The sequence below is a fragment of the Niallia laureatilytica genome (assembly GCF_046613985.1).
In the GTDB taxonomy this organism is placed as follows: Bacteria; Bacillota; Bacilli; order Bacillales; family Cytobacillaceae; genus Niallia.
The window spans coordinates 1-57,671 of record NZ_JBKKHP010000005.1; the positions used below are offsets into that span (position 1 = coordinate 1).

A 57,671-nucleotide genomic window follows, 5' to 3' on the forward strand; every position below is an offset into this window, starting at 1 on the left:
AAATGTCATCTCGCCTAATTCTCGTTCTTTCAGCCATTCCAAGTATAAACTGGTACTCAATTACGGTGCAACCATCATGAGTTATGAATAAACCTTAGAGAAGGTTAATATATCTAAGGTTTTCAATCTATTCCTTTGTTAGGGGTGTAATATAACAAATATCTATTGAAACTCTTTTAAAAAAATCCAATGCTTCTTGAGTTACAACTAACTCACCTTTTGGAGATAAACAGAAATGATGTCCTGACCAATTTTTGAAGTTCTCTCCTTCTATTTCAATTTTACCAAGTGGAATAAATCTGCTAAATGCAGGAATTTCTTTATTTGGATACATTTCTTTATATTCATTAGACGTTGTAATCAAACACTCTTCAAGTTTGTAATCTATAAAATCACTATTCTCTAATTCAGTCTCAAGAAAACTTGACACAATGAAGGCTGGTGTTGACTCTAATAGGTCATCTCCTAGCCATCCTTCAAATTCATAATGCAAATATTTTACCTTTCCTGATATACCCTCTGTTGCAATATCATCTTCTGTTCCATAAATGGTATATTCACCATGACCACCTGATACTTCTGGTTCTAAAAAATATAATATCATTAGTTACTCCTCCCACATACCTACCTTTTCACTGGCGGATTAAAATTCTCACCATATTTCTTATCTAACTCTATCATATATTTTATTACTTCTTCTTTGTAGGATTTCGACCCAAAACATTTGAAGTAACTCCTTTTGTTTGTGATTAACAATTGAATTCTTATTAATGTTTTCTTTGGTTAATTTATTATTGATACTTGTAATACCTTTTTCAGTGTTACAATCGGTTATATGGATTATTGTTAATTGCCACATTGTTTATCCATGCTTTGTAACATCTTTACCTAGTTGTCAAAGTTATACCTTTATTAACAGCCACTTGGCTTAGTCTATCTACTTCCTTCATCATTACTGGCAGAGGGGCTAAGAAAGGCAAGCAGTAAATATCCCTTGGGATAAATTAGCATTGCGCTGATCATAAGTTAATTCGTTACCTAACATACCTTGTCCAGATAGATATTCAGATAAACCCTTTTTAGATGTCATCCATGTTTTTCCGAGATAGAAAAGAACAAACATTCTTATAAGTACTCAATGCATGTTCAGCAGTACTAATACCTTTTTTAGCGGAATAAATACCTTTACCATCTTCTACAACTCTTCCTGGCCAACCTACTAAAGGAATGAATTCGGCTAAAGCCATGACACCTGCAGTAACTCCTTGAAAAGTAAAAAGCTTTTCTCACGTTACTGGATCTCTCCTTCAGTTTCACTTTTATAATCATAATAGCCACTGAATTCTCCTTCCAATGTTTTTGTACTTCCCAGAGATCTTCATACCCTAAGCTATTACCGACTTGTCTTGCTTCTTTTTCATCCTTTTTTAAATGTCTAATAATTTGAAGTAACTTCTTCCACTTCTGACTTCACTTTGTACATTCACACAAGCAATAGACGCAACTTTATGACATTTGTTATAAGGTTGTGTTTTTAATTTATCATTATACTGATTGAAAGCGCCGTATATCAATATCCGCAAAAGCGTTCAGCTGTTTAGAGTTATCGAACCGGTGAATATCACCGATTTCTGCGATAAGGCGAACTGCTGTATTAGGACCAATCCCTGGAAAGCTGAAAATGATTTTATATTCCTTACGACTTTCAGCCAGCGGAATCATATTTTTTATACACTGTTCCTTCTCACGAAGAAGTTCCTGATACCTTCTTGCATAAGATCTAAGTTGTTCGCATAAAACGTCGGTCGAAGAAACCGCAGGATAAGAAGTGCTTGGCAGCTTCAAATAGATCAAGCGCCTTTCTTTCCGCTACTGCTAATGAAATATTTTTATTGGTGTTCTTACGAACCTTATTTTTGATTACCGTTTTTGAAAGTCCTTGGAGAAGCTCCGGATGGGGAAACAACTGAACCATATTTAAAAACAATTCTGATTTACTAGTAAAATTTTCTCCAGTTTTGGGAACGTTAACTGAATCACTTTATGTATACGGCTGCGAACAATGGATAACTCATCGTCCAGTTCACTATAATATCTCGAGAGCGATTTCAATTGTTGAAGAAGATCGTTGGAACCTTCTTTTTTTCTTCTGTCTATCGTAAAGTGAGTAAGCGCTAGTCGATTGTAGCCGTCAAGTAGTTTTGAACAGTTCTTGCTCATTAAGTTTGAACACTTTTTGCTTCAAAAATTGTTCCTCTATTTTTAATTCTATAACTCTCTCCATTTAAGTGAATGACTTCAACTTTATGAAGCAACCGGTCCAAAATGGCCGTTGTTATTCCTTTATCTCCCATCAATTCTCCCCATTGTTCAGGTCCTTTATTAGATGTAAGGATGATTGAACTTCGTTCATATAGGTCATTAATTAGGTGAAAGAATAAGTTGGCCTCCCGGTGATCCATCGCCATATACATTAGGTCATCAATGATGAATAGGTCTGCTTCTTTTATAGCTTTAAGTTGGATGTACTAAAGAATCGGTTAAAAAATCATATAGGGTTTACAGGGTTTAAGTCTATTATCTGAATAAAATTGTTTTATTCGGTACTCCGTATCGTAAAAAAAACCATGGGTTAGTGTCCCATGGTAAAAAAAATTATAGTTTGTGAATTTTTAAATCACATTTATCTTCTTCTGCTACATCAATTGCTGTACGTAGTACTTCAAAAAATGTTTTCCCATCAGTTGTTGCAAAATAATTCGCTAGACTAGTTACTTTTGGACTTATTTTATCCCCCCCCGGTGGTTTTTGTGATAAGTCATCAATATCCCATATAACTTGTTCCGGCGAGTGTTTTGATAATTCCTGTTCAATTTCAATTAAATTAGCTTTTACAACAGAAACATCATTCCAGTTTAGTTTGTCATTATACAACTTATTCATCATTAAAGGATATTTTGTACCCCATCCTTCTTTTTCTAAATGATAGGAGATTGTTGAAAAAAATGAATGTACAAAATCGCTATGACCTAATTCGTAATAAAAACAATCTACTAATATTCCTACCGCCATCTAATTTTCACCTCTAATCCATTTTAAAAATTATTTCTGCTACATCATTTGTTCTTTCATTTATTTTTTGTTTAATGTCTCTTAAAACATCCCTTGAGACATTTTGACCCCTAACATCAATAATAACAGATTGCTTTGTTTGTTCAGGTAAATCACTTATCCGCTTATTTATTTGCTTTGACACATTTCTTATTAAGTTACTTCTACCAGAAGATGTAGTCACTTTATAATTCTTAACTTCTATGCTATGACCATTGATATAGAAATCTGGTCTTGAACTATTTTTAGTGCCATGACTTACTTCATTACCTTCCTTATATGATACTTGGTCACGATATCCAGGATATTCTTTTCCTACATCAATTTCAGACTGTCTCCAAGATGGTCTAGTTTTATCTATACCCTATGTTGTAATCTTAAAATCCACTAATAAAAAACAATCTATCTTCAACCTTATTAAACTACTACTTTTTCCTCTTTTATTATCGGTAATTCATAGGCTGTTTTGTGCTTCATCATTCCGTATATAATGTTTACAAGCCGTCTCATGATACAAACCAATGCTTGTCCTTTTGTTTTACCTTCTTTTAGTTTCCGTTGATAGTATGCATGGAATACTGGATTCCTTGGCAGCTTACTTCCTTTTGCCACTTGTACTTGCTGTACGGCGAGGTTATAAAATAACGCATGCAACGCACGATTTCCCTGTTTGCTTTTATGTTCCTTACCTTTCCCACCAGAACCAAAGTAAACTGGCGCAATGGCCGCAAATCGTGCTAATTTGTTGGCATTTGGAAAACGGCGTACGTCACCTATTTCTGCGATTAAAGCCGAAGCCGTAACGAGATCTATGCCTGGCATCGTGTCTAATTAAAAGTCTAGTAAACTCATTAACCCTTTTAATTCTCGTTCCACATAGCGCATTTCCTGCTTCTTAAATGAAATGTCTCGGACCATGCTTTTTACTAGAAAGTCTCGTGTTTCTTGGTGTTCTCTTATTGTGTTTCCATCCTCTTTCACCAACTTTAAAATTTCACTCGCTTTTTTCACCGAACATGTATTGCTACTGGCTTCTAATAAAAATATGGTCAATTGCTTTACACTTACCGCTTCTAAACACGGTGGAGACGGGTATCGTTCCCAAAATGCCAATGCTGTTTTTCCATCTACTTCTGAAAAAAACTTTTTATAGCTTGGATAGTGGTGACTTAATTGAATATGCAGTTGGTTCTTTAAAGCACCTTGTGCCTTTACTAATGCATTTCTTCTAATGACCAGCTGTTGTATCGACCAATATAAATCATGTGGTTTAGCGTCTGGTAACTGCTCTAGTTTGTTCACCAAAATTCTGGCTACACATTCTGCATCCCAGCTATCACTTTTTTGTGTGGTCATGTGACTTTTGCGTTCGGCATATGAAAGAGCTGGGTTCACTTCTTTTACAATTTGTTCATGGTCTGCTAAATATTTAGCTAACGCTCTCCCATAACCCCCAACATCTTCTAAACCAAAAATGGGTGTCAAACCATCCTCCATATGTTTATAAATATCCAATAAAAAAGTTGAAAAAGCAGAAGGTTTATTTTCAAACTTTATTTCGTCTAGTTTTTCTTGCCAACAATTAATAATAACCGCCACATGGTGTTGCTTATGTAAATCTACTCCCACATAAAAATGCTTCTGTCTTTCGTGCATTAACTTATCCTCCTATTCAATGGAATGAAAATGCCGGCAACCTTAGTTCGAGCGTTCACCAACTGGTGCGCATTGGTACGAAAGCCTATCCATTTTCACCGTTATATGAAGATATATAAGTAAATGAGCACCTTTTTTAAGTAGCCCTTCAAATTATTGCAGGGTGTTGCCCATTTGCTTGTATTTGTCCATATGTATAAATCCCCCGATAAAAGCTCTCACGGTCTAAAATGCGCTTCACTTGTACTTTTGTAAATCGTTTTCCTTTCTCTGTTTGATAGCCTTCCATGTTAAGCTGTTCTGCCAATTTAGATAGTGACCAATGTTTAAAAAAATGTCTTAATTCAAATAGCCTCCGTACAACGATCGCTTTCTCTGTATCCACTTCTAATACTTTTCGTCCTTTCTGTACTGTATAACCAAACATGACACCACCACCTGCATAGCCACCTTGTTCAGCTTTTTTCTTTCTGCCCCTACTTAGTTTCAATGCAATCTCTAATCGTTGATATTGGTCTAATAGCTCCAACATCCCATTCACTAAAAAATCATTTGGTTCATGTGTGTATATGCTGTAATTTGGCTGCTCTATCGCTTTCACATCTGCGTTATATTTTTTCAACTCTCGTTGTATCAATACTTTTGCCATATCAGAGCGCCACAAACGAGAGGTATTCAGTACAATTACTTGGCTAACTTGATGGTATTCTATATCTGCTAATAACTCTTGCAATCCTTCTCGCTCAATTGTTAATCCATCTTCATCAACTGTCGCTCCGCTGAGTCCTCTATCTTCATATATGTGGAGCAATTGTAGCTTACTTTCGTCACAATACCTCTCAATTTCTTCTACTTGATACGCTAAGCTATAATCTTCACGTACTTGCCCTTCTGTTGAAACTCGTACATAACCAACTGCTTTTTCTTTCATAATGTCCCTCCCGTTACAGCAATTAAAGTCCCTGTAACGCTTACCCGTTTTTTGCGGATAACTTGTGTGTAACGTCTATCCGTTACAACATACTGTACGACCTTACCCAAATTTTGCACAACCCTTTATTTTACAGTCGTTTTTTCTCTAGTAGGGTCGTACACTATACATAACCGTTACAATCTAACAAAGAGGTGTTTTTATTATGTCTTCTACTATTCGTTTACGTCTCAATGAAATTTTAATTGAAAAACAAATGAGCCGTCGGCAACTTGCCAGACAAGCCGCTTTACGTCCGAATACGGTAAATGACCTATGTACTCGCCCTGTACAATGTGTGCATACACGTATTCTCTCTATCTTATGCGATACATTAGAAGTTTCTATTCAAGACCTCCTTGTATTAGAGCCAATTGACTAAGCAACCCCAAGTACCATCGAACATGGCTCATCTATCAGTTGTTTCCATACTGCTCCTGCTAACTCGTCGAAATCCACTCGATACTGTTTCGCAAGGGGCTCTTTTATTGCTCTACGTATATACTGCGTGTACATGTCTTTTCCATCTCGTAAATTAATGACTCGTTCTACTTCTTTCTTCTCCAACGCTTGCCAATCCATTATCACCGCCGCAAAGTATTGTTTATTCTGTTTTGGCGAATGTCTCTCTATATCTTGAAGCTCTATTTTTTCATCTGGTTTATAGACGACTTCAATCCTACTCAAATCGTTTTCCAAATAAATACCTTTATTTCTAAATAGCTCTAGTCTCTTATCATAAATTCGACAATATCCATTCTGTTTTCTTTGATAACCTTCACCAAAATAACGTGTCGTTTCACAATGACTCATTTTCCTCCGCACATCTATTGGTATAACGACCACATTTTCTAGTTTCGTTGGTATATCGTACGCTACATCACAGCTCACAAATTCTACTTGGCTTGCCCGCTTCCCTATCATCTCTAGTATTTCTCTGAAATGTGAGTAATGCTCTGGCCTTGTTTCAATCCTTAGGGTATGTAAGTGACCTTCTGTTTCTCTAAAGTTTTTAAAATATAGATGAATGTATACATCGTCACTTTTCCGCATGTGCAGTTCATAGCTATATGTTCCACTATAAATCTTCATTTTCACTTTATATTTCTGCACTCCCACCATATAAACACGTAAAAATGCTGAATGTGGTACATCCTTATAATCTATAACAAATTTATCTATTGAAACTTCTATTTCCATCGCATTTTCTTCCCCTTGTATAAAATTTTAATACTTAGTACACTAATTAAATAATCGTAATCCGTATTTAAACATGCAAAAAAAGCACTTGTCGCCTGTTATAGACAATCAAGTGCTTTAAGTTTTAGATTTTCTAAGTTTATTAATATTTGCAAGTTTTATAAGTTATTTTAGTATTGACAGTTTGACATCTTTTTTACTACATGGCAAGTGTAACGTTTAAACCCTTTAGCTTGTTTAATCTCGTGTGTTTGTTGCTTACGACATCCATAAAGTGGTCCTTGTAAGTAAAATGTCATCTCGCCTATTCTCGCTCTTATTGCTTAATTGTTAAAATAGCACTCCTTGATGGTCTAGCCTTCATGAGTTATTAATTCAAATTCAACGATATCTTTAACTGTACACAATTAAAAAACTATTTATATCCTTGTTTATCGCCACGAGCTTTGTTATTATCGTTTATTTAGTCACTATTTCATACAACACTATCTCCTGCATGTAAAATGTCATCTCACCTAATTCTCACACTTTTCTTCCTAGACCACTGTTTACAGAACACTCCTTGATGGTCCAGCCTTCATGAGCTCTCAATTCTCAAACAATTATTGTTCATTAGGTCCATTCCTATCGCTTGTGATTTTTTGCCATGTTTTATTTTCTCCTTTGATTTCTTTATATGAAAAAAAAGTTTATTCCTAACTCATAGCCAAGTTGGAATAAACCTTTTGAAAGTTTATGAAGCGTAGTTGTGAATAGAATTTGCTTATCGCTTAGTGTATTCTTAAATTCTACTCAATGTTCAAACTTTTATTTTGTAACCATTTCCTAGCTTCTTCACCCATTAAAATTATTGGTTTTTCTGCAGTTCCTATATTGATACTTTTTATAAAAGCCTCTTCTATTCCACGAATGCCAGTTAATATAGCTCCGTTTAGCAATACATTTTCAAACGTTGCTAACCGTATATCGGCATTTAATAAAACTGCATTACGAAAATCCGCCTCATCAAAAAGACCAGCTACTAAATTAGCGTCTGATAAATCTGCTTTAGCAAACACGGTTTCAATACATTCACTATCAGCAAGTCTAGCAGCTTTAATATTGGCATTTGTGAAGTCTACATACGAGACATTAGATTTTCCAAAATCTGCTCCTTCTAAATTTGCAGATATAAAAGTTGATGAACATAGTAAAGATGACGAGATATCCTTGTTATTTAAATCCATGCCATCAAAGATACAATCTGTTATATACGCTTGGTCTAGTGGATACGGGGACAAATCCACATTTCGCAAATCAATCTCATCTATACCTAGTTTTTCTCCTTGTTCACCAATAGTTTCAATCCAAAGACGGTGCGACTCTAATTGAACGATAATTTCTCTGATATCAGTATTCATACTAACCTCCCTTATGGATACCAAATAATCCTATTTGATACTCTAGCTTTCTCTATTGCCTCTTTTAATTGTTCAACATGTTCAGGAATCATGTCCCTTACATCCACAATTACATTATAATTTTTTTCAAGTTCTTTATTAATACCTTTCATCCCGTTACTTACTGTAAATGCCCCTTTCTTAGGTGATGTATGACCATTCGGATAAGAGACGAAGCTTTTAACGTCCCATTTAGTATTATTTGTTGTATCAATAAATTCTGCCCCACCATTGCCTTGTGGATCACGTATAATCTTCCCTAACTTACCTTGTTGCTCCAAATCGAGCCCTATCTCTCTTTCTTTCAAACCCTGATCCCTAATTTTACCACCATGCGATGGATCTCCTGCCAAATCATCTAATTCTTTCTGTTTTCTTCCTCCAGTATATTTACCCGTACCCTATGTTGTAATCTTAAAAGCTAAAAGTAAAAAATCAGCCTTTTATAACCTTTATTAAACTACTTCTTTCTCTTTTATTATCGGCAATTCATAGGCAGTTCTGTGCTTCATCATGCCATAGATAATGTTTACAAGCCTTCTCATAATGCAGACCAATGCTTGTCCTTTTGTTTTGCCTTCTTTCAGTTTTCGTTGGTAGTAAGCATAGAACACTGCGTTCCTTGGCAGTTTAATTCCTTTTGCTACTTGCACTTGCTGTACAGCTAGGTTGTAAAATAACGCATGCAGCGCCCGATTTCCCTGTTTGCTTTTTTGTTCCTTGCCTTTCCCACCAGAACCAAAATAAACAGGCGCTATCCCTGCAAATCGTGCGAATTTATTGGCATTAGGGAAACGTCTTACATCCCCAATCTCAGCAATTAAAGCGGAATCTGTCACAAGGTCAATTCCTGGCATAGAGTCTAGTTGAAAGTCTAATAAACTCATTAACTCTTTTAATTCTCTTTCCACCTTGCCTATTTCCTGCTTTCCAAACAAAATGTGGCACACAATGCTTTCTACCAAAAAGTTTCGAGTTTCCTGATGTTCTTTTGTTGTGTTCCCATCTTCTATTACTAGCTTCAATATTTCATTTGCTTTTTTCACCGAACAAATATTATGGCTCACTTCTAATAAAAAGGTGGTCAATTGTTTTATACTCACACCTTCTAAACAAGACGGTGAAAGATAGCGTTCCCAAAAAGCCAATGCTGTTTTTCCATCCACTTCTGAGAAAAACTTCTTATAGCTTGGATAATGGTGGTTCAATTGAATATGTAGTTGGTTCTTTAAAGCACCAACTTCTCCTGCCAACAATAAATAATCACTGCCACATGTTGTTGTTTATGCAAGTCTACTCCAACATACAAGTGTTTCTGTTTTTCATGCATGGTTCATCCTCTTATTCAGTATTCAGTTATCAATTATTGAATGAAAATGCCAGGAACCTTAGTTCGAGCATTCACCTATCGTGCGCATTGGTACGAAAGCCTATCCATTTTCAACTTTACATAGGATATATAAGAAAATGAGTCCCTTTTTTAAGTAACCTTTTAAATTATTGCTTCATGTTTTCCATTTGCTTGTATTTGTCCGTATGGATAGATCCCTTGATAAAAACTTTCTCGGTCTAATATTCGCTTCACTTGTACTTTCGTAAATGCTTTCCCTTGGGTTGTTTGATAGCCTTCTTCATTCAATGCTTCTGCCAAACTAGAAAGTGACCATTTCTTATATTTTTGTTTAAGTTGAAATAATCTTTTTACTACTTCTGCATGCCCGTTATGTATTTTTTGTTCTTTTTCACCCTTTTGTTTGGTATAGCCAAATGTCGCTCTTCCTCCTTCATATCTGCCTTCCTTTGCTTTCTTGTTTCTGCCTTTCGTTAGTTTTAGGGCTATTTCAAGTCGTTGGTATTGGTCTAATAACTCCATTAAGCCATTGACCAAAAAGTCGTTTGGGTCTTTTTTGTGAATGCTGTAAAATGGCTGTTCAATCCTTTTAATATCACAGCCATATTTCTTCAACTCTCGTTGTATCAACACCTTTACAATGTCTGACCGCCATAATCGGCTTGTGTTCAGCACCACCACATATTCAATTTGGACAGACGAAAGGTGAGCCAACATTTTCTGTAAGCCCACCCTATCAATTTCTAATGCTTCTTCATTCAGTTTTGCGCCACTAATTCCTTCATCTCTAAAAATATGAATCAAGTTTAAGCCTTGTTCCTTACAATATGCTTTAATTTCATCTTCTTGATATTTCAAGCTATATCCATCTTTCGCTTGCCCTTGTGTTGAAACTCGCATATACCCGATAACGTTCAATTTCTCACCCTCCCGTTACATAAATTTTTAATCAATAGTTGTTCTTATAAATTCTATACTTATTCTGTCAACTTTTATTTCAATATATTTATCCATCAATTCAGGATAATCAGAGAAATACTCGTCTTCGTCAGTAAAAATTAATCCTGCTTCAATTGTATCCTCATGTAACAAACCCCTTATATAATACTCATAACCCAAACCAATACGTTCTATTTCTTTCTTCTCTCCCTGGATTTCACGAATCATTAATTCATTTAAGATAGTAAACCCTATTGATACAGGATAACTTTTTCCTACTTCAATTTTATAAGGACAAATAAAAGCAAATCCTGTAAATTCAATACCCTCAATCTCAATTGTCACTTCTTCCTCAATTTGTGGGTCTAGCCTTTTAACAAGAGCCGTATATACCATATATAAATCCTCACTTCCTACTCTGCTGGATTAATCACTGGAATATTTTCACCATTAATGGTCTTCCAAATCTTTTTGCCACTCTGAGTATGGTAGGTCGTAATATCTCCATTATTATTAGTACCTACAAATTCAAACTTGGCTTTACCATTTTTGTTATTCCCCATAAACTTGCATATCCTGTCCTTATTTCATCTTTATATTCATACTTCACCTTTATGCCATTATTAATAACCTCTTTTGCACCTTCAAGATACTCGTCGGCATTTTTATATAATCCGTCAAATTCCTTCCCATGCTTATCAAAATGTCCTTCTAGTTTAGCACGATCTGCAAAATCTGAAGGGTTTTTACTGGTACCCTATGTTGTAATCTTAAAAGCTAAAAATAAAAAAATTAGCCATTTTACCACCCTATTAAACTACTTCTTTCTCGTGCACTATCGGCAATTTATAGGCTGTTTTATGCTTCATCATGCCAAAAACAATGTTCACAAGCCTTCTCATGATACAAACCAATGCTTGCCCCTTTGTTTTGCCTTCCTTAAGCTTTCGTAGGTAGTAAGCATGAAACACAGGATTCCTCGGCAGTTTACTTCCTTTTGCTACTTGCACTTGTTGTACTGCTAGGTTGTAAAATAAAGCATGTAACGCCCGATTTCCCTGTTTGCTTTTTTGTTCCTTACCTTTCCCACCAGACCCAAAGTAAACTGGCGCAATACCCGCAAATCGTGCTAATTTGTTGGCATTTGGAAAGCGTCTTACGTCACCTATCTCTGCAATTAATGCCGAAGCTGTCACAAGGTCAATTCCTGGCATGGAGTTTAGTTGAAAGTCTAGTAAACTCATTAACTGTTTTAATTCGCCTTCCACATAGTTCATTTCCTTCTTTTTAAACGTAATGTCTCGAACGATGCTTCTTACTAGAAAGTCGCGTGTTTCTTGATGTTCTTTTGCAGTGCGTCCATCTTCTTTTACTAGCTTTAATATGTCATTAGCCTTTTTCACGGAACATGTATTGTTACTGGCTTCTAATAAAAAAGTGGTCAATTCTTGTAAGGTTATACTCTCTAAACAAGATGGTGACGGATATCGTTTCCAAAATGCCAATGCCGTTTTTCCATCTACTTCTGAGAAAAACTTCTTATAGCTTGGATAATGGTGGCTCAATTGAATGTGCAGTTGGTTCTTTAAAGCACCTTGAGCTTTCACCAACGCATTTCTTCTAGTGACCAATTGTTGTATCGACCAAAATAAATCATGTGGTTTAGCGTCAGGCAATTGGCTAAGTTGTCTTACCAATATTCTAGCCACACATTCCGCATCCCAGCTATCACTTTTTTGTACGGTCACATGGCTTTTTCGTTCAGCGTACGAAAGTGCTGGGTTAACCTCTTTTACAACTTGTCCATGGTCCGTTAGATATTGTGCCAGTGCTCGACCGTAACCGCCCACATCTTCTAATCCAAATACAGGTGTCAACCCTTCTTCTGTCAGTTTATCAATATCTAGTAAAAATGTTGAGAAAGCGGACGGTTTATTTTCAAACTTTATTTCATCTAGTTTTTCCTGCCAACAATTAATAATCACTGCCACATGGTGCTGTTTATGCAAGTCTACACCCACATAAATATGTTTCTGCTTTTCATGCATCGTTCATCCTCCTATTCAGTTGTTTATTGAATGAAAATGCCGGCAACCTTAGTTCGAGCGTTCACCTATCGGTGCGCATTGGTACGAAAGCCTATCCATTTTCAACCTTACAGAAGAACTTATAAGAAAATGAGTCCCTTTTTTAAGTAATCTTTTAAATTATTGCTTCATGTTTGCCATTTGCTTGTATTTGTCCATATGTACAAATCCCTTGATAAAAACTTTCTCGGTCTAATATTCGCTTCACTTGTACTTTCGTAAATGCTTTCCCATGCGTTGTTTGATACCCTTCTTCATTCAATGCTTCTGCCAACCTAGACAGTGACCATTTCCTATGTAGCTGTTTAAGCTCAAACAACCGTATTACTACTTCTGCATGACCTTTATGTATCTTGAGTTCTTTTTCACCCTTTTGTTTCATATAACCAAATGTTGCTCTTCCTCCTGCATATCCGCCTTCCATTGCTTTCTTGTTTCTCCCTTTTGTTAGTTTTAGCGCTATTTCAAGACGTTGATATTGGTCTAATTACTCCATTAAGCCATTGACCAAAAAGTCATTGGGGTCTTTCTTATGAATGCTGTAAAATGGTTGTTCAATGCTTTTAATATCACAGCCATATTTCTTCAACTCTCGTTGTATCAGCACCTTCACAATATCTGACCGCCATAATCGACTTGTGTTTAGCACCACCACAAACTGTATTTGGACAGACGAAAGGTGAGCCAACATCTCCTGTAAGCCCACCCTATCTATTTCGAATGCTTCTTCATTTAGTTTTGCGCCACTAATTCCTTCATCTCTAAAAATATGTATCAAGTTTAAGCCTTGTTCCTTACAATATGCTTTAATTTCCTCTTCTTGATATTTCAAGCTATATCCATCTCTTGCCTGCCCTTGAGTTGAGACTCGTATATACCCAACAACGTTCAACTTTTCACCCTCCCGTTACATAAATTGTAATTTTCGTAACGCTTTTTAACGAATAGCGAGTATTATACGACCTTCTCTTGTAAAAATACAACCCAAAACTTTAAGCCAAGGTAGCACAAGCAAACACTTTCACGTTATCCATTGTTTATCGCCACGAGCTTTGTCAATCTCGTTAGTTTTTTACCCACTCCATATAATAAACTACCCCTGCCTTGTAAAATGTCATCTCGCCTATTTATCGTACTTGTCACTTTATCCGAGTATTAAAACCAAACTCCATGATGGTACTACCATCATGAGCTCTCGATTCTCAAGCAAAACATTTTCTTATTGTCTCACTCAATTATCAACTGTTTTAATATAAATTAAAGTAAAAAACCTTGAGAGGCATTTAGCCAATCAAGGTCCTTATATTGTGCTATATCTCTTAAATACCTATATCTAATAAAAAATTTATAAAATCATAAGCAGGCAATTAAGATTCAATAGTTGTTCGATCAACAAAATTTTGATTTTCTTTAATAATCATTCTTGAAAGTCGTCTTCCTGCTCTCTTAAAGAAGAATTCATCAGCGAACTCTTGTGAATCAATTTGCGATAGTTGGTTGATAACTCCATTTATTTTATCATATTCAATTCGTCCCATTAAATCTTCATTCGGTCCATATTGATAAACCACCCTCTCTTCATCCTCAAATTCCTTCAACATTAAAACAAAAACTGCCATGAATCTTCACTCCTCATAGTTTTTCTCCCAATTCCATGGTCTTCCAGATTCTATAGTTTTGTCATGAGCTGTTCTATAATTAGTCTGGAATATACCCTCAAATTTTGACTCAAAAATTTCGTGATGTAATAATTGTATATCAGAATCTACTTGTTTCCCATCCATCAATCTTTGCCATGCTTGAGCTAGTTCGTAGTCCGGATCAAATCTCCCAACTCCATAATCCTTTATATGAGAGTTATTAAAAACATGATCTTTAATCCTTTGTATTCTAGCAACAGAAAAGCCTGTATTTTTAGCAATTGCATTCACATCTTCTGTTCCTAGATTTCTAAATTTTTCATACATTTCTTCTGCAATAGCTTCTTCCTTAAAGAACTGCTCTGGGGATATATTTCTTCCACCAGTTTCAGCATATTGTATAGAATTACCCGTACCCTATGTTGTAATCTTAAATGCTAGGCAACCATTTATACCCCTATGAAACGCTTTCTTGATTGTTTATTACGGGCAGTTCATAAGCAGTTTTATGTTTCATTATGCCTTTTCATAATACATACCAATGCTTGCCCCATTGTTTTGCCTTCTTTGAGTTTACGTTGGTAGTAAGCATGGAAAACGGGGTTCCGTGGCAGTTATTTTTGTTATCCAAGACAATGACTCCTTACAAAAAAGCACTTGTTGCCTAAAAAGACAATCAAGTGCTCCTTATAGTTATCTAATGTTGAGAATCTAATATAACTTACTCGGCAGATGGGTTATAATCTATCTCAACTTTACTAAGACCCACTAATACTTTTTCTATCCTATTAGTTAAATCTGCTATTTCCTCTTTTGTCAGTTCATTTGAAGCATCTATATCTTTAAACTTGCTTAATCTCCTTGTTATACCTTCAATAAGCCCAATAAAAACTTTATCATGTCCAATTGCAATCTCACCAATAGCAGTATCAACAATAACATCTTCTATCTTACCTAAGTTATCAAACTCATCTGATAGTTTTGCTATAGCATACTTATATCCCCTATCTTCATCTAACAACTCTTCATATGTCTCCTGAATTGCTTCAAATAATTCATTATACTCCCAATCTTTCATAATTACTTTCCTCCAAAGAATTTAGTTTAAGGAATAATTCTATTACCATTGTTGTGTACGACTTCTAATTCAATATTTTTATATTTAGCTGCAAACTCTGCTATAACTTTATTACAACTGTCGCAAGTATCCAATTCTGTAAATAACTTAATTCTACCACTAGCTTGTGTATTATCCCCAAGCCTAGAAGCTATATCATTTAGTATTTTATACTCAGTATCTGTATTCCTTAAATAATTAAATCCATTTTTACCAACTGCTTCTGTAGCCTTAAACATTGGATTTTCAGGTTGTAAAGAAATATCAGGCACCTTATGCTCAAGACTTCCCTTAAGTTCATTTATGCTACTTTGAGCATAAAATTCCGATTTGCTTATCCCACTGACATCCACTTCGGCAACAGCAAAATTACCAGATTTCTTATATTTACTCGATAAATTTCCTCTTAGTTCCTTCACTCTATCAATTATATGCGCTTCTGTTACTGAATCTATTTGTCTAGTTGGATATACTTTACCCGTACCCTTAGTAACTTCAGTATTAGCCTTATTTCCCTTTACCTTCTCTTTTATTTTCCTCAAATCACCCTTAGAAACCTTAATCGACCTACTAGAAATCCTTCCACCTCTAAAACCATAAACACTCCCAATTAAACTGCTAAAGATAATCGAATTAGATTCTAGCTTCGATAACTCTTCTCCAGTCCAGAGATTGTATCCGTCTTTTGCTGCTTGGATTTGTTCGAGGTAAATATCTGAGTCAGGCTCGTTGTCTAACTTGATTTCTCCCTTTTTTATAGCCTCATTATATGCTAGGCTTGCTTTGGCTGCATCTTGATCTGTGCGACCGTTTTTACTAAGGACCCATGTATTGCCTACGAGCTTTTTCTCATATTGGCTGAAGTCATACTTCATTTCTGTTTTACCAGCGTTTTTTATAGGTGTGCTTTCTTTGCTGGTACTTTTAACAAAATGATTGGAAACTTTCTTTAAGTTATTGTCTACATCGTCTGTTTTAAACATAGCCAAACTTGGACCAAGTGGAGAAAGTTGGCTGTTAGATTGATAAATATTTGTCAGGAAACCTTTATATGTTAATTGGCTTTTGCTTAATCCAGTTTGCACTAGCTGGTATGTTTTATGGACTGGTAGTTCACTAATTCGAACGGCTTCTTTTATCACGCCAGGGGCATATGGGACAAATGGTATTGCTCCAATCATGCTTTGGGTAATACTTGCTTGGCGCTGTTCATCTGTGAGTTTGTTGCCGAACATGTCTTTTCCTGTTATATATTCCGATAGTCCATTTGCTGAAATAAGGCCAAATATGCCCATTTCTGTTTGTTCTAGTTTAGTAAAGGTGCGGACATTTTTATAAGCGTCAAGCGCATGATCGGCTGTATGAATCGCTTTTGTTGCTGAATAAATGCCTTTGCCGCCTTTAAGGGCTCTTCCTGCCCAGCCTACAATTGGAATGAAGCCTGCGGCTGCCATTGCGCCAGCGGCTACTCGTTGTCCTGCCGTCAACTTTGCACCTGTAACGGGATCAACTCCGTCTTTAGCTCGTATGTAGTCATAATAACCGGTTAACTCGCCGGCGAAGGTTTTCGTGCCCTCCCATAGGTCTTCATACCATGGGCGGTTTGCTATTTCCCTTGCTTCTTTCTCTTCCTTTTTATAGGAGAGGTAGCTGTTAGTTTGTGTCTTTGCTTCTACCATGGACTGATAGGCATCACTCGATTGATAGGCTTCTGCATCAAAATGGATGGGTGAAATACTGCTGCCTTGTCTTGTTGCTTCCATTAAAGATTGGAAAAGAGCTTGAACATAGTGCTCTTCTCCTTCTGAAGAAAGGTATTCATCTTTTAACTCTTGATCGACTTCCCCAACTGCATCGATCGTTTTGGTCCGTTTTTCGTTTGCATCCATCATCAGATCGTCAAACCGGGAACGGGAAAAAGGCGTTAAAGACACTAGATCATCAATGTCCCTAAAAATTTGCTCTAACGCTTTTCGTTGCTCACTAATCATTTCGTCTGCTTGACGTTCTTTATATGCAAGCTCCTCTTCTAAAAAAGATGTTTCCACACGAGAATGGCCGCCTAAGTCTTTATCTTCTAGCCTTGCGCTAACGCCTTCAAAGAAGGCAATCTGTCTGTCAATCAGCCGTTGCCATGCTTCTACCACTTCCAGCTGGCCCTGATAAAATCCTTTAATTGCTTCGGCACCTTTTCCTTCAAAATCATCTAAATGAACAATCTCCTGGAAGGCTTTGTGCAGCTGTGTAAACTGTGTGCGCAGTTCTTTATAGTGCTTAGCCCTTCCTTTCATTGTATCACGTAAACTAGATGCATCTAAAACTTTCATTTTTTCGCCTCTCTTTTACACGGATAATAGGTCCTTTAGTTAATAAACGGCCAGGATATTCCATATCCTTTTATTGTAAAAAAGATGCAGGCGAGTTTAAATAGGAAATTGGTTGGAAATTATAAACTAACTTACGCTAAAGTATTTATAGTTCTACCTCAGCTAGACAACCTTTGTGCATGCTTAAAATAATTATTAGCAGTCTTACCATTTGCAAAAGTACTAATATGATGAGAAGCCATTCCGTTTGGCTAAGGTCTATGTTTTTAAGCTCGATTAGTAATGCCATCTTGCTTATAATGTTCATCATTACCTGTTTGTACAGTAAAGACAAAACTGCTAGGTGTGTTTTCTGGAACTGATACCCTATAATTTTCATTAAATGTATAGTTTACTAGAGGATAGACGGAATATGCCATTGAAGCTTCATAATCATTAGAGGCTATGAATTTAGTAGAGGCATCGTCTAGTGATTCTGCCTTTATAACCGAATGGAAAAAGTCTGAAAACGTGTCATGTTTAATCACTAAGAAGTTCTTCATCAAGTTTTTCTCCATAATAATTTAGTTTTATCTATTATTCTCCCTATATAATCATCGTCAAAAACATTCTAATTTACAGTTATTCTACATGTAACAACGATTCACCTGCCAAAATTTAGGGAACAAGCACCGTTTTTATACTTTTACGGTGCTCAACCAATTATAATTAAGCGTCTAAGATATACCGGACCAAATCGAGTACCTTTTGCGTGTTACCATCCGTTTCGCACGTCACGATGGAATCTGGCTTCCTACTTGTTTTATAATGTCATAAATAACAGCTGCTTTTGTCTATGCGCTAGAATGGACAATATGATAGTTTGGGTTCTGGAATAAAGATTGAATAAAAAGCAGGAACGATTCTTTAAAGATATTCTTATACTGACCGCCAAACTGGGCATATTCTGCTTGTCGTATTCGTTCCTGCTCTTGAGCAAATCTTGCTCTTTCCTCTAATTCTCGTTTTTGCTGAGCAGCCTGTTCTTGCGCTTTTTGGTCACGGGCCAATTTTGCTTGTTGTTCTTGTTCTTGTTCTTGTATGCGTGCCAGCTCTCTTTGAAGCTCCTGCTTCGCAATTTCTGCCTGACGTTCTTGCTCCAAACGACGAGCTTCACCTTCTTGTCGTGTTTTTTCTCGAGGAATCTCTATTAGTACATTCTGAAAGTTAGATGTCTCGGTAACAGCTGGCGTGATGTTTATTTCTGCTATGGCCGTCTTTAATTGTCTGTGTTTAGGTCACTGGTATTAATTGGATTTTGGGCGCTAATTTCAACACATGTTGTGTTGTTCATTTCGTAAAACCCCCTATTTATTTTGGGTTCTCTTATCAGGCAAAATAAAAAAACGCTGATAAATCAACGTTTTTCATACCAATCTTGTTTTTCAGCTACGGGATAGCTAATGGCAGATCGACTTGTTAGATCAATTTCTACATGCCTCCTCATTTTTGAACAAACATACCGGATATTACCCCTTAATTACTATCGAGGTAATAAAAGCTACAAGAAAAGTTAAAATTAACACTAAATTAAAGTCCAAATTAAAAAAAGTAGTGATAACTAGAAAGAATATTACTATTATTGCTAAACAGATTAGACTTAGCAAAAGACCTTTTTTTATGGGATTTATAAACAGATAGTTAGAGAAATAAACCATACCAAACATAAGAATAAGCAGTAATGGTATAGTTATCGGAGTAAACACATCAGGTATAAAAAGAATTATTAATATTGGTAAATATGTTAAAACTTTTTCTAATATTATATTGCCTCTGATTATATTTATAATTTTCATTTAATTTTCTCCTATTATGAATGGTTTTAGAGACTTAAATTTTTCCTGTCCCATTCAACCCATTTCTTTATTCTACTAATAATATTTTTATCGGTGAAATATATTATTTCTCGCCTATTTTTCCTGTTTTGTTTCTATGTTTATTAAATTGTTCCTATTTGGTTCTCAATGTTCCTTTTTGCGGAACTTTTTTCATCTTCAATACTAATTTTATTTTTTAATAAAAAAATGAATGAGTAAATTTAGAAATAATATTTCAGTTTTGTTCCTGGTTATTGTGAATTGTTCCTGCTTTGTACCTTCTTTTTTACATATTTAGGCCGATTGTGGATATATTATGGTTTTATAAGAATTGTCACTTTGATCTTTTTATTTATATCTAAAGATCATTTTACTTATATATATTACGCATATAAAGATTTGCATAATAATGCAGGAACAAAGAGACATATCTCAAATGAACGTATTTTTTATGTGACTAAGTGTGTCATTTCCATTGGATAGTTTTACTAATGAGAGCCTCACGTTTATGTCTTCCTCACATATGGATAGATTTTTAGATATTTCATTATGTTTATTAATATTTAGAACCTCTATAGGGCTAATGAGGACAAGTAATATTTAGAAAAAGTATAAATACAAGATTTTTATTAAGGATATAATAAATTTAAATATCTTAAAACGTTATTCTTTTAGGTATGACTGTGAACCGTATGCATGAAATGAATAAGGAGAGGATTAATCATTAATTACAATGACAACAAGCATATGATCTGTGATGAATGCAAGCAAGAGTTTCGCTATAAAAGTAGCTATTATGATAAAGATAAGCGCTCAGAAGTGAAGCAGTATAAATGTGGTTGCCCTACTATCCAGCTTGAAACGGTAAAATATTTCAGCAGAGATGAGTTAGCACCATGGGAACGGGTCAACTGAAATTTATTAGGAGTATCAAGTTTTGAGTTTTGTCTATAGATAAACAACGAGAAAGATTGATTAAAGAACATAAAAAACTTCATATATTCCCTGTATCTGATTATACGGAATTAACGATGAAAAAATTGCTCGCTCCATCAAGATGATAAAGTAGCAGAGAAGACAAGATGTACTTTATCGGAAAAATGCTTTTAAAGTAGGAGAAAACAGTTCCATTCTTATGCTGGGATTGTGAAAGGAAATTTGAGGGGACTCTTCAGGATACGAAAATCGTTGAGACGGCTCCGAGAACGCTTGAAGGTAGGTTTGCTGTTATTTGTGAAGACTACCAAAAAAAAGAAGTTTGATGAATATTGATTTAAATGAAGTGAAACGACAATAATAATATGAATACCCTTTAAAAGTCGGTTTTACATATTTTTTTAAAATAAGGAAATTATAAAGTTATCTTCTAAAGAAAGTAACAAATAAACTCCAGTGTGGAGCGAGTTCTGTGATCTGAATTTCATTCGTTTAACAAAAGGATTGGTATTATGTTAGAAAAACAGCAATTAACATTATTAACTATCTCTGAATTGGATAAAAACTATCTTAGGAATAACTTGTTAAAAGAGAAGCCTTTTAAAGTACCTACTAAAAATGGCCTCACCGTGGTAAAAAGCGAAGAATTGTATGAACTTATTTTAGAAACCCAGTCAAAGGAAGAAATACGAGAGCTTGTGTTAATGATTAAGATAGCTAAAAAAAGACAGATGACAATTCGGCACATATTTCAAACAATTGCATTCGGTTTGATTTAAAAGAAAAAACATTATAACATTTGGTCTGTATGAAATAAAAAGATGGCTCCTTTATGTAGAGGGAGCATCTATTATTTGCAATAGGATTTTATAAACCATTAGATGCTTTTCTTTACTTATCCACTATAATATTAAATTTTTCTCTTATTTCCCCTACTAACTCTTCTACACGACTACGGTCATTAGGATACTTCTCCAAATACAGCTCGCAATCTTCTACTAGATACTTATAAAATGTTTCGTAATCTAAAACAAATTGTACATCTTCGTCCACTGCAGGTTCGTCGAAATAATAGCAGACTCCTTCTTCTCCGAAATAATCTTCTTCCCATTCTTCCCAGTTACTTGCAAATACAAAGCGGGCATATTCATCTCCATAACCCATTTCCTTTGGGATGTTCTCTAATATATACATAAATGCTTCATCTCCCATTAAATAGTAGAAGATGTGAATTAATTCTTTTTGTCTTTCTAAATCTCCCATATCAACAACACCCTTTACCCAAAATCTCGACAAGTGTTTACGCTTCGACTCATAGCAATATTTAATTAGTTTCTAAAAAAACTTGAAAGGGTTCTCCTCCAAGTTACTTTTCTACTTTAATATTAAATATTCCTCTTATTTTCTCTAATAACTTTTCTACACGTATCCTTAAGTAGTTATTGCAATTTCAGTAGCTCATTATGGTATTAATTACGCAATCAAGAAGTATGGAAGAAGTGCAGTAACTAAGGCTACTAATAAGTACGGTCAAAAGGCTACAGCTAAAACATTAAAAAATCTAAAGTTTGCTTCTGAAAGACTTTAATCAGAACACTGGGATAAACATAAAAAAGAATTTCGAGGCTATACAAAGTCAAAGTATTTAACACGTGCTCAATCACTAGGAGGTACAACAGCAAAACATATCTTGACAAAAAAGAGATCTAATGGTGATATGTTAAAATATAATAAGATACAAATGAATTACTTATTCTTACTAAAGATGATGTTATAAAAACCCTATTCAAACCTAAATATCGAAATAAAAATAGAGGATATGAGTACTTTAAAAACCAATAACTAGAGGTGATTTAAAATGAAATTTTGTCCTGTTTGCGGTTATGACGATCATGTATATCCGCCTTATGATGAGGATATCAATCCATCCTATGATATATGCTCCTGTTGCGGTTTTCAATTCGGAGTTGATGATGATGTCGAAATGGAAGATGGTGTATTTATGGAAAAGAAAGATACACATACTCAATTCCGTAATAATTGGATTGATAATGGAGCAATTGTGTTCTCCGAAAGCTACCCAAAGAAATTTCAAAAAGAAGGCAAAGTTGCCGGAGAATATCTATTTAAACAATTAGAAAACATAAATGTAAAACAATAGTTTTTATTGGAAAAGAAGTCATATAATTTGGCTTCTTTTCCTTATTATTGCTCTATGTTCATCTAATATCTGTTTCATACACCTACTTAAAGAGGTGTATATGTACAGTAGAAATACAATATATGATGAGGAGGTCCTATTTATGTCTCTGTCTAATAGTACAAAAAATCACCATAATTCTAAGTATCATTAGCGTCATCAACTGGGAATTAATAGGCTTCTTCCAATATGATCTTATCGCTGCAATATTTGATGGTGAGCATGCAGGAATGTCCAGAATTATCTTTATTCTTGTAGGAATTTCAGGTCTTATTAGTATTAATATTTTAAATAATAGTAGAACTAGTTTAGAAGCTGGTCGTAGTTACACAACAAATCACTAATTATACTCATGAGCTGGTCCATTTGAAAACAAACTAAAAAGACATCCAATTGGATGCCTGATATTTTCTCGATTATATATGTATTAGCGAACTTCAAACGACTCTTCATTTAAATATCCTCTGCGAAGAAAGGGTTACTATAAAAATGGATTCTACAGTTCCAAAGAGTGTTGGGCAGAAATACAGAGAATATCTACAAGTGTTTGCCGATAATTAATCGTAATCAACTTGCAAAAGGAGAAAACTGCAAAAAAGAGCAGGTAACAACATCTGCTCTTTTGTAAATCCACTATTCAAATGAATATTCTACGTCCTGTTGCGGAGTTATATCTTCATACGTGTCTCCATCCATGGATGGAGCAAAGACAAACTTAATTTTTGAGATGTCTTCTGCATCTTCTAGTTTTAAAATAAAACCATCGTCAAACTCTTTTGTTACTTTACCTGCGAACGGAGCCAAGCTATCAGATTCTGTGTAGATTATGTCATTTTGTAATCTATCAACTTGTTGTCCTTTATCTGTAACCACATGCTTCAAGCCGTCCCAAGCAATGTTCTTATCTTCTTTATTTTCTACATCATAGCGAACTTGCACATAGACATATTCATCTTCAATCTCATCTGCAGCTCGCGAATCAACCTTTAGTATATCTATGTGGTGTTGCGTAACATTCGTCATTTTAAATAGTCTCATATCTTTGATTGTTACTGCTAATGGTGAAACATCAATAGTTTTATTTATTTCCTTCATTTTTAACAACTCAAGCATGCCATCTTTCGTTTCTGCCTTTTGACCAACTTTTGTAATCTCTGATCGTGCAGCTTCTGTAGATGTCATATTTTGCTCATCAGCCTTTTTTTCAACTTCTGCAGAAGATATTTCTGCGTCGTTTCCACAAGCAGCAAGAATTAAGCCAGTTGCCAATGCTAGTGATGCTACTAATTTCTTTTTCACTTAAAGTTCCCCCAATGTATGTAATTCGTGTATATTATATCAAAGAAAGAATAGTAATTGGGGCTTATTTCCTCTTTTGGTACTTTAATACTAAAGTCATGATGTGTAAATAATCCTACAACATCATCTTAGAACGAAACTATTAGATTGTTCATCATTACTTTCAAGGAATGTTTAGCTGCTAATGAGAATAGAGACTTTTACAGCAGCATGTACGTATCGACTACTAAAAAACGAAGGTAAAGTATTGACGATAGGAATAATGGATTCTAGTTTTCGGGGTTTTTCTCAGAGTAAAATCCTTTAGAGTTAAAAGACAAAACCATTAATTCTATTGGTCTAACAGTTAATTTTTGCTTTATCATTATCCTTAATACCAATTCTTTTTTTCCTCTTTCCTTTTATTCCATTTTATAGGATCTAAATTCTCAAAATTCATTTGATTTTATAACGATTCCATAAATTTATGCCTATTTTTCCTAAGTGTTATTTAAAATAAAAGAGACTACCATTAAGTAATCTCTGGTCTACAATCATTTATTCTTTATAAATATCACAATTCTGCTGAAGGATTATAACCCACTTTTGCATTTTTCAACCCTTCTATTACTCTATTTATTCGTCTTGATAAGTCCGTTATTTCTTCTAAGGTTAGTTCTGCCTCTGCTCCTTTTGGGTTAAACATACTTAATCTCTTTGTTATACCTTCAACGTAACCAACGAAAACACTATCATAAGTGATTAAAATTTCTCCTATAGCAACATCTACAATAATATCCTCTATTTTTCCTAAGTTATTAAAATCATCTACTATTCTTGCTATTGCATGTCTATGTCCTCTATTTTGAGATAAAAATTCTTTGTATACTTCTTGAATTGTTTCAAACAACTCGTTATATGTCCAGTCTTCCATTAAAAATTTCTCCATTACTTACATATTAGTTTGGTTTTAGTCTTTTTCCGTTATTATGGATTACCTCTAATTCAATGTTTCTATATTTTTTGGCAAACTCAGCTATTACCTGGCTACAACAATCACACGTATCTAGTTCTGTAAATAACTTAATTTTCCCTGTCGCCTTAGTATTATTTCCAAGCTGAGAAGCGATATCATTTAATATTTTATACTCTGTATCAGAATCCCTTAAATACATACTTCCTTCTTTATCTGGTGCTTCTGTTGCATTAAAAATAGGATTTTGGGGTTGCAAAGAAATATTAGGTACCCTTTCCTTTATACTACCTGTAAACTCATCTATACTACTTTGAGCAAAAAACTCTGATTTATCAATCCTTTAACATTCACTTCTGCTTTATAATACTCCCTTAACATACTTTTTTAATTAGCCTGCTTTATTCCTTAATAATGTAATCCGGAAAACCACGTTTTAAAGAGTTATCTTTAGCCCCCTCAGCACTCTGTTTATCAATGAAGTTATCATTGAGCGAAAAGCTGTAGGTACCTTTAGGTATTGAGACCATTTCTTCTAACTCTTTTGTGACTTGATTAAATAATTCTTCGCTTGTTTTTGCCTGCTTGTCAGTTATAAATAATTGAATATTAATTTTGAAGTTTTCCGCATTAAACAAATCCTCATCATAGGCTTTTCGCAAATTTTCTGCACTTTCATCAGGATTGCTTATATAGAGGTCATAAACTGGTTTTATAGCTTCTTCTTTACTTGTTAGCGCTATAAAGTAATATGGAGTCATATATCCATGTCCGCCCACATTTTGGAGAGCTTCTTTTGTTTTGCCAGTAATTTGACCTTTTGCTGCAAGCGACTTCAGGTAGCTATCGAGCTTATTGAACTCTTCTCTAAAGATCATGTGATATAATCCGCCCTTAATGGCATTTTCCACCTGGAATTCGTCTGCCCAAATTTTATCTGTCAACACTTGCTTTCCTTGTTCATCAATTGGTACGACAGCATATGTATAGAAATGTACATTTCCTTTGGATTCTACAAAAATCGTTGCCCCATCACGGCTACCGACTACATTATGAACATAAACATCCGTTTTGTAGTTTTCCTTAAAAAACTTTATAGCTGCTTCTTCGATCTGAGTCCGGTTTTTTTCGGCAAGTTTATTGGTTTCTTTTCCATATGGAAGAGCATAACCTTCACCTGAGTAATCCTGAACGCTCAGCAAGCTGTCACTAGAAAGTGCAGCTTGTGTTTCCTTAGCTTCTTCATTTTCATTATTAATATTTGTACTATTCATACTTGAACATCCTCCAAGTATTATTGATAACCCAATACTGCCGAGCAATGTTTTCTGGACCATAGTTAGTATATCCTCCCTAAAGGACTGTGCCACATCTATTATTGTAGAGGATAAAGTTATATATTTACAATTGATAGGTGAAAAATTACCCTTTTCACGCAGAAATAGGAGGAAAGTTTGAAAGATTTATATATTAGCTCTACTTACGAATAAATCATTCTAGCTTTTAAGATAAATTCATTAAAATTTCTAGCAGTACTAAGTTCAGTCGCTTGTTTCTCTCGAATAATATCGACAAGAAAATCATAAATACCCATTGCTTCTTCGTAATCTTCTTTACTAATGGCCAAGAGAAAGATCAACTGGGATTTCTGTCCGTTTCCCCAATCAATAGGTTCTTCTGTTAAAGCTATACCAATCTGTGTACGCTTAGAAAGAAGATTTAAAGGATGTGGTACTGCCACTCCTTCGCCAATTACTGTTGATCCCATTTCCTCCCTTTTTAAAATAGCAGCTAAAAATTCCTGTTCATTATCAATTACTTTTTCTAATGCCATAGCAGAAGTCAGTGCTTTGATTGCCTCGTCTTTATGTTTAAAAGACTTCTTTATAAATAACTTAGGTGAAAAATAGTTGAGTAAAAGATCTGTTGTATGACTTAGCTCTTTAGTAATTTTTTTATCCAAATCAATAATCTGCCTCCTTGAGGGCAAGCTTTCTATTTTGAAAATCGGTTTATTTTTTTCCTCGATATCAATGGTCGTTATTACAACATCTTCTTCCACATAAGGTAATGTACTGTACCTCTGTGCAGAAATTGTTTTTGTTATAAATAAATCTGGAATCGTTTGTTTAATGGTTGTTTCAATAACCCTCGCAGTTCCTATACCAGACCCACAAACGATTAAGCAGGAATTATGCCGTTCATATTTAACTTGATAATTCCTCTCCAAGGAAGCACCTATATGCAAAGATAAATAGGCAATCTCTCCATGGTTCACTTCATAACTCAACTCATTTTTGATTGATTTCACTGCATATAACGTTATTTCATATGCAAGCGGAAAATATTTTTTGATATGTTCTTCCATTGGATTTCTTACTCTAATGTTATTTTTCACTCGAAATAACATCGAGTTAATATGGCTCTGTAAATCACTTCTTAACTGCGCATCATCGTTGAGGTCATAGAAATAATTTTCATTAATTTTATCTAAAAATAATTGGATGTAGTCATTAACTAGATTATTTATATTCTGATTTTGATCCACAGCTGTAATCATTTTACTTCTCACTTGAATAAAAAGGTAATCTTGCTCTGATTGAGGAATATCTATTAAAAAAACCTCAGATAATAATTTAATCAAATTATCCATTAATTCAGTGTATTGTCCCCACTTATCCCGCCCATACTCAAGCTCTAGTACAAATTGATTCTGTATTCGATCCGCCATTATAACTAAGTGAAAGATAAAGTTTTTTAAGTTTTCATCACTAAAATACAGATGAAAAGAACTAAATAATGGTGGCAACTGTTTTTGTAGCGCTTCCAAAAAATGTTGTTGATTCTTCCATCCAAAATAACTCTCTATTTGAGAGAACTCAAAGGATTCATCAATAAGTGATAATAATGCACAACGTTTATTACGCTCTGAACCCTCAATCAATATTCCTTTCCCAACCTTAGAGTGTAATGAGAGATTGAAGCTATTAAGAAGGTTTCTTATTTCTTTAATCTCTAGGCTTAAAGTAGTTCTTCCAACATACATTTTTTCAGCTAATTCTTCCAAAGTCATAAATTGATGCGCGTTTAGGAGAATGATAATACATTGTTTTATTCTCCCTTCTTTTGTATTGATATCGAAATAAATGGGGGAAGTTAAATTACTGTTTTTAAATTGGCGGAAATTCTGCTGGTCCAATACATCAATGTAAAATCCTTTCCCGCGCATATTTTTGATAATAAACCCATGATTCTTACCAACTTCATTCATCCCCTTAATTTCCTTACGAACAGTTCGGTCAGAAATGGATAATACTTCACCAATTTTTTCGCCATTCAACTTACAAAGATTTTCTTCTAAAAGGGTAAAGATTTTATTTTTCCGGTTATCAGCAAACATGTTAAGCTTCTCCTTTCCTAGAAGGATTGGTTGACGCAGCAAAGAAACAAAGCTTAGCACCACTTTTTATCAATCAAATTGTAATGTATCTAAGTGTACTAAAAAGTCTATATATAAAACTTCCACCCACTATAAGAAGCAGGTGGAATTCTTCTATAATTCGATAGAGATGGTACAGAATTTATAAGGCTGTAATTCTTCTGTTATCTCTGCTTTCATTAATTCATCTAACATCACAAAGTTTCCTTTATCAACTAGTTCTTTTTCGATTGTTGATACTTTATCTATATAAGGATTAAAGAGACGGACAATTAGATTATTACTTTCTTCTGCTTTCTTAATCGTGCTAATAACAGAAGTCATCTTTTCAAACGTAAACAGGCTGTAAGATAAATGATTGGTTTTTTCTTCATCACGATAAGCATAAATCATTCTTCCATTTAGAAAGTCAGAGAATTGGTAGTACGGAATAGGCGATAAATATTCCTTTGCCATTCTTGCGATATCGGCTTCATCGAAGGATTGGTTATTGTTCATATAATAAGCAAAGGTTGCCTTTAATTTTCCAAGTAACTGGGCATCGGGGGTCTCAACAATAGTTTCTCCAGATGCTCGCCCTGGTCGGTAGAGAAGATCCGTTTTCCCCATATGACTAAAGGTTCTAAATAAAGTTAATTGAATAGTGTCATATGAGTTTCCAACAATCTCATATTCTCGCACGCCTTCTGTGAAAATAGCAGCGATATGATTCTGGTCATGTAAGGAAACAAAACTTTGCATTGGCTCGATTGAAATTGGAGCCTCTTCCCACTTCTCCTCTTCCCAAACCTCCATTTCTGGTAAATAAACCGGCCTAGTAACCGTTCCAAACAACTGATCGGAAGTAGAGAATTTACTTATTATTTCTGTATTAAATTGAACACAAACTCGATGACTTAGTACTTGATTGACCATATCAATTTCAAAACGAATCAATTCTTCATTTTTCCGAAGGCTAACCTTTGCGGTGATGATAAAGTCCTGGTTGGCAATCCCTTTTGCCCTATCCTCGAGATTGTAAGGCACTTGCATGTTTAGCGTTATTTCAAGATGTTCTTCTACCTCAGAGGTAAAATAGTTTACACTGATTAATTCAGAATCTGTTGAATAGCTGACCAAATCCTCTCTAGGAGGAGAGTAATTATAGGAGTCCCCATCATCTCCATTTTCAACGAAAATCATTTGGTTTTTATATTCTTTTCCAGATGCTTTGTCTAATATAGTTAGTGTATTATTTGCAGCAGCGGATATCGCATAAAATTCATTCTCAATCACAGCTTTAGTAGATTCTTTAAAGTTATTTGATTCGCCGTCATTCAGCTCCAAATAGTAGCTATCATAGCCAAGACCATTTAGATTCGTCACATGTATTAAAATTTCAGCTAAAAAGACCTTTTCTGGAATATAGATCTCTTTGCTTGGATTCAATCGAATCGTTTGCTTTAAAACATAATCAGTTAATTCCACTTTATTTAGAATAGCAAATGGCATGGTATTTCCATGATAATCTTTAATAACAAAGTTCTCTTCTGGAATATACAGCTCCACCTTTACGACTCCGGACCGTTGATAAGGAAGCGGATTAAATAGAGTAAAGTTTAACTGATGTTGATACGGTATTCTTTCCGTCACTAACCGCATATGTATATCCAAAAGGTTTTCCGCTTTTTCTTTCGCTAGCTTATAACGAAACTTCACATCCTGATTAGTTGTATCACTATTACAGCCGCCAATACTATCATGCGCTGCATTTTCAAACATCAGCTTCCAGATTTCTTCAAGTTCTCTATGCGGATACAAATTCCCTAAAGAAAAACTAATGGAAAGTACTGGTTCTAGGACATTAACTAAGAAGTTTTCAATCTCATTGTTTGCTTGTTTTAAATCTGCTCTTGTCGAGAATATCGACTTGTGCAGCCTACTATGTTTTCCCTCCGTTAGTTCCCCTTTAATCACAGGAAGGTTTTTTACCTCTTGTTCCAGTGCATCAAAGAATTTCTCCGGTGATTGGAGAATATATTCTCGGCTAGGATCCAATTCATTAAATTTTTCAATAAGTTCAGGAAGATTCGTCCTAATAGGTGCCTGATCAAATCCATTAGGAAAATACACATTACTTGTTGAGGCTTTTTCTTCTAGTTTACCTACAAAATCCTCTATATACGGGATTATATCCGCCTCTTCTTCCGGGATATTGCCACCATGGTAATATCCAAAAGGTATTTGCTCAGCCAGCATTTGGCTTCCGTCATCACCTTCCCAAATAAACTCGGTTTGTTTTAAGCGGTTGTCAGCCACACCACGCCAAAATAAAAAACGATTAATACCAAAGTTTTTGTATATTTGTGGCATGTTTCCACCTTGACCGAATGCGTCAGGTACATAACCAATTTCAAAAGAGTGTCCCAATTGTTTTGCATATTTAGTACCATAGAGAAGATTTCTTGCGACAGATTCCTGTGAAATGACTAATTGGTCGGTTTGAGTATACCAAGGGCCCGTTAAAAGCCGCTTTTCAGCAACTAATTTTTCAAGTCTTTCTCTATCTTCTGGTTGATATTTTAAATAGTCTTCAATAAGGGATGTCTGAGCATCCATCAAGTAATATTTGAAATCCTTATTGGTTTCCAATGTATCAAGAACCTCTCGAAGATGCTTTACTAAATAGACAGTTGATCTAGACGATGTAAAGTACCATTCTCTATCCCAGTGAGTATGTGGAACTACATGGACTTTTGTTTTTTTCATTAGTACAAAACTCCTTATCTATAATTAGTGGACACTTCATATTTTTATCTAATAGATTCCTGCCTTGATAGATTTTAGACAGGAATCCACCTAAGAAATAGTAATATTTATTCCTGGATTAATTGCTGCTATGATATTTTAGTCAAAACTAATATCAAGCTCATCCAATTCTTCTTTTTGCTTATCAGCTTGTTTGTTTTCCAGTTCCTTGTCATCTCGGAAATTAACTAACAGATTAGATCCAATCCCAATAATAAATGCACCAACTAAAATACCAGCTAAATATGCCCAGCTGCTACCTACAGTGAAGAAGCCATATACTCCACCAACTGGCGGCATAATTTCATGAGCACCAAGAAGCACAGCAGTGGCTGCTCCCGCAGCACCTGCCACAACGTTCAAAGGTATCAGTTTTAATGGACTTTTTAATGTAAAGGGAATTGCTCCCTCTGTAATACCAATTATCCCCATCACTAATGATCCTTTACCTGACTCTAAAAGCTCTGGAGAGAAGTTTTTCCTTTTAAGTAATGTAGCAATTCCATAACCTAATGGCGGTATACAAATTGCAATATTTACTATAATCGCAGGCAGGTATATGCCACTCATCAGCAGTGCATTACCTGCCATCCATGCTGCCTTGTTTACTGGTCCTCCCATGTCAAAAGCAATCATGGCACCAAGCACCAATGCTAAAACAACATTATTAACATTACTTTGCGTCATTTCCGTAATCCAGTTTAATAAAGATGTATTAATCCAGCCTAACGGTCCACCTAAGACCAATGCCATTAAAATTCCGATCGCTCCCACAGTAATTAGTGGGAGGATAATTAATGGTACTGCACTTGCGAGTGAACCACTAATAACAACCCGCTTTTTCACCCAATTTGTAAGCCACCCGGCAAAGAAACCAGCCACAACAGCACCAATAAAACCAGCATTTGTTGAGCTTGCTAAGGCGCCACCGACAAGACCTGCTGCCAGCGCCGGCCTACCTGCAATGGAAAAAGCTATATAAGCTCCTAACACCAAGTTCAATAACCCGATTGCTGTCCAGCCGACTTGTTCAAATAAGTATATATAATGCAGGAAACCACTTGTTTCAGCAAATTTACTTAAATCTGTATAACCCGCTGCAAAGCTTATTATTTTCGCAAGTGCTACAACTAACGAACCAGCGATAATAACCGGAAGAACATAAGAAATACCTGTCATTAAATGGGTTTTAAATGCATTGGCTTGTGATTTCATCTTCTTTCCTCCATAGCATTAGGATTGCTTTCTTTTTTCTATAGCCTGAACAATTTTTTCAATTACAGCTTCACCATGGGAAACGGCCTGACCCAATTTCACCCGTACAACCGGCTTCCCCTTAAATCGTTCCTCCCCTTCAATCGCCTTATCTGCTGCTATAATCACTGCATCCGCCTCGCGTATATCTGCCTCTGTTAAATCGTTTATAAAGCCCATAGCTCCTTGCTGTTCCATTTTTACCGAATGCCCTAACTTAGCTCCTGCCTTTTCTAATGCTTTAGCCGCCATAGGTGTGTGAGCTAACCCCGCAATACAAGCTGTTACTCCTACAAACTTCATCTTTACGCAACCTCCATTTCTACACTCTTAAATAAATTCAAAATATCCTCTTTAGTCTCCACTTTAAAAAGACGTTCCTGAAATTGCTCCTCCATTAGATTCCCAGCAAGTGCTGACAGAATTTTTATATGCTTTGTACCTGCCTCCATTGCCGGAACCAAAATAGCAAAAATAAATTTCACCTTAAAATAATCAGGAGAGTTCCAATCCATTTTTTCTTTCGTTTTAATAAAAAATAGAGCCGCTTTCTTAACAGTCACACTTTTAGCATGCGGAATAGCAATTCCCTCCTGAAAAGCAGTAGGATACTGATCTTCCCTGCTAATAAAATCCTTCAACAGAATTTCTTGATCTTCAATTATCCCTAATCGCTGTGCCTGGAGAGAAATAAACTCTAATACTGCATCTCGATTACTTAATTCTAAATCTAAAAATATTTGATTATCATTTAAAAGCAACCCTAACCCTCCTTTTGTTATCGCTTACAAATTGATTATAAGGTAATTGTGTGGAATTATTAATGCGGAATTTGGCCAGTGGAGTTGGAATAAATTGTACTAAGTGTTTTTTGGTTTGACTTTTTTTTGTGAGGTGATTTGATAGGTTGGATTTTTCAGGATTTCTCTATAATCTATTTGATAACTTGCCAAGTACAAAAAAAGAGCCTTTACTTTGTTAAAGGAAAGGCTCTTCATCATATAGCTATGAAATTAAGATTTTACATTTTTAAATTATGATAGGGAAGCCGCATAAAACACCTTCCATGGCAGTGAGCCTTTTAAAGTCCGAATACCAGTTAACACAGTTTATCTAATAAGGGAATTAAGTGTTAAAATATAATTTTTATTCGCATATAATTCACATTATACGTGATTAGATTAGATGGTGTAACCGCTAAAATAAAGTGAACAGTTTTTGCTCACTTCCAATGAACACTTTTCACCTAATAAATTCATTCCTGTAAAACTCGCTGCTCTTTTATCAGAGGATTCTAAACAGGTGTTTTATTATCGGAGGATACTTTGGCAGTACTTAAAGGATAATCATGGATTAGAATGCGGTGCTTCGACCTTTCGTGCTTATATTGCACGCATACCCGAATTTAATGCTTACTTTAGAGAATAAACGTATTGCTTCTCCCAATGGGACTGTTCGTGATGAAACTCCCCTAGGTAAGCAAGCTCAACACTTTTCAACATTTCTACTTCTTACTCCTTTCCTTAACCTATATATAGCTGCAATAACCCATGCCCTAGAGTTGCCTAATTAAATAAAACTAAGTCTAACTTTAAGGGGTAACTTCAAAAAAAGTGTACATTTATAACCAACATCATTCTAGTAAAAGTCATTTCCACTTAGTGCAGAAACCACTTTACAGAACTTCGTCCATTTTTTAGGAAAGTGATTATCTCCAATTTTTATCTCACAGTGAGAATCATACTCTATACGGACACTCCAATGGGTACCATCCATTACTAGTCCATTTACTTTATATTCTTCCGCCCAATTGACAAAATCACATTTATGAAGTTCAGTCAAGAACAATTCTATGTCTTCATTATTTATTATACTAAAATCATTTACTGGCAAACCTTGTGAATAAGGATATTCAGTATTGTGTTCAACTGTTTTTTTCACCAAATCAACTTTCACCTGACTATATGGACCAGGAAATCCACCTACATCTGAGTAAATTACTCTAATTCTCTCATAGGGTTTTTTGCCTCTATACTTTTTCCATTTGTAATTACAGTCTATACAATGATACTTTGCATTTCCAATTGAAAAAGTATCATATAAGAACTCATCAGCGTGTATCTGACACTCCGGTTTGCTGGGAATTTCTGGTATAACATCATAGGTATTATGTCCTTTGCATTTTGGGCACACTGGTGTGATTCTTCTTATATTGTTCACTCTATTTCCCCTTTTAGAATTTATAATCTGCATACTAAGCCATTCTTCGATAATTTTATAAACATCTAAATGTTTTTCTATTATGATAATTTTAAATGCTTTCACTTAATGCCATGTTCTTTTTCACATCTTCTAACTTCCCTGTATCAAACGCATTAATATGATTTTTGATGCAATATATTTATGGGATATAAGAAGCTTAGTTATGGTCTCTTAGTTTATCAGCTTTATTAAACGTCACTCTTAAAAAATGCAAATATATCTTCATCCGTTTTTAAAATTTCATCATCATGAACATTTAAAGCAGTTGATAATTTTCGTGAATTGTTAAACCGATCAATTAAGTTTAGATTAAGATTATAGGCACTATTTGTAAGTATATTTAATCTTTCATATTCAGCATAAATTTTTCCTAGAACCTCTTCATATGCCGAATCTATTTCCGCCACAGCATCGTTATATTTTTCCTTTAATTGGTCAGTAGATACAATTGTAAGATAGGCTATTTCACTCATTTTCGCACTAATTCTTTTAATAATTAAACCAAAATGATCCATTGCATATATAACAGTTACAGATAAAATACCAGTTAAAAGACCACCAAGAATCCCTCCGATAAGAGAAGCAAATGGAGCTAGCGGAATTACCGTCTGTAAATAATTAATTAATGCCTCTGTAACAATAACACCCACAGAGTTAATAACAGCCGCAACAACTATTTTTGAACCCTCATAAATAGCCTGCTTTCGTGACATATTTTCTGATGGAAATAAAATCATACGTAATGCTTGAACTAAACTATTAGATCCCTCAGTAATTATTCGAACTATATTTTTGGAAGTGCGCGTAAATGTATTGATCAATACTGTAATTAAATTACTTAAAAATCCACCTATAAATCCCTCTGTAGAGCCAATAAATATTTTATTTAAAGATTGAAAGGATAATGCTCTCTTTTTTACATTGTGACAAGCTACTTTAAAAGCCTCAATCTTTGCATCCTTTGTTTCATATGTTTTATACTGTAAAAAATAAGTTTTCATTTCTAAAATAAATGCATCTTGCAGTTCATAAAGAAATATACCTATAGCTTGACGTTTTGCCAATTGCTTTCCTTGCCTAATTCCTGTTTCTTTAATATTCTTCTTGTAATATTCTTTTTTAGCATTTTTTATACTTTTGTCCACATACTTTTTAGCATCTTCATATTTTTCTTTCGCCAAATGTTCGTCAATATCGAAACGATCTTTATTTTTAATACCTGGATGCTTGGAACTAGTCGTTTCCATCCATCTCATTAAATCATGTTCGCCTTTAGATTGATTCATGCTGCCATCTGCCCATGTTAAATTCTTTTTATTTGTTGCCATCGCTCCACGTTTCTCATCAGTCATATACAATCTAGCTTCATCATTTTTATGAATCGATGCTGCAGAAATAATATGGTCTTTATGAGCTCGACCATCTTTTTTTAATTCTTTATTAGTGTACCCATCATGAATATGTGAATTATTTTGAAATTCTTTTTTTCTATTCAAAGCAAAATCTTTCTCATAAATTTGTTTTCGAGTTTTCTTGTTATAAGATGTGTTAAATCGTTTTTCATCTTCTACATTAGCAAACGTACCTAGTCGTGCATTATGTAAAGTCGTGACATTTCCACCATCTTTAAATTTTTGCAATTTATCCAATCCAAATTGTTGTATTAATGTTGTTATAATGATTTCCTTGTATTGCTCTAATAACTCAGATGTAATTCTTGGAGATTCTTCAGTTAATTGATTTAAGGTACTCATATATTGATTTTCTAAATAATCAGATAGGCTAACCAAAATAACTCAACTCCTAAGCTTTAGCACCAATCGGCCGATTTAATAATTGTGAAGCTGATTTCATATTGTTAACTAGCGTTCCTAATTCTTTAAGCAATTGATAATTATTTGAGTCTATTATTTTCTTGAAATCATAATCATATTTTTCAACCATCCCACTCACTGAATTAACAAAAGTGTGTAATAATTTCTGAGTATTATATGTCAATTTCTTAGTTTCATTTATTTCTTCATTCGTACCTTCTAATATTTTTGTTGCTTTTCTAATTTCCGTAGCTTTTTCCAATGCTTCGTTCCCTGCTTTTTTGTTCTTGCTATTTGTTAGAATCCCTGCAGTAACAATAGCCCCACCTCCTATTGCCCAACCAATAGGGCCTGCAAGTGCCAAAAAGGACGATCCAGCAGCCATACCACCACCCGTAGCAGTAGTAAGAGCACCTCCGCCCAACCAAGCAAGTGCAGCATTTGTTGCCGCAGCACCTGATAAAGTTGATATAGCAGCACCTGTAGAAGCAGTTCCAAATGTAGTTGCAATAGCCATGGCAGCAGATGGACCAAATGCTGCTACTCCAACTCCTGCAGCTACTCCAGCGCCCGCTCCTATTGCATTTTTCTTTAGTTCTTTATCAATTTCCTTTTCAATTTCTAAAACAGTATTTTCAAATTTTTTATATTCAATCGTAATTGCATTTACTTCTGTTTCCAAATAATAAGGTTTATTACGTATTTTATTAATAAATATTATTGAATTCACAATAGTCTTCTTTAATAAAAGGCGTTGATTAAGTAGTTTTTCAGAATACTCTACGATTTGTTTTTGCTGCTTTTCATATTCATGATAAGCAGCATTATATTTTGCTATTGATTCTTTTCTAAATTGTTTATTAAACAATTAAATTCTTTCCTTTCATCTACAGATTATTAATACTGCAAGTTTTTTTATGAAGCCTTTTTATTAAGTGTTCGATTTGGACATATAAAAAATCATAAATAATGCAAAAGAGCATTTATATCAATAACTTAGTTCAACTAATTTCAGTAGCAGTTCCAGTTTGAATAAATCATACTTTGGCTCTATAAGTTGGGTAATTCTTCATCAATCCAAAGTAAGTAGGAGTTTATGTATGACTAGGCTTTACTCTCTATTACACATCTTGTATATAATCACATTTTGCAATTATATTTTAGGACCACATCTAAAAACTTCTCAGTGACTACCATTCGGATTTACCTCTCTGATTAATTCTTGCAACTTTTCTTTTGTAAGCCATGGCCTTCTTCTATGTAACATTCTATGACAATTCGAACAAACAATTGCAATATCCTCGACTCTTGTTATTTGTCCTTCTTTGTATTCTGAAACTGGAATAGTATGTTGTCCTTCAATAAATTCTTCACCAATTTCACCATAGATTTTAAAAAAGTCAAATTTACAGATCTCACAGAATAACCTGCCATTATGTTCTTTTTTAAACTTATCCTTCGCTAACCTAATGACTTTTGGATTACGTTCCTTGTATATATGCTGACGTAACATTTTCTTACCCTCTACAAATCCAGTATCATCTTCTGTTAATTCAACATTATATCCAGAAGGTACAAAATCTCGTAGCCCCCATATACCTTTACCTTCTATAAAATAGAATATATCTCCTTCATTTCCAGAAAATCCTTTGAAAATATCAGTATCACTTGAATTTAGATAAATGTGCCTTCTTATTTGTGCTTTCCAATCTGTATATATCGAAAGATTTATTTGATCTCTTTCTTTAACTGTAATATAAATATCCGATAAAGTACCACGTCCACCTAATTGCTTTAAAGCTGTTATAACCTCTTCTAACCAAGGGATTTGCATTACAATTTTCCCTCTCGTTGAAGTTCTTTCTTTTTATCAATCTAAAAATAGAGATGTAGTACTTTGGTACATGGCCCGGGAACGTATTCACCGCGGCATGCTGATCCGCGATTCCAGCTTCATGTTAAAAAATAAGCGGCTTGAATTCCCTAGAATTCAGGATCATGCCGCATAAACATTTTTTAGACAGGGAGCTGTTCAATATAGATATTTTCTTTTTAAACTATATTGTTTAGAATCCATTAAGCTACTATTTTATAATCCTTTAATTTTCCCATCCCATTAAATTAAAACTTTCATTTTTTCAATTGCTACAACCTTTTCTTCTGTAGAAAGATCATTGAACAAACTTATAACTGCATCAATATTCAATTCTTTCATGCGTATCTTAATCTGTTCTTTAATCTCCGATATCCTCTTAACAGTCTGATCAGTTAAATAGTTGGGAGTATTTTTCACTTGATTTAGCCATGTAGTACATTGTTGGGCAGACCAAGTATTAAGCATATTAACATCAACAGTGAATTGTTTTAACCATTCACGCTCTTTTTGATCTAGGCGTTCTTGGCTTTCTTTTTCAAAATTCTCAATAACTTGAGTAAAATCAACCTCGGATTCAATCTCAGTCCATTTCTCTTTTAGTAAATGGAGTTCTTGCTGCACTTCAAAGCGATTATCGTGCTTAGACTTAATGGCTTGAATGTCATTTAAAAAGTTTTGGACATGGTTAGCTGCTTCCTCAATACCTTCTCGATCATTCTCTTTAATGTCTTTGGATAGTATCAATTTAACTTTCAAAAAGAAATTTTCACAATCTGTTAGTGATTGTATATCATAAATTGCATCATAGATTTCCATTACTTCATCTGTTAGCACTTTTAATGCTTCTATAGTTTCCTCTAAAATTTGGTTTATTTGCTTTTCGCAATCAGTTTTAACTCGATCGTTTAACTTACTACTTCTAATCAAAGGTAGAATTTTCTCACCGTTATTTTTAATTTGACTTAGTCTTGAATAACCTATAATAGGTTTCGGTATAGAATTAGTTACATATTCATTGACTTTATCTTGAATAGGATCTAAATTATCCAAAATCTCTTCAACTCTTGTAATTAAGGCTTTAGCCTCAGCTTTATATTCATATCTATTCATTGAATCAATTAATCTTTTACACCATTTTTCAAAACTAGTTGCTTGTCCTCTAGATTGGCATTTTAATGTACTTAAAAATATAGGAAAAGTCTCTTTAAAATATTCATGTACTGAATCCTCAATCATTCGCGCTTCCGATAATTGCAATTCATTATAAAAATATTTATCTGAGCTACCAATTACATTTTGTATTCTATTAGTACTGTCTAAAATTTCAAAAACCCCACGTAAATCATCTTTTTTACGCTTTGTTTCAGACAACTTTTGTTTTAAACTACCAAATAGTTTTATAGTTTCTTCATATAGTCTGAAACCTTCTTTTAGAAGTATTTCCATATTTGTTACCTTATCTTCTAACTCAACTGGAATATCCTCCTCCAGCTTTAAATCTTGAAACTGATAATATAGATCCTTAGCAACATTTACGTCATTGTTTTGAAGGACTCTCTTAAAAATAGTCAAATATTTATTTGCTGACTCCTCCGGCTTAACTTGTACCACCTTAGTAGCAAACATTTCCTTTAAGTTAATACTTTTATCAGTATAAACTTTAGTAGACCATTCCTCTAAACGAATCCTACGGTTATCTAACTGGGTTTTGGTTTCTTCCCTTCTTGAAGCTAAATATACAGCTATTAATAAAGAAAGTGTGTAATCGTTTAATCCGTATGGTACCTTTTGATATTTATCGAATAACTTTTGAATTTCAAAGTCACCATTCTCTTCTAACATATTATCCCACTCACTAAAGATAGATTGGACTTTAGGATTTCTTGGAGCAATTAATTGATATTCTTCATTTAACACAGCCCATGACTCAATAGATTTTTGGTATAATATTGATTCAATTCGTCCCTTAATATCTGCACTTTCTGAGTGTAATGTTTGATAAATCACGTTAGAGAGTACAATACGCCCAATTCTTGTTAAACCTTTTTTTGCTTTAGTTAAAGTTGAATTAGCAAATTCAGTATAAGAAAATGGAATTACTCTTGTATATAATTGCTCAAATAATTGGTCTGTAAATAATAATAATCTTTTCGATACTTTCTCGATCTTGGAACTTGTAAGTAACATCCTCTTTCCTGCTAAGTCCCGAAATACATCTAATAGAACTGATTGAGCTTTTTCCTGATAATCCACAATAAATCGTCGATATTTTTCCATCTCTTGATTAGTAAAGTTTTGAGATATTCTATGTTCAACAACTGATTCATAAAACTTATTTTCTTTATCATCTAAAATAAAGAATGCTACTGGTATATCATCAAATTTTTCAGTTTTTAACAACTTCTGAATTATTTCTAGTTTCCCTGGATTATATTCACTCGGTACATATAGCCAAATAATTTGTCCCTTAGCTTTATCTGGTTCAAGAGCTTCTAAATGGTCCATTTTAATTCTAGCTAATTTTCGGGCTGTTATATCAGACACATGTAATATTGATTGAGTGAATCTCCATTCCCTTGTTCTAATAAAATGTCGTTTTCCAAAAGCGGGTTCAATATCACTAAGTTGGAGTTCTTCTCCTAACCCCATATCAAAGATAACCGACATATCAATTTCAAAATTTCGCTTTTTCTTTCGCAGCAACAATTTAAAGTCATTCACACCTATTGCATCTGCAACAAAATCAAAAACATTAGCAACTTCATCATAACTTAACACACCAAATTGATCTTCTAATTGACTAATGGCTGACTCTACTTCTTTAACAGAAATACCGGCGGCATATGCCACTAATTCCGTTGATTCATACCTACTATGTGTTTTAAAGCGGCCAATACGACTAATTAATATAGCTGCTAACGTTTCTTTTGCACGCTCATCTAATTTATCTCCATATTTCGTAAGTATTTGATTGTATAGTGTACAATACTCACTTTGCTTACGGCCTTCTTGCTCTGCAGCTAGTAATTCATTGAAAAATTCAGTTCTAATAATGCGTGTAGACGGAACTAACAGTAAGTCCCCAAATTCATTAACTTGCATATTGGCTAACTCATTAATTTGTGTTTCTAGGAATGTTAGAGACGATCTCTGTTGTAACCATGAAGATAAATTTGATAATATCCATGCAGTTAGTGGATGCAGAGGATATATCCCTTCTAAAATTACCTTTTTAAAATGTTCATAGTTACTCCATACACTTGAGTTTTCAGCTTCCGGAGTCCACTTCATAAATTTTTGATGGAATTGTAGCCATGTGTTATTATCCTTTTCAATCTTATTAATAATTAAGTCTTTAAATAATTTCGTATCTTTTCGTTCAACTAAATTAGCAAAAATTGTTTCTAAGTTTGATGATAGATGAAACTTCTCGCTTGATTCATAGCGACCAACATACCGATTAATATTCGCTGTTCTATCAACTCGAGTTAAATATGATTTCAAATCTGATTGAATAAAACCGAGGAACACAATCTTATCATCAGTATTTTGTACAGCTTCATAAATTTGTTGTAATGCCGCATCAGAAGCTTTTGTGGGATTATTAGAAGCAAACTCAATATAACGACCAAATTCATCAAAGAACAAAATTATCTTATTAAATGGTTCACGTTCTCCACAAAGCTTATCTGCAAGCTTTTCTAAAACATCTCCAGCGGAAACACCTTCATCCCAACGGATATGCGTGCCAATTATCTCTTTGTAAACTTTATTAATAACTTCAAATACATCAGCATCTTCTAAAATATTTTCAAGTAAATACTCTTTCAAATTAGATTTAGCAGCTATATTTGTTAAAATATCACTATACTCTTCATAGAGTCCTTGGTAGTTATCAAAAGTATTCTCTACAAATACACGTGCAATTTCGTATGACTTTGTTAACTCTTTCAAAAAATCAGTATTAATATTATGAGCATTTAAGGTTTTTTGCGTTGCATTTAAAATTTCATAATTCAAGTTAAAATCACGCATTCCATTTAAAATTAAAACTAAATTTGGTTTTAATTCATATTTTGATACTTGTTGCTCTATGTTTATATCTACAGATTTTAAGTTATTTAAAATTACCTCTTGAGCTTTTATGTTACCACTAAAAAAACTTGACAATGCTACTGATAAGTGAGATTTACCAGTACCATATGGTGCTATTGTTAAAAAGAAATTAGATAATGGACTTTCTCCATATACTTTATCTATTAATACATTTGTAAATGATGCAGTATCTAATAAACGATGACTTTTAAAAGCAATATCATTACTTGCTACCCCGAAGTATTCAGGACCGTGGAATACAAAGCTCCTCGCAATATCATACTGTTTCTCTTCGTTGTAAAACCAATCAACCTGTACTGCTCCATTAAAATACAGTTCTTTTTTAAATCGTATAATATCTTGGTATTTGTACATATTTAATAGCTCACTTTCAAAAGGTGTTTAGTAACTATATAGTAATTGTATAATCAAATTAAAAGTGAATACATCTTATCCAAACAGTAAGAAGAATTCTGATTTTTTATAATTGTAATTGGTGATAATTGCGCATTAACACTAATTAATCCTACCTCTTGCATTAAATCTAAGGCATCACGTATTTGCCGCTCTCCCCATAAAAATACTCTTCCAAAGTATAATACGTCCGTAATTTCATCAAATGTAATTTCAGAGCGTCCCTTTAATTGTTTACTCCATTTTTCTAATAAAATATATCCATAAGCATATACATTTTCACTTGCAACACGATGTGCATCTAAGTAATAATCTTTGTCCTCCAAGCGAATTAATCCTAGATCACCAAATGATAGATCACTGCTATAGCAAGTTCTAAATGGTGTTAAATTAACATTCATCGAAAAATGCCGTTCAACAGCACTTTGAATTAGCTCATTACTAAAACTCCGTTTTACTTTTGGGATCAATTCATTAAATATATACGACCACATTATAGCTGTAGAATGTTTATCTGCAAGAAATGAATGTAAAATCAATTTTGATATACTTTCTACTAAATAAGGATCCTCTAAAGCAATCTTCTTGCCTAGAGGAGTTAACTTACAAATAAACCTTTTATCTAATTTTTCAAAAGTAATCAACTTCATCGCTGCCGCATAATAAATATGGGGTTCTACTTTCCCAGAAACTTTACCAGTAGGGATCATTGTTCTCTCAGAAATTTCTTCTTTTGTTAACGGACCCTCATTAGAATCGGCCAAGTTTACTATTCGTGAAAGGTATTCTAATTCAGGAGAAAAACTCTGATGAAAATTCATATGATATGTTTCTAACTCTTCTAGATTCATTTGGGTTTTGTCCTTTCATTTAAAGGCGTAACATCAATAGCATGTTTCAACTTAGCTCCTAAACTGCCATCCGGAAGTAGGTCTGAACCAACAACTATACATTGTCCTTTTGAGAGTTTAGTGAGCTTTGTAGCCCAATTTTTTTGCTCATTACTTTCTGGACTTAAAAAACTAGCAATATTTTTATTGTCACCTTCTGGTGGTAAAAAGTGTATTTTCTGACTAGCATTTTGAAATCTAGTAATAGCATCTTTTGTAATTGGATGCTGTAAAGTTTGGGTAGCAAATAAACCAGACCAACCAAACTTACGTCCTTCAGTTAGAATACGCGCGCTTGGCGATGTCTCTGATTGATCTAAGTTTTGAGCTTCATCTAGTATAACTGGGAATGGAGTTTCAACTGATCCATGGGATAGATTATAGCTCCAAATATCCCATAAAATAAATTCTGTTAATAACACTTGAGTATCACGATTAAATCCTGTTAATTGAACAATATATACTTTACCAGCTGCCCGACGTAACTCTTCCCAATCAAAAAGATTTTCCGTTGCAAAAGGTTTACGATCAATCAAAGGATCTAATTTAGATAAAACTGTTTTTGCACTACCTTTATCTAAATTCTCTAGCTCACTACGTAAATAATCAAGACTCATTTTATCCCCATATTTTCTTAAACCACTAACAGTAGCTTTATAGATCGAGTTTTTTTGTTGGTCTCCAATTCCATTCTTCTTGTAAACTGCATAGAATATACCAGCAATTCGCTCTGCAACATCAATATCTGATTCTAAGTCGTATTCATCTTCGTCATATTCCTTAAGGTTTTTCTTAAACGGATTAATAGGAAAGCCATTACGTTGAACATTAAATTGAATTATCTTTCCATCCATTGCTTCTTTAAAATCATCATTTAATTGACTTTTCTTAAAACCATCTGTGTAATCAAATATTAGAGAAGAAATATTGTTATTAGCTAGCTCCAACAGAAGACATTGCATAAAATATGTCTTTCCTACTCCAGACGTACCAGTAATCAATAAATGGCGATTTTCTAATTTAGGATGTCCATACTCCCAATAAATATCTTTATTAGTGCGTTGTTCTTTTCCTAATAAAATTCTTACATCTTGCAGCTTAGTATGTTCTTCATCTGGAACTGATTTCTCAGTAATCAGCGATGTATCTAATTTTTCATTAGATTCATGTTTTGAACTAATATTACTATTGGGCTCATTCAGAATTTCAATAGATTTATTAAGTAAATTATCTATAGATGGTTTAACATCGATAGGTTCTACTTGTGAATTGGTTGTAACTATCCTTTTAGGAAGTTCAGTTATCGGAATGAAAACCTGTTCATTATCATATTTTTCTTCCAACTGACTGTTTACCTCAATAGCAATTTCATTAAATGTATCTTCATCATCTGCAAAATTCTCATATTCTTCATTTGACACATTTTCAAAATGAACAGCTGTCCTGTCTTTTTCAGGTAACAATTGCTTTTGAATGTATAACTGTCCAAAGGGTTGATGGTGTAGTTGAATTCCCGAATGCCCTAAAGGTTTAGTATCAACTTCAAGCTCTTCAGCATTATAATCTAACCAATATGTTAAAAGTGTTGCTTTCCACTCGATAGCAAATTCACCATTTAATATTTTCATTAAATCACTATTTAACTGCTCACGTTCTAACTCATCATTGGTTAAGTAAACAGGTGAAAATGCTAGCAGGCGATACAATTGGGCAAACCAGTATCGGCGGTCATGTGCTTCTGAGACAGGTGAGAATACACTCGAAAGAAATTTATATCCGTTTTCTAGTTGTAAAATACCTTTTTCTATATGAATTGGATTCTCTTTACCCATTTTACATTCTACTAAATTTGCTTTAATTCTAAGAACATCATTTTCACTACGTATAATTTCTAATTCCAACAAGTCAGGTCGATTTGGCTTATCATTAAACCAATGGTTGTATGAATCTAAAGAAATGAAGCTCTTTAGAAGAGTATCATCATTTTTTTGAGCAACATTTAATGATTGAACAGCCAATAAACTTGATAAATAGCTATGGATTTCATAGTCATACGGATTCAGTGCTTTAAGAACTTTAATACCATCTAAAATTACTGAGTCTTCGAGGCAATACTCCGCTGCTTGCTCATACATTACTGGTAACCACGAAGGAAATAATTTCCTTAAGCGACTTTCCAAACGTGCTTTAATATCTGTTTTCATTTCGACAGAAGCTGAAATTGCAACGTTTAGTTCCCCATATACACCCTCTCCAGTTGAAAAACTGATTATATTCTCAGAATCAAAAATTTGTTTATCGAGCCCTGTATCAATGCTAACTACCCATCGCGCTTGTTCATGGAAAATTGTCAATAAATCTTTAATTCCCGTTTGAATAGAGAGTTCTTTTTCTACACGATAATACTTATTTTCTTTTGCGTAAGAATTTTGCGCCCAAAACACTAATTGCGAGTGGGCAAAGGATGCTTCAAATTGCATTTGGCTAATTGAAATACTTCGTTTATCCTGATTATTTGGAGCTGGTATAGGATTAAAAACCATTGGGAATTTTGTTTCGCTTGGTGTAATTTTCTTTCCAAAACTCGTTTTATATATAATATCACTCGTATACAATAAATTATCTATAAATGCTAGATCATATGCTTTGTATACTAATAATTCTTTTAATTTTGTAACTTCATTAAATTTGTAGGTAATAAAGTGAATTTTTAGTTCAACTTCATCATCTACACTAAATGTTTGATCTAACCACAATTTCAAATAATTCTGTGCCTTATAATTTACTTTAGAAGTTAGAATATCCAACTCTAATCTCAAATTGCCAACTTGTTTCTGTTGTACTTTAATAAAGTTTTTTATCCCTTCAATAATTGGATATAGATGGTCAAAGTTAACGAAACATAATGACAATGTATCAATATTTGATGGAAATGTTTTAATATATTCCGCAATATGAGATTGTATAATATAAGCTTTTGAAGAACTTGTTTTATCATTATCATCTTCTAGCTCATCTTCATAGCCTATCTCGACTAAATTAGAACTATCAATAATTTGTGTTCGATTTGATTCTCCATGTAACGCATAATAACCTAATACATGTGATGGTGCACGATTCACTCCATTTTTTGTAATTAAACAATCCACACCAGAAAGAATTGCAGATTGATTCTCAACTTTAGATAATTCATTTAGGGAATTTGATAATTTTGTATTTTCGAAATCACTCACTAGATTAAATATTATATCCACTAATCCTTGGCGAATAAATGCTTGTTTAGCCTCAATTTTTTCAACCATAGCAGGATGAAAAGGTGGAATAATTGCCCCTTGTATAGCATTGTTTTTATCTATAAGGTCCTGTTCTTCTATGATGGTAAATAGATTTGAAATTAAGTTAAAATGATCTTTTTCATAGTTAGGATACGAGTTATAAGACTTCCATAAATCATTATAAACTGTCACATAAGCATTTATTAGCTCCGCAGTAATTCTCGTTTTTTGAACATTAATTGCATTGTAAAAACCATTATTATTGATTTCCATTATAAATTTCGCAAAGGGCTCAATTAAACGATAAAGTTTGTTTATAACTTTCTTTTCATCCAAGTTCCCACCCATATTAGACGGACTAAACATTTTTAATGTATTATGAAGAACTATTTCGGAATTACTTAATTGATAATGAAATGAAACAATATCTGTACTTGTTAATAGGTTTCCCAACTGTTTACACGTGAAAATTGGTAACTTATCCTCATTATTTAACGCTAGTTGATCTTCAATATACGGAATTAATTTAAATGTCTGAAGCCAATAATCAAATGGATTAAAGGACCATTGAAATAACCATTTAGAATCATTGTCGCTTGCTAATTTAACTTCAAAATCAATTTTTGAAAGAGAGTTTGGAGTTTTAATAAAATCCAAGTTAATTGCAGTTCTATCTTTAAGAGCAAATGGATCCAGATTATTATAGTATTCAATGGTTACTACATTTTGTACGCCAATATTTAAATAATCTACTAGACCACCTAATGCAAGACAGAGTTCACTCCAGCGATTAACACGGTCCTCTTCTAAAATACCTTCTGCTAATTTAGCAGTAATTACCTTTATTATGATTTTATCTGACGTTTGTACAGGCTCGGACATCTGTGTAAGTACTTCTAAAATCATTTGGGAATATACATGACTAGGATCGCCTTTTATTTTTATAACACGGTCTTTACGTGGCTTTGTAGTATCATTCTTAATACCTAATATTTCAGTTGTTATTGTTTGATCAAATTGTGCTAGTTTAGGTCGTAACTTCTCTAAGTTATCTCCCTTAGCAAAATCAATAATATCTTCGCAATACCTTTCAATTGATCCAAACGTTTCTTTTATTGGTTCATGAAAATCTAAATACTTATCATTATTTTCTTTAAATTTATTAAATTTCTCTCGTATGTTTTTTTCAGTATTACTACTTAAACTCTTATAAGTATCACGCTTAATAAATTTTTGCCCACTGTCTAATAACTTGAACGTTTTTCCTTTGTTTAATTCGCTAAGCAATTTATTATTTACCGTAAGAATATTAGGTAAACCAAATTCCAACCATAGGTTTCTTAGAACGTACTCAACAATTTCATCAACCTGATATAAATTTAAATTGACTGCATTATCCGCCATATCACTAACCTTCCATAAATCCATTGGTACATGTTTAAAAATCTCTTTAAAAAGGTTATTAATAATATTGATAGCACGTAGATCACTAATATCTAAAGTTTCAAAAAACACAGCGGAATTCTCTTTATATTCGCTAATCATATCAGCAGGAGTAATTGAATAGAAGTCTGCTAAACCTCCTTTATCCTGTACACTTTCTGTAGCAAGTAAAACAACAGATTTCTTCATTTCTCCAAATTCATTACGGAGTTTTGTAAAGCGTTGGTCTAAGCTAACAAAACCTAACCTTAGCATTTCTTCCATCTCCGTTGGATATTCATCTTTCCATACCTGGTACTTTTCTTCAGAAAGCTGTACCTCTATATTTTCAAATGTAGAGGTTAAGTATTTAGCTACTTCTAGATAAATACTTGGCTGATTGAAATAATCTAATCGAAGAAATACTGCTTGATCTGAATCACTAATTTTATGTCCGATGAAAGTACTTAACTTTTTAATATATGCCTTCATTTCATTCACCCTATAAATGGATTTTCTACAATAGAAGTAGCGTCCGATAAATTACGTAAGAAACCACAGTTTCTTAACATTTCTAAGAAAATATTTTCATTTTCATTAAAATCATTTAGATATGAGATGTCTTCAAAATGTATTTGTGCTTCTTTAGGACCAATGACAATATTGTAATGTTCATGGCACAATTCGAGAAATGTCGTTAATAATAAACGTTCACCTGGATTAATTAATGTTAAAACAAGAATTTTCACTAAATTTTCGTTCAAAGACATACGCATATTACCGCCATTAGGAGGTATAACTAAGCCTATATCCTTTCCTAACTTACGTACTAAAAGGCTTGTATCACTAACAGCATCCTTTAACAGACTCTTCTTCTCAGCCATGTCTTCGTTATAAACTTTATAAATGGCCCTAAAAACATTCTCTTCTAACTGTTGATATCCTTGAACTGCTTTTTTACGAATAGCTCCTTGTGAATTTCTCGTCAAATCAATTACCCATGGTTGTTTATGTTCTAAATTTAGTGTTGTTTGAGAACGATACGTCATCATTCGAATAATTTGTATAGCTATCAAGTTGCCTACGAGTTCTACCTTTTCAAAGGCATCTAACTCACTTGATAATAAATTGTGTAATTCAACGACAGTATACTTTGCAACATTTTCATAGTCTTTAGGTATAACTTCCATCGTTTTGTCTAGATAGTGGAATTGTGGTTTGTTGTCTATTTCATCCACAACATCTTCCCATTCACCTTGAATATAGTTTGCTAGTACACTTAATTGTGGTATAGATGTGATCATCTCTTTTAGCTTTTCAGACAATTTATCTCGATACATTTCATCTAATTTATCTAAACCTTGTAGCACATGCAAGTAATATACTTCCCCGCCTCGTGCCATAAACATATGTTGAGAAAAATTAAACTCTCGATCAATTTTCGAAAAGCTATTCTCTTTTGATAGATTTTCAGTTCTTGTTTTCTTATTACCAATCGACTCACTAAAAATAATTTCTGGAGCTAATGGTAATAGAGACTGGGCAAACCAAGAACGTTTTCCTATAATTGCGTTGTATCCGTAAAATAAATCTTGTAATATATCTAATGCAAACTCTTTATCATAGTTAGTTCCCTCTATTTGTACCGTTTGCTTTAAATGTTCACGATGATGCTTTAGCGCATAACGATCAATTTCAAAACGTTTCTCTTGATCACTTCGGTTAAAAAAGACAAAGCGTTTTAACCCCATTTTTGGAGCTGGATAATAATGAATTTTTTTAGTCATATCATTAATTTTATTAAAGTAGAATCCGTTTTCTTTAATTTGGGCATAATCCATTTTCCCCTCACTTTTAGGTGATACAAATACTAATAAAAACTCTAATAAATATTCATATAAAGTTTGGTCTTTATAAATACGGTGACCATATATTTGAATCTGTGGATTTTGAGCTTCTAGGTCATATCCTTTATAATTTGGAAAGTACTCTAATGTCATCACAGGCTACTCCTAGTCAAAATATAATTTTTTATTATCGCTATCTATTTCAATGTCTATAATTTTAGGCCCTTGTAGTGTTTGAATTAACAACTTAATTACTTCATCACCATCAGTAAATCGATATTCTTTATACAACTGTGCTTTTAATCGATGAATCCCTTGAGATAATACAGGGTTTAATTTTGTAGAAAGAGATCCATTCGCTACTTGATAAAAATAATCTAGTAAAGGCAGTGGTATTGTATAACTTTGAGATAACCGAGTAAATTTCATATATATGCAATACGTTTGTTCATCTGAAACCAAATTTTCAATTTGCTCTGCATCTACTATAATGCTATCATAATCAATTTTACCTACTAGAAGATAAACGTTTTGATTATTAAATCCACTACGTTTTAATGGCAAGTAAAGTACACTTTCCGAAGTAACTGCACTACTGTCTCCCATTATCAATACTTGCAAGGCTTTAAATATAATTTCTTTCAAATGACGTTTTGAGCGAATTCGCATTCCATTTTTACGATACGATAAATAATTTGGATATATTGGTGAATATAATATGCCATATAAATAGTCTTCTTGTTTTTCATCCATTTCTGCAAATAAGATTCCCATACGGCGCATGGCTTTACGAATTAAAAATGGTTCCTTTTCATAGAGTAATTGTTCAGTATTTAACAGTCGACGACGCATAAAGTGGTCCCATGTGTTTTTGGTAATTGATCGTACTTCTTCAACTAATACATTAAAGTTCTCTTTTACAAAAAACTCGTGATCAAATACTAACTTTTTCTCATCTAACTTCATTTTTTTCAACTCGGTTATGGACTTAATTTTCAAGGCATCATTGTTCTCAATTAATCCAATATATCCAAAAAATAAATTACTAATATGGTAGTCAAATAAAATCGTCCTACGATTTATAATATTCAGTTCTTGGCACTGTAAGTTTCCTGTAATTGCATAAGAAAGATGTGATAAAATTTGACGAATTGTTAATCGCTTATCATTATCAGCTAGCCAGCGATAATAATTAACAACGAAACGTTTAAATTTTTCTTGATGTCTTTTCAAAGTCACATAGTTATTATATATTGGACATAATGTTCCTAACTCACATGTTTCTGAATCTTTCCATAGCTCCTCATTTAAAAGGTTATCAATTAAAAATGGTACGACATCTGTATTGTCTAGTAATGCTAGATTAATGACTAAGACAGATATGTTGCCTATGATCCCTTCTTTAAAAGAGTTTTCGTCCATTAGTTTTAGGATCTCCATCTCAATTTCGCTTTCACTGAACTCTGAATTTCTATAATAGTTTTTAAACGCATCAATTAAGGGGCCGGTATTCGATACAATGATACTAGATCCATCATTTTTAACAGTATCAACTCCTTTTTGAATACACTTTTTTTGGCTATCACTTATTAGCTCACTCATATCTTTTACATAATATAATGACTGATCATTCAGTTTGTTTAAAACTGTATCTTCTTCCTTAAGCGGCTCTCCTGCTGGAACTGCATTAATTTGACGTAATATTTGATGCAATAAACTAGTTTTACCATCTCCTGCATGACCTGTTAATACTATGAACAATTTTTCATTTGCAATTTTTTGTATTAAATAGCTACCGATCTTTCTTTCCACACGAATATTTTCGTAGAAAGAGTTTGAAAACTGCGATTCTGCTATCGCATTATCATTAGAACTATTGGCATTATTCATGGATTGCAAATATTTTATATATTGTGTATGCATATGACACCTCTTTGTTATTGTGAGGGAGTTAATAATTAGTAAATATTTGATCACTGGTTAATTTCCACTTATTTATTATGTTAATAACCATTGATAAGTAGCAATTGATATTTTTGAATATTTCTTGCCGGCTTAGCTTTAGTTCAAGTATTCACTTCAAAAAAAAACACGTGCTTCAAATTATATTAGCAGTCTCCCCTAAAACCTGTATAATTATTCCTCAAATGGAGATTGTATGAATGATAGTATAACTTAGACATCTGTTCTAGAGATATCATGTTTATGCTAAATTAATATAACTTAGCAAATAGTAATATAATGTAATAATTATACAAAAAATAGTACATTTTTAATATAATTATTATTTTCCATTTCAATTATTTACCTAAAAGTTTTTTAAAATTGGTGTCATTATTTCTAAATATCAATTAACTTAAATTTAATGAGGAGAATTCTCCTTTTCAGAAGAATATTGACATAATTCCTTCACTTACTTTTATCGGCCTTATTTAAGTTTACTTTAATTATTTTCCTACTATAAAAATAGAGTACTCAAGGCTCCCCATTTTATCTTCCCTTGCTTATATCTAGGGCAATTTCATAACTAACTGGAAGAAATTTTTAAAGAAATAAATCAAATATTTTTAATTTCTCTCTATATAAATGATATAATTAATCGTATTCTAAAATCCAACTTTAGAACTGTTTAAGCAATTTTGTGAGGTGCAAAAAAGGTGAATATGAATAACGTTAAAACACAAAAAACATCTGATCGCTCCGCTTTAGGTGTTTTAAAAGCTGGTACTAAATCAGCTGATACAGGTCGCAAGGAAATTCATGTAGCTATGTTCAGCGGCGGTGCATCTTCTGCATACGTTGCCTACCATATAGTTCAAAAGTATGGTAAAGAAAATTGTGTATTGTTTTTTACAGATACGCTATGGGAAGATATTGACAACTACCGTTTTATGGAGGAAGTAGCAGAATATATCGGAATGGAGATTACCACACGTATAGATGGCAGAACTCCAGAAGAGGTTTTTCATGATGTTCGTTTCTTAGGAAATTCACGTATGGCAAAATGTTCAGAGGAATTAAAGGTAAGACAAACATTGATCTATCTTGAAGAACTTCGTGATGAACATAATTTAGAGCCGATTCTATATTTTGGTATCGGGCCACACGAACAACATCGTGCTATTAACTTACAGAATTTTTATGAGCACAATCCCATTGAGCCAATTGAAACTCGGTTCCCTATGATAGAAACATATAAGGAAGATTTAGATACAAAAGAAATTATTCGAGATGAGTGGAAAATTGCTCTTCCTCGCATGTATGGTCTTGGTTTCTCCCACGCTAACTGTGCAGGTCGCTGCGTAAGAGGCGGTCTTGGCCATTATGCACTTCTCTATAAAGTATGGCCGGAACAATATGCTGAACAAGAAGCTATGGAAGAACGGTTCCGTGAAAAATTTGATAAAGATGTTTCCATTTTAAAACGAAATAGCAGTGCATTTACACTAAAACAATATCGTGAATTAATGGACAGAGATGGTATAGAAGCATATCTAAGTGAAAGAGACGACACAATACCTTGTGTGTGCTCTTATTCTTAAATATTGAAGAGTATGCATAACAATTTTAGGCTGTCGAGTAGATTTCGACAGCCTTTTTCTATAAGAGTTTTGCACAAAATACAAATTTTTCCTTTAGTTAATTACTTCTTAGCTATTTAATTCGCTTAAAATTTTATACATAATATACTTTACTTCATCAGGCGAAATTGTTCTTCCTCCATTTTGGACTATTCTACTAACATTGCTGTAAATAGTTTTTCCTTTTATAGACATGTCTACTTCTTTAATCTTCATAACCGTCTGATCTCCAGTTACTATTTTGACTACTTTAGCATCTTCATGTAGTGTTGTTAACTGTTTAATTGCTGAAATAAATGAATCGTACGTAATATCAGACCAATCCTTTAAATTAACCCCTACAGTTTTCTCAATCAAGTAATTTAGCCAATCTTCTGCATTATTTACTTTCTTAATTGTTTCGGCTAGAATTGGGTTTTCTTTTATTAATGATTGGTTCTGCTCCTCCCATTCATCCCATTTCTCAACAAACCAAGTATCAAGCACAGTTTCTTCAATGACTTTCCTCGTCTTTGACAAATGATTTTCTAATATATTCTTAATCTGAAGAAGTTCTTGTATCCCACTGCCTTTGAGTAATTTTCCAATACGTGTCGCGGCTTCTAGTGGATCAGTTTCACTATGACGAATTATTTCTTTAAATAATAAGATATCACTTGAATGCATACTTGTTATTTGCGTTATTCTAGGTAATTTCCTCAGCCAGGAAGTTAACTCATTAAATAGTACAACTGGTTGCACAGTTAATCTCCCATCAAAAAAAGCTTCATTTATTAACTTTAAAGTGTTAATTGTTTCTGAGGAAAGTTCATATATTTCGTATTCATAAAAGTCTACATTCTGTTCTATTATTTGATACATTAGATCTGCATTCATTTGACTTACATAAAAATCATTAGCATAGAATGCCATTTGATCCCAATAATCCTTTAATAACGCTGTCACTAATATTGGCACAAGTGGCTCACGCATTCCGAATGGCTCACGTAGTAAAATCTTATACAGATCAGTAAATTTCCCCCTAGGATGTTGTTGAACAAATTCTTTTAGATGCTTCCTCATTAAAACCAATTGTTTATTGTCAAGCTGGTCAAGTCTGTTAAAATTATAAGCTTGATTTTTTAGTAGTGTAGCATAAATTAAATAATCTGGACCAAATCCCGAAAAAGAAAACTCCCCATTAAAAGTTGGACTAATCAATTCACTTAGTACTGTAATAGCTGCCTTTTTTTGCATACTTGTTACATTACTTTTGTTAAACCCTTCATTCCTCACCTCAAGTGTATGAGGGAATCTTTTATACATCCAGTTACTTAGAAATGATTCTAGATTCTCTTTAGATTCAAAAGGTGGTAATTCTTCACCATCAAAAATCCATTTTAGAGCTGTTTGATCAAATTTCTGTAATGGCTGTAAAATTTGTTCAATATCATATTTAATACTTTCAATTCTAATTTCAATTTCTGACTTTAAATTTTCATCTTGCTGTAATAGTTCTTTATTGTCTAACAATGTATACAATACAATATACTGGTCAATTTTTTCTTGAAGAAGTTCTACATCAAGTGATGGTATACAAAAAAGAATATTAGCCTTTTTTTCCTCTTTTATGGTCTTTACTACTTGACTAAACTCTTCATTACTTCGATATAGTACATAAACAAGTACACCATCACCTGCTGAATTCAAAGTAGAAAGTTGTTCCTTCCAGCTAAACTTTGCTTCGATGAATCGAGTCATACTTTTATCACTATTATAAGCAAGAGGAAGATAATACTTATTTAAAAATATACGATCTATATATTCAATTCTTCTTGTATCATTAATAATTGTTGATTGCTTGAACTCATTAAATATATTTTCAAATTCCACAAGTGAACCACTATAGAGTTCAAATGAATTAGCAAATCGATTAAAACGGATTAGTTTTGAATTGGTTAACTCGCTTAACGCTCTTTCAACTGCTTCTAATGATAATCCTAATGCAAACTGCAAAAATGCTTTTGTAATGGCAAACGGTCTATTCGCAATATTAATTAATGTTACAATTTTAACTATACGTTTAGCGTTTGGATTAAGACCGTAACTCATTGCCATTCGATAGAAACGAAGATCTTCTATTAAATAAAAAGTTGACTCATCTGGGTAAAAATAATCAAAAAGCTGATCAGCATAAAACCAAGTAGAAATTTCAGAAGTTCTTTCACTGTCTGCTAAAAATGTATAAAGAGTCCGTTCATTTTGTCCCAAGATATTAGACAATGTTGGTAATAAACGAATTGTTAATGGATGAATTGGTTGACACCCTTCTAGAATTGCTCCTTCTACTTCCGTAGATGTCATATCTGGGAACAAATTATATTTTAGTATTTCACTACGTAAATAATCAATATCCTCAACTAAGAACAAGTTACCACCATCTACTGATCTAACACTTTCTAAAATTTTGAAAGCTGAGCGATAAAATAATGCTGAGTCACTTTCAAGACGATGATCTAGAAATCTTTTTTCTACTCGCTCTAACTCTGATTTGGAAAGATTATTATTCGAAGATGCATACTGCCTTAATCCAGTATGTGTTATAAAGAGCAAACCTAAATTAGAAATTCTGTTAGATATTTCTGCTAAGTCTTGCAGCCCCTGCATTGTTTGATAAATACTAGATTGATTTACAGTTTGTAGAAAACGACCAAACTCATCATAAACAAGAAATATACCTATTTTTTTTGTTTTAAGCTGCTTTAAAATGTATTCTAATTGCTCTATAAAAGGCACATTGTTCTCACTTAAAAACATTGCTCCAGAAGTTAGATGTGGATACATTTTCTTAAATTCAACGATATACTCCTCATCCCCCAGCTTAATCTGAGTTAACATTTCTGGTAAAAGAATATTAAGGCGATTACAGTATTCATCTAGACGCTTGTATGTGACTGGATACTCTCTTTGCCACAAAGATACCATTTTTAAGATATGCTCACCATCGCCCTTTAAAGAAATGGATATATTATGTTCTTTTATTTGATTTATAACTGCCTCTAATATTATTTGATCAAAATCACCGGACTTACCAGTTATAGCAACTGGAATCCACTTTACTTCTTTTTTATTAAGAGTTTCATTTAACGACTCATAAGACTCTGGACTGACAGTGTTAACATCGTGTAGGAAATCTTTAACATCTTTACTATTTTTACGAGCTGATATCAGTGATGCCGTAAGTGCCCCAACCATTGACTTACCTGCTCCATATGGTCCTACCATTAAATGTGCTTTATGCTCATCATCTAATATTCCTTTTAAAATAGAATTTAATATATCAATTTGGTTGACATTAGGGACGAATTGTTCAAATAAATCTGATTGTCCTATATCATACATTACATTAATACTCGATTTAAACTTTGCCACTTACCTTACCTCTTTTTCATAAAAAACTTTGATGTAGGCCATAGGATTAATAGGTTCCTTAATTCTAACTATATCCAAACGATTAGTTCTAGTGAAAATAATTGGGAACTGTTTTTGCATTTCTTCTATTGCTTCCACAATTGTACTTCTATTCAAATTAAAAACTTTCCCCCATAATTCGGGCGCGTTAACTAAATCATCGACACTTATTTCATTTATATTAT

45 protein-coding genes and 8 pseudogenes (1 of these 53 running past the window's edge) are annotated in these 57,671 nt (G+C 33.6%); 8 read left to right on the forward strand and 45 right to left on the reverse strand.

Annotation, left to right across the window (positions count from 1 at the left end):
• Nucleotides 1-127 precede the first annotated feature (127 nt).
• From ACLIJJ_RS13680 to ACLIJJ_RS13715, 8 genes and pseudogenes are all read right to left on the reverse strand, one after another.
• Nucleotides 128-604 (reverse strand): hypothetical protein, encoded by a 477-nt coding sequence (locus ACLIJJ_RS13680; protein ID WP_411411073.1) that lies wholly within the window; start codon nt 602-604, stop codon nt 128-130.
• Nucleotides 605-1,079: 475 nt separating this feature from the next.
• Nucleotides 1,080-1,247: a hypothetical protein gene (locus ACLIJJ_RS13685; RefSeq protein WP_411411074.1), complete on the reverse strand. Its 168-nt coding sequence runs from the start codon at nt 1,245-1,247 to the stop codon at nt 1,080-1,082.
• Between the two features lie 234 nt (nt 1,248-1,481).
• Nucleotides 1,482-2,184: pseudogene (locus ACLIJJ_RS13690) on the reverse strand (transposase); the annotation flags it as partial.
• A 35-nt stretch (nt 2,185-2,219) separates the two neighbouring features.
• A pseudogene (locus ACLIJJ_RS13695) lies at nt 2,220-2,522 on the reverse strand (ATP-binding protein); the annotation flags it as partial.
• Between the two features lie 133 nt (nt 2,523-2,655).
• The gene (locus ACLIJJ_RS13700; protein WP_411411075.1) at nt 2,656-3,072 is read right to left on the reverse strand and encodes an immunity 70 family protein; all 417 of its coding nucleotides are present in this window, start codon (nt 3,070-3,072) and stop codon (nt 2,656-2,658) included.
• A 13-nt stretch (nt 3,073-3,085) separates the two neighbouring features.
• Nucleotides 3,086-3,256: a hypothetical protein gene (locus ACLIJJ_RS13705; protein ID WP_411411076.1), complete on the reverse strand. Its 171-nt coding sequence runs from the start codon at nt 3,254-3,256 to the stop codon at nt 3,086-3,088.
• A 272-nt stretch (nt 3,257-3,528) separates the two neighbouring features.
• Nucleotides 3,529-4,767, reverse strand: a pseudogene (locus tag ACLIJJ_RS13710) (IS110 family RNA-guided transposase).
• Nucleotides 4,768-4,915: 148 nt separating this feature from the next.
• Nucleotides 4,916-5,698, reverse strand: a complete 783-nt coding sequence (locus ACLIJJ_RS13715; protein WP_341080915.1) for a recombinase family protein — start codon at nt 5,696-5,698, stop codon at nt 4,916-4,918.
• Between the two features lie 205 nt (nt 5,699-5,903).
• Here ACLIJJ_RS13715 and ACLIJJ_RS13720 point away from each other — a divergent pair, with 205 nt between their 5' ends.
• Nucleotides 5,904-6,119, forward strand: coding sequence for a helix-turn-helix domain-containing protein (locus tag ACLIJJ_RS13720; protein ID WP_341080917.1), 216 nt, complete (start codon nt 5,904-5,906; stop codon nt 6,117-6,119).
• Here the strand turns inward: ACLIJJ_RS13720 and ACLIJJ_RS13725 are convergent.
• From ACLIJJ_RS13725 to ACLIJJ_RS13805, 16 genes and pseudogenes are all read right to left on the reverse strand, one after another.
• On the reverse strand, nt 6,116-6,937 hold the full coding sequence (locus ACLIJJ_RS13725; RefSeq protein ID WP_341080920.1) for a replication initiation protein: 822 nt from the start codon (nt 6,935-6,937) through the stop codon (nt 6,116-6,118). The genes ACLIJJ_RS13720 and ACLIJJ_RS13725 overlap by 4 nt on opposite strands.
• 788 nt (nt 6,938-7,725) lie before the next feature.
• On the reverse strand, nt 7,726-8,337 hold the full coding sequence (locus tag ACLIJJ_RS13730; RefSeq protein WP_341080923.1) for a pentapeptide repeat-containing protein: 612 nt from the start codon (nt 8,335-8,337) through the stop codon (nt 7,726-7,728).
• An 11-nt stretch (nt 8,338-8,348) separates the two neighbouring features.
• The gene (locus ACLIJJ_RS13735; protein ID WP_341080924.1) at nt 8,349-8,729 is read right to left on the reverse strand and encodes an ADP-ribosyltransferase family protein; all 381 of its coding nucleotides are present in this window, start codon (nt 8,727-8,729) and stop codon (nt 8,349-8,351) included.
• Nucleotides 8,730-8,831: 102 nt separating this feature from the next.
• A pseudogene (locus tag ACLIJJ_RS13740) lies at nt 8,832-9,611 on the reverse strand (transposase); the annotation flags it as partial.
• A gap of 257 nt (nt 9,612-9,868) precedes the next feature.
• Nucleotides 9,869-10,645, reverse strand: a complete 777-nt coding sequence (locus ACLIJJ_RS13745) for a recombinase family protein (RefSeq protein WP_411411077.1) — start codon at nt 10,643-10,645, stop codon at nt 9,869-9,871.
• 27 nt (nt 10,646-10,672) lie between these two features.
• Nucleotides 10,673-11,062, reverse strand: coding sequence for a hypothetical protein (locus ACLIJJ_RS13750; RefSeq protein WP_411411078.1), 390 nt, complete (start codon nt 11,060-11,062; stop codon nt 10,673-10,675).
• A gap of 17 nt (nt 11,063-11,079) precedes the next feature.
• A complete protein-coding gene (locus tag ACLIJJ_RS13755) occupies nt 11,080-11,229 on the reverse strand; it encodes a hypothetical protein (RefSeq protein ID WP_157803564.1) in 150 nt (49 codons plus the stop codon).
• A gap of 249 nt (nt 11,230-11,478) precedes the next feature.
• The gene (locus tag ACLIJJ_RS13760; protein WP_341080931.1) at nt 11,479-12,714 is read right to left on the reverse strand and encodes an IS110 family RNA-guided transposase; all 1,236 of its coding nucleotides are present in this window, start codon (nt 12,712-12,714) and stop codon (nt 11,479-11,481) included.
• Nucleotides 12,715-12,868: 154 nt separating this feature from the next.
• Nucleotides 12,869-13,645, reverse strand: a pseudogene (locus ACLIJJ_RS13765) (recombinase family protein).
• Between the two features lie 475 nt (nt 13,646-14,120).
• Entirely contained in the window at nt 14,121-14,372 is a 252-nt protein-coding gene (locus tag ACLIJJ_RS13770; RefSeq protein ID WP_000268085.1) for a hypothetical protein, read from the reverse strand.
• Between the two features lie 6 nt (nt 14,373-14,378).
• Nucleotides 14,379-14,720, reverse strand: coding sequence for a hypothetical protein (locus ACLIJJ_RS13775; protein ID WP_341080936.1), 342 nt, complete (start codon nt 14,718-14,720; stop codon nt 14,379-14,381).
• 130 nt (nt 14,721-14,850) lie between these two features.
• Nucleotides 14,851-15,007 (reverse strand): annotated as a pseudogene (locus ACLIJJ_RS13780) (IS110 family RNA-guided transposase); the annotation flags it as partial.
• A 107-nt stretch (nt 15,008-15,114) separates the two neighbouring features.
• Nucleotides 15,115-15,471, reverse strand: coding sequence for an Imm3 family immunity protein (locus ACLIJJ_RS13785; RefSeq protein WP_172293856.1), 357 nt, complete (start codon nt 15,469-15,471; stop codon nt 15,115-15,117).
• 26 nt (nt 15,472-15,497) lie between these two features.
• On the reverse strand, nt 15,498-17,837 hold the full coding sequence (locus tag ACLIJJ_RS26935; RefSeq protein ID WP_489685866.1) for a deaminase domain-containing protein: 2,340 nt from the start codon (nt 17,835-17,837) through the stop codon (nt 15,498-15,500).
• Between the two features lie 266 nt (nt 17,838-18,103).
• On the reverse strand, nt 18,104-18,394 hold the full coding sequence (locus tag ACLIJJ_RS13800) for a hypothetical protein (protein WP_411411079.1): 291 nt from the start codon (nt 18,392-18,394) through the stop codon (nt 18,104-18,106).
• A 276-nt stretch (nt 18,395-18,670) separates the two neighbouring features.
• A complete protein-coding gene (locus ACLIJJ_RS13805; RefSeq protein WP_411411080.1) occupies nt 18,671-18,979 on the reverse strand; it encodes a hypothetical protein in 309 nt (102 codons plus the stop codon).
• A gap of 1,461 nt (nt 18,980-20,440) precedes the next feature.
• On the opposite strand from ACLIJJ_RS13805, the gene ACLIJJ_RS13810 reads away from it, so the two are divergent.
• Nucleotides 20,441-20,608: a hypothetical protein gene (locus tag ACLIJJ_RS13810; protein WP_341080944.1), complete on the forward strand. Its 168-nt coding sequence runs from the start codon at nt 20,441-20,443 to the stop codon at nt 20,606-20,608.
• Between the two features lie 533 nt (nt 20,609-21,141).
• A complete protein-coding gene (locus ACLIJJ_RS13815; protein WP_341080945.1) occupies nt 21,142-21,408 on the forward strand; it encodes a hypothetical protein in 267 nt (88 codons plus the stop codon).
• Nucleotides 21,409-21,520: 112 nt separating this feature from the next.
• Here the strand turns inward: ACLIJJ_RS13815 and cdiI are convergent, their stop codons facing one another.
• The gene (cdiI, locus tag ACLIJJ_RS13820; RefSeq protein WP_341080948.1) at nt 21,521-21,925 is read right to left on the reverse strand and encodes a ribonuclease toxin immunity protein CdiI; all 405 of its coding nucleotides are present in this window, start codon (nt 21,923-21,925) and stop codon (nt 21,521-21,523) included.
• Between the two features lie 139 nt (nt 21,926-22,064).
• On the opposite strand from cdiI, the pseudogene ACLIJJ_RS13825 reads away from it, so the two are divergent.
• From ACLIJJ_RS13825 to ACLIJJ_RS13835, 3 genes and pseudogenes are all read left to right on the forward strand, one after another.
• Nucleotides 22,065-22,471, forward strand: a pseudogene (locus tag ACLIJJ_RS13825) (SAR2788 family putative toxin); the annotation flags it as partial.
• A gap of 16 nt (nt 22,472-22,487) precedes the next feature.
• The gene (locus tag ACLIJJ_RS13830) at nt 22,488-22,790 is read left to right on the forward strand and encodes a hypothetical protein (RefSeq protein WP_411411081.1); all 303 of its coding nucleotides are present in this window, start codon (nt 22,488-22,490) and stop codon (nt 22,788-22,790) included.
• 125 nt (nt 22,791-22,915) lie between these two features.
• On the forward strand, nt 22,916-23,173 hold the full coding sequence (locus ACLIJJ_RS13835; RefSeq protein WP_411411213.1) for a DUF378 domain-containing protein: 258 nt from the start codon (nt 22,916-22,918) through the stop codon (nt 23,171-23,173).
• Nucleotides 23,174-23,462: 289 nt separating this feature from the next.
• Here ACLIJJ_RS13835 and ACLIJJ_RS13840 read toward each other — a convergent pair whose 3' ends face one another.
• The 9 genes from ACLIJJ_RS13840 to ACLIJJ_RS13880 form a co-directional block, all read right to left on the reverse strand.
• A complete protein-coding gene (locus ACLIJJ_RS13840; RefSeq protein WP_341080951.1) occupies nt 23,463-24,128 on the reverse strand; it encodes a hypothetical protein in 666 nt (221 codons plus the stop codon).
• Nucleotides 24,129-24,681: 553 nt separating this feature from the next.
• Nucleotides 24,682-25,041, reverse strand: a complete 360-nt coding sequence (locus tag ACLIJJ_RS13845) for an Imm3 family immunity protein (protein ID WP_411411082.1) — start codon at nt 25,039-25,041, stop codon at nt 24,682-24,684.
• A 25-nt stretch (nt 25,042-25,066) separates the two neighbouring features.
• A complete protein-coding gene (locus tag ACLIJJ_RS13850) occupies nt 25,067-25,420 on the reverse strand; it encodes a deaminase domain-containing protein (protein ID WP_411411214.1) in 354 nt (117 codons plus the stop codon).
• A gap of 61 nt (nt 25,421-25,481) precedes the next feature.
• Nucleotides 25,482-26,354 (reverse strand): DUF1672 family protein, encoded by an 873-nt coding sequence (locus ACLIJJ_RS13855; protein WP_411411083.1) that lies wholly within the window; start codon nt 26,352-26,354, stop codon nt 25,482-25,484.
• 206 nt (nt 26,355-26,560) lie between these two features.
• Complete coding sequence (locus tag ACLIJJ_RS13860) at nt 26,561-28,480, reverse strand: BglG family transcription antiterminator (RefSeq protein WP_411411084.1); 1,920 nt, start codon at nt 28,478-28,480, stop codon at nt 26,561-26,563.
• 153 nt (nt 28,481-28,633) lie between these two features.
• Nucleotides 28,634-31,267, reverse strand: coding sequence for a mannosylglycerate hydrolase (mngB, locus tag ACLIJJ_RS13865; RefSeq protein ID WP_411411085.1), 2,634 nt, complete (start codon nt 31,265-31,267; stop codon nt 28,634-28,636).
• A gap of 138 nt (nt 31,268-31,405) precedes the next feature.
• Nucleotides 31,406-32,521, reverse strand: coding sequence for a PTS fructose transporter subunit IIC (locus ACLIJJ_RS13870; RefSeq protein WP_341080959.1), 1,116 nt, complete (start codon nt 32,519-32,521; stop codon nt 31,406-31,408).
• Between the two features lie 18 nt (nt 32,522-32,539).
• Nucleotides 32,540-32,863 carry a PTS fructose transporter subunit IIB gene (locus ACLIJJ_RS13875; protein WP_233315203.1) on the reverse strand — a complete coding sequence of 108 codons (324 nt, stop codon included), beginning with the start codon at nt 32,861-32,863 and terminating at the stop codon, nt 32,540-32,542.
• Nucleotides 32,864-32,865: 2 nt separating this feature from the next.
• Nucleotides 32,866-33,321: a PTS sugar transporter subunit IIA gene (locus tag ACLIJJ_RS13880; RefSeq protein ID WP_341080965.1), complete on the reverse strand. Its 456-nt coding sequence runs from the start codon at nt 33,319-33,321 to the stop codon at nt 32,866-32,868.
• A gap of 508 nt (nt 33,322-33,829) precedes the next feature.
• On the opposite strand from ACLIJJ_RS13880, the pseudogene ACLIJJ_RS13885 reads away from it, so the two are divergent.
• Nucleotides 33,830-34,049 (forward strand): annotated as a pseudogene (locus ACLIJJ_RS13885) (IS21 family transposase); the annotation flags it as partial.
• Between the two features lie 149 nt (nt 34,050-34,198).
• On the opposite strand, the gene ACLIJJ_RS13890 reads toward ACLIJJ_RS13885, so the two are convergent.
• From ACLIJJ_RS13890 to ACLIJJ_RS13930, 9 genes are all read right to left on the reverse strand, one after another.
• Entirely contained in the window at nt 34,199-34,885 is a 687-nt protein-coding gene (locus ACLIJJ_RS13890) for a hypothetical protein (RefSeq protein ID WP_411411086.1), read from the reverse strand.
• Nucleotides 34,886-35,010: 125 nt separating this feature from the next.
• Nucleotides 35,011-36,612, reverse strand: a complete 1,602-nt coding sequence (locus tag ACLIJJ_RS13895) for a hypothetical protein (protein ID WP_411411087.1) — start codon at nt 36,610-36,612, stop codon at nt 35,011-35,013.
• A 13-nt stretch (nt 36,613-36,625) separates the two neighbouring features.
• A complete protein-coding gene (locus ACLIJJ_RS13900) occupies nt 36,626-37,504 on the reverse strand; it encodes a DNA polymerase III subunit gamma/tau (protein ID WP_411411088.1) in 879 nt (292 codons plus the stop codon).
• Between the two features lie 315 nt (nt 37,505-37,819).
• Entirely contained in the window at nt 37,820-38,476 is a 657-nt protein-coding gene (locus tag ACLIJJ_RS13905) for an HNH endonuclease (protein WP_411411215.1), read from the reverse strand.
• A gap of 276 nt (nt 38,477-38,752) precedes the next feature.
• On the reverse strand, nt 38,753-42,982 hold the full coding sequence (locus tag ACLIJJ_RS13910) for a hypothetical protein (RefSeq protein WP_411411089.1): 4,230 nt from the start codon (nt 42,980-42,982) through the stop codon (nt 38,753-38,755).
• 53 nt (nt 42,983-43,035) lie between these two features.
• Nucleotides 43,036-43,872, reverse strand: a complete 837-nt coding sequence (locus ACLIJJ_RS13915; protein WP_411411090.1) for a DUF4007 family protein — start codon at nt 43,870-43,872, stop codon at nt 43,036-43,038.
• Complete coding sequence (locus tag ACLIJJ_RS13920; RefSeq protein WP_411411091.1) at nt 43,869-49,100, reverse strand: ATP-binding protein; 5,232 nt, start codon at nt 49,098-49,100, stop codon at nt 43,869-43,871. Before ACLIJJ_RS13920 ends, ACLIJJ_RS13915 begins: the two co-directional genes overlap by 4 nt.
• 5 nt (nt 49,101-49,105) lie before the next feature.
• The gene (locus ACLIJJ_RS13925; protein ID WP_411411092.1) at nt 49,106-50,608 is read right to left on the reverse strand and encodes a hypothetical protein; all 1,503 of its coding nucleotides are present in this window, start codon (nt 50,606-50,608) and stop codon (nt 49,106-49,108) included.
• A gap of 12 nt (nt 50,609-50,620) precedes the next feature.
• Nucleotides 50,621-52,378 carry a hypothetical protein gene (locus ACLIJJ_RS13930; RefSeq protein WP_411411093.1) on the reverse strand — a complete coding sequence of 586 codons (1,758 nt, stop codon included), beginning with the start codon at nt 52,376-52,378 and terminating at the stop codon, nt 50,621-50,623.
• A gap of 740 nt (nt 52,379-53,118) precedes the next feature.
• On the opposite strand from ACLIJJ_RS13930, the gene ACLIJJ_RS13935 reads away from it, so the two are divergent.
• Complete coding sequence (locus tag ACLIJJ_RS13935) at nt 53,119-53,997, forward strand: hypothetical protein (RefSeq protein ID WP_411411216.1); 879 nt, start codon at nt 53,119-53,121, stop codon at nt 53,995-53,997.
• Between the two features lie 108 nt (nt 53,998-54,105).
• Here the strand turns inward: ACLIJJ_RS13935 and ACLIJJ_RS13940 are convergent, their stop codons facing one another.
• Entirely contained in the window at nt 54,106-57,447 is a 3,342-nt protein-coding gene (locus ACLIJJ_RS13940; protein ID WP_411411094.1) for a hypothetical protein, read from the reverse strand.
• On the reverse strand, nt 57,448-57,671 hold the final stretch of the coding sequence (locus ACLIJJ_RS13945; RefSeq protein ID WP_411411095.1) for a DUF4007 family protein. The gene runs 640 nt beyond the window's last position; the window shows 224 of its 864 coding nt (coding positions 641-864); its start codon lies beyond the right edge, outside the window; the stop codon is at nt 57,448-57,450.

What these genes read in the sequence shown, in the direction of transcription:
- ACLIJJ_RS13920 (WP_411411091.1), bottom strand. Translation starts at nt 49,100, where the DNA reads ATGAAGGCATATATTAAAAAGTTAAGTACTTTCATCGGACATAAAATT.
- ACLIJJ_RS13755 (WP_157803564.1), bottom strand. Translation starts at nt 11,229, where the DNA reads ATGGGGAATAACAAAAATGGTAAAGCCAAGTTTGAATTTGTAGGTACT.
- ACLIJJ_RS13815 (WP_341080945.1), top strand. Translation starts at nt 21,142, where the DNA reads ATGTTAGAAAAACAGCAATTAACATTATTAACTATCTCTGAATTGGAT.
- ACLIJJ_RS13750 (WP_411411078.1), bottom strand. Translation starts at nt 11,062, where the DNA reads ATGGTATATACGGCTCTTGTTAAAAGGCTAGACCCACAAATTGAGGAA.
- ACLIJJ_RS13760 (WP_341080931.1), bottom strand. Translation starts at nt 12,714, where the DNA reads ATGCATGAAAAGCAGAAACATATTTATGTGGGTGTAGACTTGCATAAA.
- ACLIJJ_RS13835 (WP_411411213.1), top strand. Translation starts at nt 22,916, where the DNA reads ATGAGGAGGTCCTATTTATGTCTCTGTCTAATAGTACAAAAAATCACC.
- ACLIJJ_RS13810 (WP_341080944.1), top strand. Translation starts at nt 20,441, where the DNA reads ATGATCTGTGATGAATGCAAGCAAGAGTTTCGCTATAAAAGTAGCTAT.
- ACLIJJ_RS13915 (WP_411411090.1), bottom strand. Translation starts at nt 43,872, where the DNA reads ATGAATCTAGAAGAGTTAGAAACATATCATATGAATTTTCATCAGAGT.
- ACLIJJ_RS26935 (WP_489685866.1), bottom strand. Translation starts at nt 17,837, where the DNA reads ATGAAAGTTTTAGATGCATCTAGTTTACGTGATACAATGAAAGGAAGG.
- ACLIJJ_RS13730 (WP_341080923.1), bottom strand. Translation starts at nt 8,337, where the DNA reads ATGAATACTGATATCAGAGAAATTATCGTTCAATTAGAGTCGCACCGT.
- ACLIJJ_RS13770 (WP_000268085.1), bottom strand. Translation starts at nt 14,372, where the DNA reads ATGGCAGTTTTTGTTTTAATGTTGAAGGAATTTGAGGATGAAGAGAGG.
- ACLIJJ_RS13870 (WP_341080959.1), bottom strand. Translation starts at nt 32,521, where the DNA reads ATGAAATCACAAGCCAATGCATTTAAAACCCATTTAATGACAGGTATT.
- ACLIJJ_RS13925 (WP_411411092.1), bottom strand. Translation starts at nt 50,608, where the DNA reads ATGACATTAGAGTACTTTCCAAATTATAAAGGATATGACCTAGAAGCT.
- ACLIJJ_RS13725 (WP_341080920.1), bottom strand. Translation starts at nt 6,937, where the DNA reads ATGGAAATAGAAGTTTCAATAGATAAATTTGTTATAGATTATAAGGAT.
- ACLIJJ_RS13935 (WP_411411216.1), top strand. Translation starts at nt 53,119, where the DNA reads ATGAATAACGTTAAAACACAAAAAACATCTGATCGCTCCGCTTTAGGT.
- ACLIJJ_RS13715 (WP_341080915.1), bottom strand. Translation starts at nt 5,698, where the DNA reads ATGAAAGAAAAAGCAGTTGGTTATGTACGAGTTTCAACAGAAGGGCAA.
- ACLIJJ_RS13785 (WP_172293856.1), bottom strand. Translation starts at nt 15,471, where the DNA reads ATGAAAGATTGGGAGTATAATGAATTATTTGAAGCAATTCAGGAGACA.
- ACLIJJ_RS13775 (WP_341080936.1), bottom strand. Translation starts at nt 14,720, where the DNA reads ATGTATGAAAAATTTAGAAATCTAGGAACAGAAGATGTGAATGCAATT.
- ACLIJJ_RS13800 (WP_411411079.1), bottom strand. Translation starts at nt 18,394, where the DNA reads ATGGAGAAAAACTTGATGAAGAACTTCTTAGTGATTAAACATGACACG.
- ACLIJJ_RS13910 (WP_411411089.1), bottom strand. Translation starts at nt 42,982, where the DNA reads ATGTACAAATACCAAGATATTATACGATTTAAAAAAGAACTGTATTTT.
- mngB (WP_411411085.1), bottom strand. Translation starts at nt 31,267, where the DNA reads ATGAAAAAAACAAAAGTCCATGTAGTTCCACATACTCACTGGGATAGA.
- ACLIJJ_RS13845 (WP_411411082.1), bottom strand. Translation starts at nt 25,041, where the DNA reads ATGGAAGACTGGACATATAACGAGTTGTTTGAAACAATTCAAGAAGTA.
- ACLIJJ_RS13830 (WP_411411081.1), top strand. Translation starts at nt 22,488, where the DNA reads ATGAAATTTTGTCCTGTTTGCGGTTATGACGATCATGTATATCCGCCT.
- ACLIJJ_RS13860 (WP_411411084.1), bottom strand. Translation starts at nt 28,480, where the DNA reads ATGTTTGCTGATAACCGGAAAAATAAAATCTTTACCCTTTTAGAAGAA.
- ACLIJJ_RS13720 (WP_341080917.1), top strand. Translation starts at nt 5,904, where the DNA reads ATGTCTTCTACTATTCGTTTACGTCTCAATGAAATTTTAATTGAAAAA.
- ACLIJJ_RS13930 (WP_411411093.1), bottom strand. Translation starts at nt 52,378, where the DNA reads ATGCATACACAATATATAAAATATTTGCAATCCATGAATAATGCCAAT.
- ACLIJJ_RS13875 (WP_233315203.1), bottom strand. Translation starts at nt 32,863, where the DNA reads ATGAAGTTTGTAGGAGTAACAGCTTGTATTGCGGGGTTAGCTCACACA.
- ACLIJJ_RS13685 (WP_411411074.1), bottom strand. Translation starts at nt 1,247, where the DNA reads ATGGCTTTAGCCGAATTCATTCCTTTAGTAGGTTGGCCAGGAAGAGTT.
- ACLIJJ_RS13700 (WP_411411075.1), bottom strand. Translation starts at nt 3,072, where the DNA reads ATGGCGGTAGGAATATTAGTAGATTGTTTTTATTACGAATTAGGTCAT.
- ACLIJJ_RS13855 (WP_411411083.1), bottom strand. Translation starts at nt 26,354, where the DNA reads ATGAATAGTACAAATATTAATAATGAAAATGAAGAAGCTAAGGAAACA.
- ACLIJJ_RS13680 (WP_411411073.1), bottom strand. Translation starts at nt 604, where the DNA reads ATGATATTATATTTTTTAGAACCAGAAGTATCAGGTGGTCATGGTGAA.